Source organism: Halanaerobium saccharolyticum (assembly GCF_003259895.1).
In the GTDB taxonomy this organism is placed as follows: domain Bacteria; phylum Bacillota; class Halanaerobiia; order Halanaerobiales; family Halanaerobiaceae; genus Halanaerobium; species Halanaerobium saccharolyticum_A.
Window position 1 is genome coordinate 1 of the sequence record NZ_QLME01000025.1, and the last position, 49,787, is coordinate 49,787.

Here is a 49,787-nt window from a genome sequence, read left to right on the forward strand (position 1 = left end):
TTGTTTGTGGTAATTCAATTATATTACAGTTTGGGCCACTATGGGCATTTTTTTATTAAATTTTTAATTAGTTCAAGTTCATTATACAATTAAGCTTAAATATAAATCAAATAATTTTTCATTTCTTTCTGCAGCAAATTCTATCAGTTTAATTGATCAACTTTATATCGCAAAATTGCCTGATCAGTAAAAATTGTAATACCTCTCTTTTTTTCGAGGAAATGAGTATCAAGATGAGAGTTTTGATGATCAACCCTACCTTTTTTTCTAATTGATTTGCTGTAATACATTAAACTTTCCGAAAAAGTTGTTTTCCCCGCATCTACATGGGCTGCAACACCAATAACCTTATTAATCTTTCTCCCCCCTTAATAAAAATAAAAACTGACAGAATTAACTGCCAGTCTGCTTCCTGCTTATCTGTTATCTTCTAAACTTTAATTAAATCTTTTCCGCTGCTTCATATTCTTCCTCAAAGGTTTCAACTTCTACTGATTCCATTATCTGATCTTCCTGCGGCATATCTCTGGCTCCAGTTTCAACTTCAGCAATTTGATCAACAACATCCATACCTTCTATAACCTCACCAAACGCAGCGTATTTACCGTCCAGGTGTGGAGCATCCTGATGAACTATAAAAAACTGGGAGCCAGCAGAATCAGGATGAGAGCTTCTGGCCATTGAAATTATTCCTTTTTTGTGGCTTAAGTCATTATCAAAGCCATTCTCAGAAAACTCACCTTTGATTGAATAGCCAGGATCTCCCATACCAGTTCCATCAGGACACCCCCCCTGAATCATAAAGCCTTTAATTACTCGGTGGAACTTAAGACCATCATAATATCCAGCTTCTACTAACTCTATAAAATTTCTAACTGTATTGGGTGCTACTTCAAGATACATTTCTACCCTGATTTCTTCCCCACTTTCCATTGTTATAGTTACCTCTGGATTTTTTGCCATCTAAAACACCTCTTAATTTTTTTCTGTTTCAGTTACTCCTTCTATTATATATAAATTAAACTTAAAATTAAAGGTCTTATTTAAATAAAAAATATTAAAACTCACTATATAACTTCTCCATTAGAGATTCATCCTATTGATAATTATAGTCAAAAAATAAGTAGAAAGAAATTCCCACTGGAAATAATAAATCAAAATTTGGTATGCCTAAATTCATATTGAAAGCTCAACCATGATCTCAAAAATTTTATGTACAATTATAGTCTGCTATATTTCTAACTGAGATCATAGTTTTTATATAAAAGTTCATAAAAATTTCAAAATTGACAGGTGAAAGGAAAAGATTATATAATTAGTTCAAACAATCTGAATTTTCTAGCGAGAAGGGAGAAGAGATAATAATGAAAAAGACTTTATTAACTGGATTAACTTTAAGTATCATTTTCTTATTTATTTTGACAAGTTTTATAGGGGCCCAGGAATATGAAATTGGGATTTCACAGTTTGTCGAACATCCATCACTGGATTTAGCCAGAGAGGGATTTGTCGATCAGCTGGCTGAGGAAGGTTTTGTAGAAGGAGAAAATCTTCAAATCGATTTACAGAACGCTCAGGCAGATTTTTCAACTGCTCAGACTATTGCTCAGAGGTTCAACCAGAATAATCTGGATTTAGTACTTGCTATAGCCACCCCCTCTGCTCAGACTGCTGCAAATGTGATATCTGAAACCCCAGTCCTAATTACAGCTGTTACAGATCCTGTAGAGGCAGGTGTCGTTAATAGTATGGAAGCACCCGGTGGAAATGTAACTGGAACTACAGATATGAATCCGGTTGGCAAACAGCTGGAATTAATTAAAGAATTTTTACCGGAATTAAAAACCCTCGGAATCTTATATAATCCCGGAGAGGTTAATTCTGTTGTTCAAGTTGATTTAGCAAAAGAGAAAGCTGAAGAAATGGGAGTAGCTATCGAAGAAGGAACAGTTAGCAACAGTAGTGAAGTGAGCCTGGCAGTATCTTCTCTGGTTGGAAATGTTGATGCAATTTATGTTCCGACTGATAACATTATAGTTTCTGCAATGCCAACGGTGCTGCAGACAGCATATAATAATCAAATTCCAGTCTTTGCATCTGAAAATAATTCTGTTGAACAGGGTGCTATTGCAACTCTTGGAATAGACTATTATCAGCTGGGGAAACAGACAGGTTCTATGGCTGCCAGGATTTTAAATGGTGCTAAGCCAGCAGAAATGGCAGTTGAATCTTCTGAAGAATTAAAGCTCTATATTAATCAAAAATCCGCCTCAGAAATCGGCTTAGAAATTCCAGCAGACTTATTAGAAGCTGCAGATACTATTTTTCAAGAATAACTAAAGATTGCTTGACAAAAAAATTATAAAAAAAAGAAGCCAGGCTAAATAGCCTGGCTTTAATATTTAAAAAAATGGTGGTGGGAGACAGAATCGAACTGTCGACACGTGGATTTTCAATCCACTGCTCTACCGACTGAGCTATCCCACCCAATATGTAATTTGAAATAAAAATGGTTGCGGGGACCGGATTCGAACCGATGGCCTCCAGGTTATGAGCCTGACGAGCTACCAGACTGCTCTACCCCGCGCTATTAACTGGTGAGCCATGGAGGATTCGAACCTCCGACAACCTGATTAAAAGTCAGGTGCTCTGCCAACTGAGCTAATGGCCCATTTCTCTTGCGACGCTTTTTATAATATCAATAATAAATAGAGTTGTCAAGAAAAATTGCAAAAAAATATAAAATAAATTTTAAAAGCTTATGATTCAGAATACTTAAAAAAAGACAGACCATTTATCGCAGTCTGCCTTTAAAATCAAATTTTAATTTAAGGTAAGTAGTTTCTGGGATTAAGGGGCTCTTCATTCCTTAAAACTCCAAAATGTAAATGTGGACCAGTACTTAAACCAGTATTACCTGAAACAGCAACCTTTTGCCCTTTATTTACCATTGACCCTCTGGAAACTGTTACTCTGGAATTATGAGCATAAAGAGTTTCTACACCCCGTCCATGATCAATAATAACTGTATAACCAAAACCATTCATCCAGCCGCTATGTACTACCTGTCCCGAAGCTGCTGCTTTAACAGTAGTTCCGGAAGGAACTGCAATATCTAGACCGTTATGAAATAATCTTGTTTTTTTAACCGGATGAGTTCTCCAGCCAAAACTGGAACTTATTCTACCATTTACCGGCCAAATTAAAGAATTTCTAGTTAAAGAAAATGGTCCTCTTTCATAATTGGTAATAATTAGCTCATCACCGGCAAAAATTCTATCTCCATTGAGATTATTATTCCGGCGAATTGTATCTATATCAGTACCATACATTCTAGCAATGGTACTCAAAGCATCTCCCCGCTGAACCTGATGAACAATTTGGTCAGAAGAAGAATTATTTTTTTCTGCTTTAGCTTTTGTCCTACTATCATTACTTGCTTTTGATTCTTTAAAATCAACAATGGGCAGTACCAATTCCTGTCCTGCTTTAATAAAATCGGAATTAAGATTATTTGCATTCATAATCTCTTCCACAGGTAAATTTCTACGTGCCGCTATAGCTGATAAAGTGTCTCCCTGACGAACTTCATAATAAATTTTAGTTTTCTTAGCTGCAGTATTATCTTTTTTATCGTTTTCGTTCCTATTTTGAGATTCAACTGTTATTATCCTGTCTCTTGGAATTTTTAAGTCCTGACCAGGTTTAATCTTAACAGAACTCATATTATTAAATTCCATAATTTCTTGCACAGTCACATCTCTCGACCCAGCAATTCCTGACAGAGTATCTCCATTATCCACTACATAAAGCTCATAAGATACTTTCTCAGAAATCATTTTCTTCAACAATTCCAGGGTCCTACCTCCTACTATACCATCAATCCGGAGGTTATTACTTTTCTGAAAATCCTTTACTGCATCCTCAGTACTTTTTCCAAATATACCGTCAGTTGAAACATTGTAACCAAGAGTTTCTAAATATTTTTGAACTTCAATTACATCTCTGCCCCGATCACTTAATCTAACCTGAAAAGCAGAAACTGTGATAGTTATTGACAAAAGAAAAACTAATAAAATTATTAGCGTAGTTAAAAAGTAATTTTTTTCCATATCTCCCCTCCTTCCTACTTTGCTCTACTATATATAATTCGAGATAAAAGTTAAATTTCCTTTTTATATTTTCCTTTTTTGTTTAAATTTATAAAATTATTCTGTCTCAGGGCCTCATATATTATTATGGAAACTGAGTTAGAAAGATTTAAAGATCTTAAATTTTCCTTCATTGGAATCCTAATACATTTGTCTAAATTTGCCTCCAATAATTTTTCCGGCAAACCGGCAGTTTCTTTGCCAAATAAAAAATAATCATCTTTCTGATAATCAAATTCTGTATAAGATTTTGGTGCCTTGGTTGTTGCATAAAAAAAGCGTCCACCTTTATTTTCTTCAAAAAAATGATCTAAATTATCATAATAACTGATATCCATTTTATCCCAGTAATCAAGACCCGCTCTCTTTAAATATTTATCGGAAGTTGAAAAACCTAAAGGTCTTACTAAATGTAATTTTGAATCTGTTACTGCAGTTGTACGGGCAATATTTCCGGTATTTTGGGGGATTTCTGGTTCAACAAGTACAATATTCAATTTAATCACCTATTATTTAAATTTTATTTACTGACTTAATCTAATAAAGCATTAAGATAAAAAAATATAAAATTGATCAAATATTGATTTTCAAACCATCATAGGCAGTGCTGATATATTCAGGTAGATAATCATTTAATTTTTGATGATCTAAACGATGTGAAATATGAGTTAAATACCCATGTTTTAAGTCTAATTTATCAATTAACCCTACTGCCTGGTCAACGGACATATGGGTTGGATGTTCTTCGAATCGCAGAGCATCAACAGCTGCATATTCAATACCCTCCAGAAGTTTAAGAGATTTTTCTGGAATCTTACTGCAGTCTGTTAAATAGGCAAAATTATTAATCCGATAGGCTAAAATCTGATTATCACCATGATAAATTGGTACAGCCGTAATATTTAAATCTTTAAAAGTAAAGTTTTTTTCTACCTCTTTTAATATAACCTGGGGGATTCCTCCTCCTGGAGTTTCTTTTGAAAAAATATAAGGGAAGATCCTTTTGATATGCTTTAAAGTCTTACGATCAGCATAAACCGGCATTTCTTTACCCTGAAACCAGTTTAAAGCTCTGATATCATCAAAACCCATAATATGATCAGCATGAGCATGGGTCATTAAAACTGAATCAACATTTTTAATGTTATTATTAATTAATTCCAGTCTCATCTCAGGGGGGGTATCTATTAATAAATTATATTCTTTGCTTTTTACATGAATTGAAGTTCGCATTCTTTTGTTTTTTGGATTGTTAGACTGACAGACCTCACAATCACAGGCAATTACAGGCACCCCATGTGAAGTTCCTGTTCCTAAAAATGTTATCTGCAAAAAAACAACCCCTCTCATAAAAATTTTAACTTAAGAGAGGGGTATTTGTCAAACATTTAACTAATTTATTTGCTTCAACAAACCATTGTTTCTCAAAAATTCTGCCAGTTTTTTATAAATTAACACTGTTATTATTGAATTAATTACAGCTTTTGTTAAATTAAATGGTATAATTCCCGGCAGCATCATCTGTAAAACCTGTTCTCTAGGTATACCATAAAAAATTGGGTTTAAGACTAAGTTTGCTACAGCCATTACAACAGTCATCGCAATAGATCCAATTACCAGTCCTTTAATTGCACCAGCTCTATTATGATGCTGCTGATAAAAATAACCTGCAGTTCCTGCAAAAACACCTGTAGCCAGGAAGTGCATAAAAGCTCCAAAAGGTCCTCCTAAACCTGTAAATACTGCCATCAAAATTGACAAAATAAAGGTTGCCCCCAGTGCCGCAGCAGGTCCAAACATAAATGAAATAATTAAAATTGGAATATCACCTGGCTCATAAATTAAAAATGGTAAAAACATAGGAAAACGAACCAGCAGCATTAAAACTAAAGAAAAAGCTGATAAAACTGAAATAGTTGTAATTCTTTTAGTATCCATTCTTTGTCTCCTTTTTTTGTATTTATTATATTTTTAAGTAAAAAAATAGCCCTGTAAAAACAGGGCTAATTAATTATCTAATCTTCTTTATTCCGGACTATACCGTCGGTACTGGAATTGCACCAGTTCAGCTAAAGCTCGTGGACTATACCACCGGTTTGGAATTGCTCTAAAGCTCACCAGACCCTGAAGATAATATTTTTTTGTCAATATTATTATAAGCAATATTTAATCTAAAAGCAAGCTATAATACTAATTTAGTTTTTTAATTTCTACCCCAGGATAAAAATGTTTAATAATTTCTCTATAATCCCAGCCATCAGCTCCCATACCTGCTGAAGCAGATTGGTCAAGTCCAAGGTTATGTCCCCAGCCAGAACCATAAATATATATTTCTTTTAAATAACCATTCCTATCATAATGGCTGTCAAAGTAAAAACGGCTGCTTTTTAAACCACCCAGAACTCTTCTGATTTGAGAAACACTATAGTTTTTTTGCTCCTGATCACTATAAATAGTGAGTGAAGTAATAGTACCTCCCTGAGCTCGCTGATTAACCTCAATTTTACTTATCCGATTGAGTTCACTTCTATATTCAATTACTTCTGCTGGAACTCTTAACTGCCAGCGATAATTACTGCTGCCAAAATCCTTAGAATAAGACTCCGGAGAAGCAATAAGCCACTGCTGCAGCTCCACTGGAGTTAGAGGAAAATTATATTCATCATTTTTCATCTGATTAGCGCCTCGTAAATATGGCAGATCTGCAGACCAAATCTGGTCACTGCGTTCAGTAAAGCCCCCACTGTTGCTGCTAAATACTGCTTCAATAATTCTACCTTCAAAAACAGCACTTTCTCCCTGAGTAGACAACACAGCTTCGGTGGTGCGTGGATGTTCACTCTGAATTCCATTATAAGCTGCACAGTGAACAGTAGAACAAAGATCATATCCATCACTGCTGTGGCGGCCTAAATTACTTAAAGTATAGCTTCTGGCTGCAATAGCCTGTGCTTTTAAAGATTCCATCGGCCAGCTGGCATAAATTTCTGAGGGAACCACCGAAATTAAATAAGGAGTTAATTCTACCTGGTTAATCAAAGTAAAATCATCGCCCTCTCCTTTAATTATCATATTCCCCCTGTACTGCCTGTTACCACTACCCTGCCAGAAATATCCCTGACCATAATTAATATTATAAACATAAAAAGAAGAATTTTTCTGACTGCTGTAAATCTGATATTCCAAATCCGAATTACCAAGTCTTAGTTTTTCTGCTTCTGTACTTATAAATAAGGAACCGGACTCAACCTGAAGCAGATGATTTTCTTGAGCCTGACCTCTATAAATAATTTTGCCATCATAAACTACAGAAAACGGAGCTGAGTATTGAAACAGCAGATGCTCATTATTTTCCTGCAGTCCAATTCTCAGCATCTGTATTTTTTCCTGAGAACTCAGTTCTTCTACCTCATGCCAGGATGGCTCTAAGTCAAAGGGATTAATCTCTTCCGGTTCATCTTCCTCCTCCGGTTCCGGTCTTAATCTGGGATATTTATCCTGATAAAAATTTATCTTCTGATAGGCAAGGTCTCTAAACCAGCCGTAAGCAAGTGTCCGCTGCCAGTGATTATATGCTTTAATTTCTTCTCCTGACTTTTCGAGCATTTCAGCCATATCTTTAAACAAATAGCTCTGACTTCTATTGGCCTGATATGCTGCTTCGTAATTATTAAATGCCTGCTCAAAATCACCTCTTTTTTTATTTAATTCTGCGCTGAGCAGATATACTTCTGACTGATTCAGCTTCAAGTTAGTAATTTTCATTAAATATTCTTCAGCTTTTTCATAATTATTTAAATCCAAATTATTCTTTATTAAATAATAATACTTTTGGTAGAGAAAATTTTCACCATTATTCTCCTTATCAATTTTATTTTCTAAAATATAATTAGAGGCCAGATTATTATTTAATTCATAGAAATTCACAGCCAGATTTAAATAATCCTGATTGTTATTACTTAAAATAGCTGTCTGCAGCAAAATCTGATTTTCAGCTCTCAGCTCATTCTGTTCATTGTAAATTACTGCCAGATTTCTTCTGCTTTCCAGGTTAAAAGGAGAGAGCTCAATTATCTGCTGATAATAATTTTCTGCAGATTGATAATTACCATCGTAAAAAGATTCTTTTGCCAGTTTAAGTAATTCACTAATATTTCTATCTTTACTCTGCTGAGCCATTGTCACACCAGCAACCTCTTCCTGGTGATAATAATGATCAAATACAGGAATGAAAATCCCCAGTAAAAGAGCAGAGATAATAAATAACCTAAAAACTTTTTTCATTAAATACAACTCCTAGTTTAAAGAAGATCACTTGCAATCTCAGCCAGTTCGGATCTTTCTCCTTCTTTTAACATAATATGTCCACCAATTTTTTGGTCATGAAATTTGTGAGCCAGATAATTTAATCCATTTTTATGAAAGTTCAAATATGGATTATCAATCTGAAATGGATCACCAGTAAAAACCAATTTAGAACCTTCTCCAGCCCTGGTTACAATAGTTTTAACTTCATGTAATGATAAGTTTTGAGCCTCATCAATGATTATAAATTGGTCCGGTACTGATCTACCTCTAATATAGGTTAGCGGTTCAATCTGAATTAAATCTTTTTCCTGCAATTTTTGATAGGCATAACTTGCATCTTTATTTCGATGAACTATAAAGTCAAGATTATCAAAGATCGGCTGCATCCAGGGGCCCATCTTTTCTTCAACATCACCGGGTAAAAAGCCCATTTCCTTACCCATTGGCTGAATTGGTCTGGCTACTAATAGCTTCGAAAAAGCCTGCTCATCAACAACTTTTGCCAGTCCTGCTGCAATTGCAAGTAAAGTTTTTCCGGTACCTGCTTTTCCCGACATGGTAACCAATTTTATTTCATCATCCAGCAGCAGTTCTAAGGCCAGCTGTTGTTCCCGATTTCTGGCTCTGATTTTTGCCGGCTGACTTTTATTGTGTCGAAGAGTTACTAAATTCTCACCATCAAATCTGGCTAAAGCAGTATTTTTATTTCTATCATCTGCTGTTAATTGTACAAATTCATTTGGATATAAAGAATCATCAAGCTGATCAAGATCTGACGGTGAGAGTTTTTCTTCCTCAAAAAAATCATCAATAAGGGAAGCACTGCATTTTATCTTTTTAAAACCAGAATAAATTTCTTCTTCTTTTAAACGGCTTGAGTCGTGCTCTTCTGCCTGTAAATTATAAGCATCACAAATCAAGCGCAGATTAATATCATCCGAAATCATTACGACTTTTTTATCAGTATTTTCTTCCTGCAGATGAATAGCTGTAGAGATAATTCTATTATCCATTTTACTGGAACTTAAACCTTCTGGAAGTTCAAGACCACCGTTAATTACAATTTTAACTGTTCCACCCGAGTCTAATTCTACTCCATCATGTAGATTACCTTTGTTTCTCAGTTCTTCCAAAATTCTAGAACTTTCTCGGGCATTAAAACCTAAATCAGAACTTTTTGTTTTCAAGCTGTCAATTTCCTCCAAAACAGCAAGCGGAATAACAACATCATTATCCTCAAAACTATAAATAGCACGAGGGTCATTTAAAAGTACATTGGTATCTAAAACAAATATTTTTTTCATTTTGCTTCCTCCCTCAGATCTTATATTTTTTATTACTTAATTTTAAATTTTATCTCAATTCCTAAATTAATTGCAGCAGGTTAATCAATTATACTTACCACTTTTTTCTGTTATCATTATTATCTATTCATTATAATAGGAACATATCTCAGAAGCAAAACAATTTTCACAGTCCGGGTTCTGAGCTTTACAGAGTGCTCTTCCGTGGTCAATTAACCAGTGATGAAAGTCAATCCAGTGTTTTTTAGGAATCAAATCAGTTAACTCTTTTTCGGTCTGAGTAACATTTTTGCCGCTGGTTAATCCCAGACGTTTCGAAACCCGAAAAACATGGGTATCAACTGGAAAAGCAGCTTTAAAAAAAGCATTTGCGAGCACTACATTGGCTGTTTTTCTGCCAACACCACTCAGCTTTAAAAGTTCTTTTCTGGTCTCTGGCACTTTTCCCTCAAATTCATCAAGTAATAACTTACAGGTTTTTAAAATATATTTTGCTTTATTTCTAAAAAGTCCAATACTGTTTATTTTTTCTTCTAATTCCTTCTGACTAAGATTTAACATAGACTCTGGTGTATTATATTCTTCAAAAAGATTGCTGGTCACCTTATTAACCTGAACATCTGTAGTTTGAGCTGATAAAATTGTTGCAATTAAAAGTTCAAATGGTGTCCTGAAATTTAGAGCTGTCCCTGGTTCAGGATAATGTTTTGAAAATAATTCTAGCAATCTTTCTACCTTTTCTTCTTTATTTATTTTTTCAGCCAATTTACTACCTCCTAGATATCTTGTATCATATATACTATTTTACTTGATATTTCATTAAAAATAAAGTAAAATCAAGAAATATTACTGATTGTTCATATTATCTAGACATAAAACTTTAAAAATGTTAATATAAGTTTAAGTAAATTATATATGAGGTGTTAAAAATGAAATACAATTTTGGAATAGATATTGATGGAGTTTTGACAGATGAAGGTCCAGATCATAATAGTATCTGGCAGCAGAAAATGAATGAGTTTTTTGATCGAGAAATAACTTTAAAAGAATACACTTATGATCTTAGAAAAGCTTTTGCACTTAACGATCAGGAATTAAATGAATTTATTCAGGAAAAAATAGAGGAAATATACAGCAGTGTAAAAGCCATAGATAAAGCAAAAGAAATACTCAGTGAGCTATATGCGGAAGGGCACCGACTAATTTTAATTACAGCCAGAAGTACAGAACATCGAGATTTAACTGAAAAATGGTTAAAAGAAAATGAGATACCCTACCATGAACTGCACCATGAAGAAAAAAAGGCTCCTCTGGCTGTAGAAAAAAATATTTCACTGTTTATCGATGATAAAAAAGAAAACGCACTGGAAATTGCTGCTGAAAATATTCCAGTAATTTTAGTCAGTAAGTATCATAATTATGATTTTAAGGGCAATAATCAGATTACAAAGGTTAATAACTGGGATGAAATTAAAGAAAATATTGATCTATTCTTCTCTAAAAACACTCATACCAGTAAACTCTCTTAAAATTGAAGTGAAAGGTACTTCTTTATCAGGTATGGCTTTAAAACTGCTTAAAATTTCCAGCAGTCGCTGTGCCTGATAATAATTTTTATTTGTCTTATCAATCTGCTTTAAAAGCGGCTCAACATAATTTTTAAGCACTGACAGCTCATAGATTAAAGCTGAATTAAACATTACATCTGCATTTTCCTGATAGGGAAAGATATTTTTTTCTTCACCTTTCCGTACCCCTCTCCATAAATTCAAGGTTTTAGAGGCCGACAAACCTCGATACTGATTATCTCTTACAATCCTGCGAATTAAACGGGTATCAGTTGTGGGTATTCTATTATGGCAGTCAATATTAAGTTGAGTTAAAGCACTAATATAGATTTTAAATTTTAAGTCCTGTGGTATTACTTCAGTCATTTTATCATTTAAACCGTGAATTCCCTCAATTAAAATTGGCTGATCATCCTCCAGCTGTAGATATTTACCGCTTTTTTCTCTAACCCCTTCTTCAAAATTAAATCTGAGTAGTTCAACTTCCTCTCCCTGAATCAATTTTAAAAGATGTTCATTAAATAATTCTAAATTAATAGCTTTTATTGATTCAAAATCTGGTTCTCCATTTTTATCCAGAGGGGTATTGGCTCGATTGACAAAATAATTATCAACAGAAATTTGTACCGGCCGTAAACCGTTAATTTTTAATTGTGTTGATAATCGGTGAGTAAAGGTGGTTTTACCAGAAGATGTTGGGCCAGCAATCAAAATGATTTTATTCCTCGGCATCCCGCTTTTAATTCGATCGGCTATTTCTGCTATTTTTTTCTCATGTAAAGCTTCTGCTATTCTGATCAGTTCATTATACTTTTTATCCTGCACCACCTGATTTAATTCTACCACATTGCTTATCCCTAAAATTTTACCCAGCCTTTCATGCTCCAGAAAGATATTTGCCAGCTTTGGCTGTTCTATAAACTTTGGCACCTGTTTACTGCTAAAAAATTTGGGAAATAATAACACAAAGCCAGGAATCCTTAAATGTAGATCAAATTCTCTGAGATAAGATGTGGAAGGTACCATGTTATAATAAAAATAATCATAATACCCATCAAGTTCATAAAGAGTATAGAAATCATTATCCTGCTGTTTAATTAACTCTCTTCTAAAAGTGCAATTTTCGTTTTTAATTATTTCCAAAACTTCCGCTTTCTTTAGTTTATGCTTTTTTATCTTGTGATCAGCAGCAATTAGTTCCTGCATTCGTTCTTTTATTTTATTTAAATCAGTTTTACTCAAACTGGATTTATTTTCTAATTCACAATAAATACCGTTGCTAATAGAAATCTCAATTTTTAAAACGGATTCCGGAAAAAGCTCATAAACAGCTTTAGCCAGAACCAGATAAAGGCTGCGTCTATAAATTCTATTTCCCAGTTCTGAATTGATTTTGACTGTTTCAATTTCAGCATCTCTATCCAGCTGCTCATTTAAATCATAAACTTCATTGTCAATAATTACAGCCATTACATCCTTTTTATTTTTTATTTTACTGTTTTCAATTACTGCTTCAATACTACTTTTTTCAATTATTTTCAACTTCTCGCCATCTAAATTAATATTCATACTGCGCCTCCTTCTCCTCTAAAATCACTATCATTTTTTCTTTATATTCCCTATTATTCTCATTCTTAATTGCCTTTTTAACAATTTTTTCTGCTCTTTTATAATCAATTTCCAGCAGAGCTAAAACTGCATAATAACGAATTACCGGAGAATTATCATTCAAATTTTCTTTAACTAAATCAAAATATTTTTCTTCTCCTAAATTTGCTGCTGCAATTAAAGCATTTCTTAATAAAATTCTGCTGCCTCTCCACATGATTGCTGTTTCTTCCAGCTCTGAAGGTGGGTTTTTTCGGTCTAACTTCAAAAAATACTCCAGATCCCGGTTAAGAAAATGCAGCTTCTCAGCTGCTGTTTGTGAAATATTTTTATTATAGGGACATTTTTCCTGACAGGCATCACAACCCCAGATATGAGCACCAATTTTTTTCACTTCTTTTTGGTTTAATATTCCTTTTTTTTGTGTTAAATAAGAAATGCAGTCCTCTGCATCTAGTAAATATTCTGCTTTTAAAGCCTGCCCTTCACAATTTTTGATACAAATTTGACATTCACCACAGTCTATCTCAAGGGGAGGATCTGGTTCCATTTCTAAATCTGTAAATATTTCTCCAAGAAATAAAAATGAACCAAACTCAGGATTAATCAACATCGAGTTTTTTCCGATAAAACCAATACCGGCTTTTCGGGCCAGAGCTCTCTCTAAAAAAGGAGCAGTATCAACAAATATCTTATAATTAAAATTCTGGTCCAACTTCTGCTGCATCTCTGCAGCCAGTTTTTCCAGTTTATCCTGCAGATAATTGTGATAATCTTTAACAGTTACATAATTAGATAAAAATGGGCTGCCACCACCATTATTATAGCTTACAGCAGCTACTATGATTGACTTTAAATCTTTAAAGTGGAGAGCTGGTTTTGTCAGCTGATCCAGATTTTGATTGGTAAATGCTTGAGGCCAGTATTTGCTCCGGGCTCTTTTTTCTAGAATTTTACGCTCATTTTTAAGTTCACTGCCATTTGTAATACGACAGAGATCAATATTTAATTTAAATGCCGTTTTTTTAACTAATTCCTTAATCTGCATTGATTTTTAATTCCCTTTCTTTATTAAAAAGATAAAAACTATAGATAATACCTGCAGCTGCAGAAATTATCGACCAGAAAAAATACATTTTTTCTCCCCCATAAAGCTGATATATTTTACCACCAATTAAACTTCCGGAGATAGCACTGACTCCCATAAATACTCCTGCATAAATATTTTGACCGGTGGCTCTAAATTTTTCGCCACTAATTTGATCAACATAATCAACACCAACAGCAAAAAAGAGGCCAAAGGTTATGCTGTGCAGGAGCTGTGATAGGAGAATAATTGGATTATAAGGAAATAGGGAAAGCATTAACCAGCGTAAAATAAAGCCAAGACTAATAATTACGATAATTTGACTGAACTTATTATTTTTAATTATCTTATCCGAAAAAAAGAAGGCCAGAATCTCGCTGGCAGAAGAAACAGTTAGGGCAATCCCGACCAGAAATTCTCCTCCCCCCTGAGCAACTATATAAAGAGGGAAATAACTATAATTGGCATTCATAGATGTCTGCAGGATAAATACAAAAAACAAAAAATAAAGCAGACGCCTTTTCTTAAAAATTTTCTTAAAATCCCCGGGGTTTAATACCTCAATTTCTCTTTTGCTTTTTGGTAAAAATCTCAATAAAATTATTGATAGAATTAAAACAATCCCATAAACATAAAACAAATTTGCTGATGAAGTTGTCTCCAAAAAATAACCTAAAAAAGAAACTGAAGCCATATAACCTACTGATCCCCAGAGCCTAAATTTACCATAGTAATTAGAATTATCCCCCAGATAATCTAAAAGCAGACTATCTGACAGAGGGATAATCGGGTTCTGGAATAAGGTGTAAAAAAACATGAGCAGCATCAAGATTTTAAAAGAACTCGTTTGAGGAAATAGTACTACTGTAGTCAGAGTACCAATTAGAGTTATTAATAAAACCTTTTTGTTTTCGTGAAAATAATCAGTCAAAAATCCCCAGAAAGGCATTAATAATAAAGCAAAAATTCTTGGGATTGCATTAACCAGACCGATCTGAAAAGAATCAAGACCCGCATCCTGAAAATAAATATTAAAATACCCAAATGCTGCCATAGTAATGTAAAAAATGAAGTTATATAGCTTGAAAGCCAAAAAAATCAGTCCTCATTTAAAATTATCGATTCAACCATAAAATCTTTATTGAATATTTTATCTGAATAAGCAAGTAATTCTTCAAGTTTAATGTCTTCTATGATAGTTGCCAGCTCAAAAATATCAATACCCAGGCGACGATAATTGATAAATTCCGAAGCAAGATTATTAAAATTATTGAACAATCTAATAAAACTTCCCTGATATTTTCTTTTTATTCTCTGAAAATTTTCTTTAATTTCATCATGATCAATATCAACTAACTTTTCCTTAACCTTCTCCCGCATCTGATCTGGTTTATTACTTTCTCCATGTAAATGGACATAAGCATAATCTGGTTTTTTGTGATAGCTGCAGGAAAAACTATTATCAATAATACCCTGGTCATAAAGTTCATTGTAATTTTTGCTGCTGTTTCCAAACACAATATCCAAAAGTAAATTAACAATATATTCTTTTTTTATTATCTGAGCCGGTTCTTCACTTTGGACTGGATCTTTAAAAGCAATCTGGACCATCGGCCTGGAAATATTCATTTTTTCTTCTACAAGTTTTTTAGCAACATTTTCTGGCTCTTCTTCAATAATTCTGACCGGATTTTTAAAATGAGGAAAGTGTTTTTTAGCCTGATTTTCCCTGATTAAATTAATTATCCTCTGGGGATCCAGGTCACCAATTAAAATTAAATCCATATTTGATGGTAGATAAAAATTATAATAACAGATATATAAATCTTCAGGTGTGATTGACATCACACTTTCTTCTGTCCCGGCAATCTCATTTTTTACAGGGTGTTTTGAATATAGAGCTGAAAGAAGATTAAAATAGGATTTCCAGTAAGGATTATCCTGGTACATTTTTATCTCCTGAACAATAATCCCTTTTTCTTTTTTTACATTTTCATCACTGAAATAGGGGTCTTCAACAAACTCAATTAAATTGATCAAAGAATCTTCAAAATTACTGCTGCTGGAAAACAAATAATTAGTACTGTCAAAGTTAGTATAAGCATTTGCTGAAGCACCCAGATCAGCAAATTTATCAAAAATGCTCTCCTCTTTATCTTCAAAAAGCTGATGTTCTAAAAAATGGGCAATACCCAGAGGCATATTTCTCCGGCGCCCATTTTTGACATCAATAAAATCAATATCATTTGATCCAAAATCAACTGAAAGCATTGCATACTGTTTTACATAATCTTTTTTAGGAAATATATAAATATTTAAACCGTTATCTAATTTTGCTTTTACAAGTCTTTCATCCATATTTTTATTATATATACTTTCCAAATTAATCATTCCTCACTTTTTAGTAAATATATAGTGTCCATCTTTAATTTTTGAGCAACTGCTATAATATCATCTTCGCTAACCGCTTCGACACCGCCAATTGTTTTATTAATCGACTCTTCTTTATCATTAACCAGACTCAAAAGAAAATGAGCGGAGAGTGATTTATTGCTGTCCAAATCCTGTTTTAAATGATTAATAATACTTTTCTTAGACCGCAAAAACTCATCCTGACTGAACTCTCCGTCAGCAACTGCTTTTATTTCTTTTTCTACAACTTCAATCACTTTTTGATGATTTTCAGCATTAATCCCGCTGTTGATCAGTAATAAACCTTTGGTAGATTCAATAGAAGAACTAACATAATAAGCGAGACTTCTTTTTTCTCTAATTTCCTGAAATAATCTTGAATGAGTTGAGCCCCCAATCAGGCTGTTAAATACTAATAAAGAATAATAATCTGGATCTTTGCGGGTAATCCCACTTCTAAAACCAATAGACAGTCGCGCCTGATTAACTTTTAATTCCTGTTCATAATAATCAGGTTCTTTATCCTGATAGACAACTTCTGTATGGTCGTCATAAATATCAGCCCCAGAATCTAAATGAGTTTCCTCAAAAATATTTTCTACAAAAGAACTCTTGAAATTTCCAACCAAAAACAAAGATCTTTTTGCTTCTTTAATTATTTTTTGATAATGATCATAAAGCTCCTGATTACTTATTTCAGCCAGCGCAGAAACAGTTCCCAGCTTATATATTCCATATTTTTCGTTTTTACACATCCTGGCCAGACAGTTTTCAACTGCAAAACTATATTTATCATTGATCAAAGATAAAATATCCTGTTTCAAAATTTCTTTTTCCTGCTCAAAAAACTTTTGTTTAAACTTCCCTGATTCAGTTATGGGGTTAAAGATAATATCATTTAACAATTTAAAAGCATCAACAGTTAAATTACTTTTATGGGTTAAAAATTTTTCGTTTACCATTTCTAGAGAAAATCGCAGTATCTGATTTTCTCCTCTTTTTAAAATATTAGAACTCATATTTGAACCATATAAATTCTCCAGTTCTGTCTTTATTAATTGATTATCATTATAATTTTTTGAACCCCGCTCCAGTATTGAGGGAATCAGGGCATTCATGGCTGCCTCTTTTTCGTTCTTAAGAGGCAGCATGAAAAATACCTGGATTAGATTTGTCTTAAATTTATCTGTTGCCAGATGGTGCAAATTAAATCTATTTTGTTCAGTTTTAAATTCTAAATCATTCATAAATAATTACTCTCCTGTTCTGGATAATTGGTTTAAGATTTCTCCTAGTTCAGTTATTGTTTCACCATAGGCTGCAAAGTCTCCATCCTGCAGATTCTGCTGTGCCTGCTGATAAAGGTCATTCGCTTCACTGATAAGTTCTGCGCTGCTGGCAGGCATTAACTCAGTCTCACCTTCCTCAGGGGTCTGCTCTTCCTGTTGACTTTGATCCTCTTCAGCATCTAAATCAACATCATCTACATCTGCTCCAGTTTCTTCTAAATCTACACCTGTCTCTTCCTGGAGTTCTTCAACATCTTCTTCTGGTACAGCCAGTCCTTCACCTTCTTCGAACATTGCCCTTAAAGCTTCCTCTAAGTTTTCTCTCATAATAAGTTGATTTTTATAAGAAACAATTACTCTTCTTAATTCCGGAATTCCTCCATTTTCAGCCTGCAGGAATATTGGTTCAACATATAAGACACTGTTATTAACTGGAATAACAAGTAAATTACCTCTGATAACATCAGATCCCCGCTGACTCCAGAGTGAAAGTAATTGAGAAATCTCAGATTCCTGATCAATTCTGGATTCAATCTGACTGGGACCGTAAACAAGCTGATCTTTAGGGAATCTGTAGGCAAATAGTTCTCCATAATGTTCCCCATCATTTCGGGCTGCCATCCAGGCAATCATATTGTCTCTATTTGAAGGTGTAAAGGGGGTCATTAAAATAAATTCTGCTTCTTCTTCCCCCGGTAATTGATTCATAATATAATAGGGCTCGACATCAATTGTTGTACCCTGATAATTTTCCTGTGGAATAGCCCAGACATCTTCTCTGTTATAATAAACTACTGGATCTTCCATATGATAGTTTCTGTAAATTTGAGTCTGAATTTTAAATAGATCCTGGGGATAACGCAGATGCTGTCTGATAGAATCAGGCATCTGGTCTCCTGATTTAAACAAATCGTCAAAGATTTTGCTGTAAGTCATTGCAATTGGATCATCTTCATCTATAATATAGTAATCTAAAGTACCATTATAAGCATCTACAACTACCTTGATTGAATTTCTAATATAGTTTTGACTTTGATTAAAAGGTTGAGAATATGGATAAAGACCAGTTGTTGTATAAGCATCATAAATCCAGAATAATCTTCCTTCCGCATTTACAAGATAAGGATCATTATCATACTGTAAAAATGGTGCTGCTTTACGAACCCGCTGATGAATATTACGGTCATACATTATCTGACTCTGATTATTAATGTCATCTGAAAGCAAAATCTTCATTGTATTAAAACGAAGGCCGTAAATTGCTTTTCTAAAAATATTAGAAATTTCTACACCACCAGTACCATCATACTGAATGTAAACATTTTGGTCCCCACTTGGATAGTGAAATTCAGTTTCATTAGTATTTACAATAACATAGTTATCAGTTTTTTCTCCATAATAAATAGAAGGATTATCTATATTAATGTTTTGATTATTAACTTGAGGTGGGATATCCTGAACTAAAAACTCAGGCTGACCATTATCTCTAACTCTTCCGGCAGGACTCATGGTATATCCAAGTCCGTGAGTATATTTTAAGGTTCTGTTAACCCAGGTCTGCGCCTGTGTAGCCAGTGCATTCTGATCAAGTTCTCTGGCACCAAGCATTACCTGAGTATAATCATCACCAAGCTGATAACGATCTATATCTATATCTTGAAAAGTATAGTACTGTCTTAAAGCCTGCAGCTGATTATATGTTGTCTGTAAAGGTCTATAATCCCAGAGTCTGATATTATCGACTACAGTCTCATATTCCATCAGTTCATCATAACTTAATTCATCCTCTGCAAGCTCAAAATCCTGAGTCTGAACTTCATCCAGTCCATAAGCCTCAAGAGTCATCTGAATATTATTTTCAATATATTGTTCTTCTCTATCAATTTCATTGGGCTCAACACTGTACTGCTGAACAAAAGCTGGATAAACACCTGTGAAAATAATAGAAAGACCAATCCAGGCTCCAATCCCCCAGACAAGTGGCTTATAATTATTTTTAAATAAGCTGTAAAGTACTGCCAGAGCAACAAAAATAACTGTTACAAATAAAATCCTATAACCTAATAAATCAGCATTGACATTGGTATAACCGGCTCCAAAAACTACTCCTTCTGGTGAAAATAAAATGTTATACATCTGGAGTCTGTAATCCCAGGCTTTAAATAATAGAAAGACAAAAACCAGGATTGACATATGCTTTTTGGCTCTACTGCCTAATTTATCCGAGATTTCACTAAAGGAGTGGATACCAGTAAAGACTATATAAATTGCCCCAACTAAAATTAAAGAAATTACTACTAAAACCATTCCCATCTCTCTTAAAAATGTATAAAAAGGAAGGGAAAAAACATAAAATGATATATCATTATTAAATATTGGATCTGCAGAATTAAATTCAGTTTTATTTAAAAACTTCAATACAATTTTCCAGCTGTTACTGGAGATTGAAGAAAACAAAAAACCAAAAATCAAACTGGAAAATACATAAATTAAATTTAAACGTTTTTTATTCAGCCATTCAAATATTTGATTTCTTTCTTCACCAAATAAGTTTTCTACCCGATCATCACTTTTTATATTTATAAATTGTTTAATCGGTTTTTTAGTAAAATGTAAATTTAAATAAATTACAGCTGCAAAAATAGCTCCAATCAGTAATCGTAAAATAAAATTGGAAAGAAACATAATTGTAAAGGTTTTTTCAAAATTCAGCTCTTTAAACCAGAGCCAGTCAGTATAAATATTCGCCCCCGTAGAAATAAAAATAATTAGCAAAATAGCTGCTATTGCAAAAACGGAGAGAAAAAATTTAATTGTTTTACTCATAATTTTCTCCTTTCAAGTTCCTAAATTTAATAATTAAAATCTAAGCTAAATCTTTAGCAATTTTAAATGCTCTTTTTTCTGCCTCATAATAAATTTTCTCCTGATCGAGTGTTTTCAGCTCCTTATTTTCCATTAAAATTTCACCCGCCACTATAACCGTTTCCAGACTCCGACTGTCAGCAGCATAAAATAAATTAGATAAAATATTGTGGTGTGGATAATAAAAAGAATCATTTTTAATATCAATTAATTGAAGATCTGCCTGATAGCCTTCCTCAATTAAACCAAGTTTTTCAACTGCCAGGGCCCGGGCTCCGTTTACAGTTATAATTTCTAAAATCTTTTCAGTATCAACAGCAGTTGGATCCTCATATTTTATTTTCTGCAAATAAGAAGCCATTTTAGCTTCTTTAAGCATATCTAGAGAATTATTGCTGGAAACACCATCGGTCCCCAGACTAACATTAATTTCATTATTTAAATATTGGTTAATCGGTGCTATACCATTTGCAAGCTTGGCATTACTCATTGGATTATGAGCAACCTGAACTTTATTTTTTTTGAGAATTTCCAGATCACCCGGCTCTAAATGTACACAATGAGCAGCCAGTACATGATTATCAAAAAAATTGAAATCTGCTAAATACTTAACAGGCGAACTCTGATGAGCTGCCAGAGAATCTTTGACTTCTTTTTTACTTTCAGAAAGATGGATGTGAACAGGCAAATTATTTTTCAGGGCCAACTCCCTTATCTGCTCTAAATAGTCTCTGCCACAGGTATAAGGTGCATGTGGGGCCAGCATAGTAGTAATTCTGCCATCAGCTGTATCTCTGTAATCCAGAGCATACTTTAAAGCCTCATTCAGGCCTTGCTGGCCGTCGTTTGCCTCAATCAAGCCTTCTGCCAGTACCGCTCTGATTCCGCTTTTTTTAACTAATTTAGCAACTCTATCCATTGCAAAATACATATCAGAAAAAGTTGTAGTCCCTGTTTTAATCATTTCCACTACAGCAAGAGCTGTTCCCCAGTAAATATCTTCTGCACTCATTTTACCTTCAAAAGGCCAGATTTTATTCTGCAGCCACTTATCCAGGGGCATATCATCAGCATATCCCCGCATTAGTGTCATAGCAGCATGGGTATGAGTATTAACAAAACCAGGCAGCACTATTTTGCCGGCAGCATCCACCAAATAATCATATTCAGTATTCTGATCAAGTTGAGACATACTGTCAATTTCTTTGATAATCTGATCCTCTATTAAAATAAACTGCTCCTTTTTAACTTCCGAAAAAGGACTGTGAATTTCAGCAATATTTTTTATTAAAGTATTCAAAATTTACATCCTTTCCAAGAAAATTTACTGATTAAAATTGGATTAATAAAATCCCGAGTAAAATATATGATATAATTCCATAAATTAATTTTTCTCAAACTCATCTTTACTAATAATTTTTCCATCCTTGATTTCTTGATTTTTAATATTATATCTTTTATCAAATTCCAGATGCAGTTCAATTTTGTTATAACAATTATCACAGACAACCATTTTTTTGATTTCATAAGCAGCATCTCGGTTATCTTCATATACTTTTTGGATATCATAACTTTTTCTAAATAAAAGCTTCATCTGATTTCCACATTTATCATCTTCAATATAAATATCAATTAATTTAGACTGACTTCCCCCACTAAAAATCGATTTGATTTTATCAATAAATCCCATACTGAAACCTCCTTTTACTCTAAAGCACTCCGGTCAGGTAATCAAAGAGATATACCTACTGAAAATAGATATATCTCTAATTTTAATTATCTAGCTTTAAACTATTCTTCCTCTGCAGGAGCTTCAGCTCTGGCCCCCAGTTTATCATCCATCATAAATAAACTCTGGGTTGAATCTCCAACTAATCTTAATTTGTCAACAATTTCTCCAAAAGTATCTTCCTCTTCTACCTGTTCATCCACAAACCACTGAAGAAAAGAATGAGTTGCATAATCTTTTTCTTCTTCAGCCAGAGCAACTAAATCGTTGATCATAGCTGTAACTTTTTCTTCATGTTCCAGAGAATCCTCAAAAACTTCAAGGTTTGAGTTCCAATCACTTTTTGGTTTTTCTATTCCCTCCAGTACAACTCTACCCCCACGTTCATTAACAAAATCATAAATTTTACGAGCATGTGCCTGCTCTTCTTCAGCCTGAAGATCCATCCAGTGAGCAAAACCCGCTAGACTTTTATCTTCAAAGTAAGCTGCCATAGATTGATATAAATAGGCTGAATACAGTTCTGCATTGATTTGTTCGTTCAAAGCTTTTTCTACACTTTCTTTTAACATATTATTACCTCCATAGTTAAAATTAAAAAACTCTTCTTTATCTAATTAATTCAACAATAATTACTAATATCCTGCTTTTTTTATCCTAATAAAGTTATTATAAGTTATTAATTTTATTCAAATACTTATCCATTTCAAATTTTCTTTCCAGTCCCCTGGCATTCATATATCTTACCTTTCCGTAAATTTTCCTTTCCTGCCAGGCTCTATCATGTTTTGAAAAAACCCAGGCAACCCCGGCATAACTATTAGGATCCCTGCCATCAAGGGAATATTTATTATTTAATTTTAATGCCCACTGATAGGCTGTCTCTGGATCAGCTGTCCACTCCAAAATCTTTTTACCCCAGTACATCCGCATATAATTATGCATTTTACCTGTGATCAACATTTCTTTTTGGGCTGCATTCCAGTATTGATCATGAGTTTCCGCATTTTCTAACTCCTGATAATCATAAAGATATTCTCTTTCATCACTTTGGTGGTCCATTAAAGACTGATAGGCCCAGTCATATAAAACATCTTTTAAACTTCCATCATAATTTTGATTATAATAGATAAAATTAAAAGCAAGCTCTCGGCGAACAATAAGTTCTTCTAAAAAAGGTTCTGCCTCATACCCAGAATTTAGAGCTTCCAGAGCTACTTCCTGAGCAGAAATTTGACCAAAATGAAGATAGGGACTTAAGTCAGATTGATAGTTAAGATGGGGAATATTTCTTTTCTGATCATAGTCCTTAAGTTTATTTCTGACAAACTTTTCAAGTTTCTGTCTGGCCTGCTGATAACCACCAACAAAATAGTTAGCATAGTCAATTTTTTGTTTAAATTCAATCTTTTCTAAATACTGATCTAAATCATCAACAAAATTTAACTCTATAAATTCTAATTCAATTTTAGATTTATTTTGAAGTTTTTCCTGCTGATATTCTTTTAAATATTTATCTCGAATACTATTTATTTTTTTGCGGATAGTGTAAGCTGCATATTCCTCTTTTTCGCTTACTTCCTCAATCGGACAGACAAGATTGCTTTCCACCAGATAAAAAGGAGCACTTAGCCTCTCCGCAGCCTCGCTTTTCCACTGACGCAGATGTTTTAAGTATACCTTTTCACTGACAACAAGAGATGCCTTTTCAGTTATTTTTTCTAAATCCTCTAGATTTTGATAATCAACAATATAAAAATTATTCTCTGCAGCTTTTAAATCTTTTTTAATCTCTTTTAATCCCTGCAGCATAAACTTAAAATGACCATATTCAGCTTCTGGAAAATTTGAATTTAGTAAGAAAAAAATTAAAAGAGGCTGATTTAATTGATTTGCCTTTTCGACAGCATAACCCAGAGCCTGATTATATTCCAGACGTTGAGATGACTGCATCCAGTACGCTACAAATTCTTTTTTCTTTAATTCAGCCTCATTAATTTTTTCTATTCTATTTTTATTAACTAGCAAAGTTTTGTTCCTTCATCAAAATGAATATCCATTTGGGGATAAGGAATACCAATACCAGCTTCATCAAAAGCATCTTTAACATCTTCATGCATATCATAAAAGACAGTCCAGTAATCAGGGCCCTTAACCCAGACCTTACAGGCAATATTAATTGAACTGCCCGCATGTTCAGCAACTCTAATAATTGGTTCTGGATCATTTAAAATCAATTCATGTTTATCAGCTAAATCTTTTAACAAAGAAATTGCTTCATGAAAATCATCATCATAACCAATACCAAATGTCAAATCGACTCTTCTCTCATTCATAGCAGAAAAATTTGTAATACTATTGTTAGAAATATTACTGTTTGGAATCATAATTTTTTTATTATCAAAAGTTGTAATAATAGTATAAAGAATCTGTATTTCTTGTACTTTTCCTTTGTAGCCTGCAACTTCTATAGTATCTCCCGCAGTAAATGGTTTAAAGATAAGCAGTAAAACACCACCGGCAAAGTTAGATAAGCTCCCCTGGAGAGCAAAGCCTACAGCAAAAGAAGCTGCTCCTAATACTGCAACAAAAGAAGTAACCTGAATTCCTATTGTAGAAGCAATTGAAATAAATAATAAGATTAATAAAACTGCTCTGGTAATAGACATCAAAAAACTGGTTAATGTTCTCTCAAATTTACCCTGAATATTTTTTTCGAGTAAGTTAACAATTAATTTAACCACCCATAATCCAACAACTAATAGAACAATTGCCAGCAGAAACTTCATTCCATAATCCGCAACAATTGCCTGTAAACCAGATGTTATTTGATTCATTATTTTTCCTCCTTATTCCAATTTTTATTATTAAGTAAACTTTTCAAAATTTATGTAGCTTACTATATTAATTTCTAGTTAATTACTGACATTCCTGCAAATAATGAAAATTATTTGTCTGATAAATAATGGGATTAATAAAAAATTTCCTTATTCATAATTTAAGTAAAATCATAAATAAGGAAATTTTAAATGTAGATAAAAAGAAGAACCGGAAATTTCCGGTCCCTCAATAAGTAATTTTAAATCTTAAACATCAACAGTCTCTTTAAAAGACTTACCACTTCTAAATACAGGCACTTTACGTGCTGGAATTTGAATTTCTTCCCCAGTTTGAGGATTACGTCCTTTTCTGGCACTTCTATCTTTTACTTCAAAAGTACCAAAACCAATTAACTGTACATTATCACGATTATCTTCAGCTTTTTTAGCTTCAGACTTTAAGTGATTCATGATAGTATCAATTGTTTCGTTAATTACTTCCCCTGTATCTTTTTTAGTGATACCAGTTTTTTCTGCAACGGCATCAATAAGTTCATTCTTTGTCATGGAAATTCACCCCCTTTAAAAACTAAAACTTTTGCTGTCATTACTTATTATTCTCGTTATAACAGCGATTTCCTGCTTGATTAAAGAAAAAATTTATAAAATTTCTAGATATTCCATAAAGAATTATCTACAACTGATTCCATTTCGTGTTTTTTGCTTCTTAACATCAGCTCTTCTACAGCCTGATAGGGATCTTTGGCTTCAAATAAAACCTGATATACCTGCCGGGTAATCGGCATCTCCAGTTCTACTTCTTCTGAATTTAACCAGTTATAAATAGCACGGGCAGTTTTAACTCCTTCAACTACCTGATTAACCTCTTCTTTTGCTTCCATAAGAGTTTTACCTTTACCAATCTCAATCCCAAACCGACGGTTGCGGCTGTGCATACTGGTACAGGTAACAACCAGATCTCCCATACCCGCCAGACCAACCAGAGTTAAATCCTTAGCTCCATGATAATTTACAAATCGACTCATTTCATTTAGGCCCCTGGTAATTAAAGCAGCTCTTGTATTATCTCCAAAATTTAAACCATCACAGATACCGCTGGCTACAGCAATTACATTCTTTAAAGCCCCACCAAGTTCTACTCCTTTAACATCAGGATTGGTATAAACCCTGAAATAACTAGACATAAATAGATCCTGAATTTTTTCTGCTAACTTTTTATTTTGGGATGCAGAAACTATAGCTGTCGGCAGCTGCTCCATAACTTCTTCTGCATGGGTAGGTCCTGATAAAACAACTACATTCTTAAAACCAGCTTCTTTAATCATTTGAGAATTAGTTTTAAATGATTTTTCTTCAATCCCTTTGGCAGTAGAAACTATTAATGAATCTGAAGAAATTAAATTTTCTATTTGTTTTAAAACACTAGCCAGAGCCTGTGTAGGTACTGATATAACAAAAACATCAGAACCCTCCAGACCAGCTTCTAAATCACTAAAAGCAGTTAATTTATTATCTAATTTATGTTCAGGGAAATATTTATGATTCCGCTGCTGCTTATTAATTGAATCAACCACAGCCTTATCCCTGGCATATATCTTTACCTTTTCTCCATTTTCAGCAAGCAAATTAGCCAGTGCAGTTCCCCAGCTTCCGGCTCCAATTACTGTAATCTTTGAACTCATTACTTTTTACCACTCTTTCCTAATTTATCTGGATCCATTCTATTTTCTTCCCCTTTTAACAGCCGCTTAATATTTTCACGGTGAGTATACATTACAAAAAGGGATAATAAAACAGCAAAAATTACATGTTTGCTGTCAAAAGAACTGAAATACAGAGTTAAAGGAAGCGACATAGAGCCTATAATTGATCCCAGTGATACATATCTGGTCATAAAGACTAATAAAATCCAGATTATAGCATAAAATAAAAAGGCAAGTGGATACAATCTTAAAATAACACCAAAGGTTGTGGCAACTCCCTTCCCACCGGAAAAATCAAGAAAGACTGACCAGTCATGTCCGGCAATTGCAGCCACAGCTACAAATAAAATAGCAGTGGATAAACTGCTGCCTAATATCATCTGCCCAACTAATACACCTAAATAACCTTTTAAGATATCAAAAACTGCTACTAAAACACCGGCCTTTAGGCCCATAACCCTGGCTACATTGGTTGCTCCAATATTACCACTTCCATACTCTCTAACATCTTTTTTCATTACATATTTTGTCAACAAGAATCCAGATGGAATTGAACCAATTAAATAACTAAATAATATAGCAATAAATACCTGCATTATAACCTCCTATTTTCGTTGTTTTAATTTAAAATGCATTGGATTCCCTACATAACCAAAGGCTTCTCGAAGTACATTTTCTAAATATCTCTGATAAGCGAAATGCATTAAATTGGGATCATTAACAAAGAAAACAAATGTTGGAGGTTTAATCCCAACCTGACTGCCATAATATATTTTGAGCCTTTTACCTTTCCTGCTTGGCGGTTCACGCAGCTGAACTGCTTCGGAAATAACCTCATTTAAAATACCAGTTTTAATCCGGAGATTACTCTGGTCCACTACAAATTCCACCAGTGACAGTAGTTCTTCTATTCTCTCTCCTGTGATAGCAGAAATATATGTTACAGGAACATAATTTAAAAACTTGAGCTGATAATATACCTCATCAGTATATCTCTCCATTGTGTTTGTGTCTTTCTCCATCAAATCCCATTTATTAATTGCAATAACCATTGCTTTACCTTCATCATGAGCATAACCAGCGATTTTTTTATCCTGATCGGTTACACCTTCCTGAGCATCAATCATCATTAAAACAGCATCAGCTCTATCAACTGATCTTAAAGCTCTCAAGTTACTGTAATATTCCACATCTTCTTTTACCTTCGATTTTCTTCTTAAACCGGCGGTATCAATAAAATTGAATTGTATATCATTCCATTCTATCAAAGTATCAACCGCATCTCTAGTTGTACCGGGCATATCACTAACAATAACTCGTTCTTTGCCCACTAAATGATTAATTAAACTCGACTTACCAACATTAGGCTTACCAATTACTGCAATATTAATTTTATCCTCATCTGTATCTTCTGTTTCGCTTTCTGGTAACTTATCTATAACTTCATCCAGTAGTTCACCTGTGTTTTTACCATGTTCAGCGGAAATAAGCACAGGGTCACCAAAACCAAGTGAATAAAACTCCCACCCGATTTCTTCCTGATTAGAAAAATCTTCAACTTTATTAACAACTAAAATGACCTCTTTATTTGTTCTATATAGAAGCTGAGCAATATCTTCGTCAACTCCTGTCATTCCCGTTTGAGAATCAACAACAAACAAAATAATATCCGCTTCTTCCATAGCCAGTTCAGCCTGATATTTAATCTGATTTTTTATTTTATCATTATCATGGAGAACTATTCCACCGGTATCAATAACATTAAACTTTCTTCCAAGCCAGTCAGTTTCTCCATAAATTCTATCCCGGGTTACATTAGGTTCCCCCTCCACAATTGCTCTGCGGCCACCCACTAATCTATTAAAAAGAGTAGATTTGCCAACATTTGGTCTCCCTACAATTGCTACTGTAGATTTAGCCATTTTTAATCACCTCCATAAATTCTTTAATATTACTAACAAATTCTAAATTATATTCAGATAGTTCATCTAAAAAATCTTCTTTTTTAACTTCATCCAGAAATTTCATCTGATCATTTAAAACAATCTCCGGTATAAAAATTTTATGATATTTATTTTTATTCATCTTTTTAATCTCAGCCCTTAAATCTTGAGCAGTTAAAAGTCCAGTTACTGTAACACTTTCACCAAAAAACTCATTTTGAGCTACTTTAAAATCAAATTCAAGTTGATCAATATGTTTTAAGCTGTCCGAAAATTTTTTTAGCGCTTTTTCCCCTAAAACAGAAGTTATAACCGCAATTTTTTTCTGTTCTGTTAATGAATCAGGAAAATTAATTTCTTTTATTTCTTCATTCAACAAAGCTGTTAACCCAATCCCATTTTCCAACTGAGGAAAATCATTATAATTATTATAAACTGGCAGTTTAAACTCAGTATTTAAATAAAACTCATCAGCAGCATAAATAAAGTTTTCACTATACTTTTCCACGGCTTTCTGCTGCCAGTGTTTTATCTGTTCTAACGAATTATTCATTTCTTTTTTAGTTAAAGTTCTTAAATCGGCCAGACCATCTCTGTATCTGGTCAGCCCAACCGGAACAATACCAATCGATAATATCTGAGGATAGAAATCCAGAAGATCAGCTAAAGTTTTATCCAACTCTTCCCGATCATTATAACCGGGACAGAGAACAATCTGAGTATGAAACTGAATATTATTCTTCTGAAATAATTTAAGTAATCTATTTATTTCTCCCGCCCGGGGATTCTTCATCATTTCAACCCTTAATTCAGGATTGGTGGTGTGTACTGAAATATTAAGTGGACTCAAGTTTTTGTCAATTATTCTTTCAATTTCCCGCTGTTCTAAATTAGTCAGGGTAACAAAACTCCCCTGTAAAAAAGAAAATCTATAATCGTCATCCATCTGGTTTAAACTATTACGCATATTTTGAGGCTGTTGTTTTACAAAACAAAAAACACAGTTGTTTTTACACTGTTTTAAGCCATCAAATACAATTTCTCTAAACTCAATACCTAATTCTTCTCCAGGTCGGCGCTGTAATTTAATATTTTTTATTTGACCACTTTTAGTTTCAATTTTCAGCTCAATAACTGGCTCAGAAATTTGGTATAAATAATCTATATAATCATTTATTTTTTGACCATTAATAGTTATAATTTTATTTTCTTCCTTCAAACCTGCTTTATCAGCGGTAGAATTGGGGATAATATTTTTTATTTTAACCATAATTATTCTACCTCCTGTAAGCTTGATAATATCACATTTACTACAATTAGGCAATAATCTGCAGTAAGCATAAAAAAACCCGCCGCCCATAGAATTATGGACAGCGGGTGCTTTTTTAATTATTCACCCTGGTCAAAAATATCTCCAACAATTTCTCTAATAGTAGCTCCACCTGATGATGAACTATCATCACTTTTATTACTCCGTGATTTACTACTGCTGCTTGAACTTCGAGAACTGCTGCTGGATTCTTTTTTAGGCTCAGGCTTTTCTTCTAACTCTTTTAAGCTTAAACCTACTCTTTCCTGATCAGCATCAATATTAATAATTTTTGCTTCTCTTACATCACCAACACTAACTACTTCATCAGCAGTTTTAACATGACGGTGTGATAATTGAGAAATATGAATTAGGCCTTCAATACCCTTTTCAACTTCCATAAAGGCACCAAAATCAACAAGTTTGGTAATCTTACCTTCAACAACTTCTCCTTCATAATGCTTGTCAGCAAATTCTTCCCATGGATCAGGTAAAAGCTGCTTTAAGCCAAGAGAAATTCTTTCCTCTTCTTTGTTGACACCAAGGACCTTAACTTCAACTTTCTCACCTTCAGAAAGAACTTCAGATGGGCTTTCAATTCTTCCCCATGACATTTCTGAAATATGAAGCAACCCTTCTATTCCTCCAAGGTCAATAAAGGCACCAAAATCAACTAACTTTGTAACTGTACCTTCTACTGTCTGACCTTCTTCTAAAGCGGCTAAAGTTTCTTCTTTTTCAGCAGCTCTCTCTTTTTCAAGAACTTTTTTAGCAGAAAGAACAACATTATTGTTATCTCTTTCAACTTCGATGATCTTAAGGCGCATTTTTTCACCAACATAGTCGCTTAAGTCATCAACATAGCCTATCGCAACATGAGAAGCAGGGATAAATCCTCTGACTCCTACATCTACAACTAGACCACCTTTAACCTCTTTTGTAACTTCGGCTTCTATGATTTCATTGTTTTCATAAGCTTCTTCAATTTTTTCCCAGGCCTTCTCATAATCTGCCTGCTTTTTAGATAAAATCATATTACCTTCATCATCTTCTAAAGTTAAGATAACTACTTCAATTTCTTCGTCCATACTCACAATATCATTAGCATCTTCTACAGGACGGTGACTCAAATGGCGTAATGGAATAAATCCATCTGTTTTATAATTAACATCAACATAAACACCATTGTCATTAATTTCAACTACAGTACCAGTAACTTTCTGACCTTTGCTTAAATCAGCAATATCATTATCGCTATATTTAAATTCAGCCTCTTCTTCAGTTTCAGCATCTTCTTCTGCTACCTCTTCTTCAGCAGATTCTGCTGCTTCCTCACTGTTATCAGCTTCTTTTTCCTCTGTAGTTTCTTCAGTTTTTTCTGTTGTTTCCTCAGTCTCTTCTACTGTCTCTTCTACCTCTTCTAAAACCTGTTCTTCTTTCTCCTCTACGTTCTCAGTTGACTCAACATTTAGATCTTTGTTTTCTTCGTTCATTAACTGAATAACCTCCCTTATTAACCAGTCTGGAGTCGATGCTCCAGCTGTAATTCCAACTTTATTTTTTCCAGACAACCACTCTTTATTAATTTCAGCGGCTGTTTCTATATGATAAGTAGGGGTGTTTGTGGCTGCACAAATTTCTGCAAGCCTGGTTGTATTAGCACTATTATGACCCCCTATTACAAACATTATATCTACATCCTCAGCTAACTTTTTGGCTGAGGACTGACGTACATCTGTAGTATTACAAATAGTGTTAAAAACTTTTAGCTCTTTAACTTCTGTTATTACTAAATTAATAATATCCCGAAAAGACTCAGGAGATTTTGTTGTTTGAGCTACAAAACCAACTCTAGCTTTTAGCTCAATAGAATTTAAATCCTCTTTTCCTTTAATTATAATTGCCTTTTTATCACTTGCCCCATATATCCCCTGAACTTCTGGATGATCCTGGTCACCATAAATAAAGGTTTGATAACCCTCATCCACCAGTTTTTTGGCATATTTTTGAGCATTTTTCACATAGGGACAGGTAGCATCTATAATCTTTAGATTTTTCTCTCTTGCCTGTTTTATAATTTCTGGAGCAACTCCGTGTGAACGAATAATTACTATTCCAGAATCAATTTCGGCAAGTGAAGAGGCGACTTTTACATTTTTAGCTTCCAATTTCTTTACAACCTGTGGATTATGAATCAGCGGTCCCAGTGTATAAACATTCATATCTTCATTTTCACCGGCGGCTTCCAGAACCATATCAATAGCCCTTTCCACACCAAAACAAAATCCAGCCTCTTCTGCTGTAATAACCTCCAGAACCTTCACCTCCTTCCAGCACAACACGAACAAGTAACAATATACCCTAAAAATATACAGGGTACCTCTTAGACATTTTTCTCTATTAATCTCTAAAATCCTGCTTTAAATCCAAAAAAATTAAAAAAAGCTTAAAATAATTACTTTGTTGATAACTGTTATTATTTATTTATCAATTTCTTTTTGAATTCTACTTTTGATAAATTGCGCTGCTTTTTTTCTTTCATCTTTATTCAATCCTTTTTCAGAAAATTGATCCATAGTAAATTTTTGACCAATACTAATCGTAATTCTGCCATCTTTTTTTACATTTTTAATCCCCACCGGTAAAATCGGAGCTCCACTTTTTATAGCTAGCATAACTGATCCAGCTTTTGGATTCCCAAGTTTCCCTTCCTGATGTCTTGTTCCTTCGGGAAATAATCCCAGCACTTCCTGGTCCTTGAGTACCGAAAGAGCTTTTTTAACAGCTGTTATATCATTCTTGCTGCGATCAACCGGAAAAGCATCGGCTAAAAAAAGCACAAAACGAATAATGGGGTTTTCAAAAAGTTCTTTTTTTGCCATAAATCTTATTGGTCTTGAAAAAATTGCTGCCAGCAGTGGTGGGTCAAAAGCACTAATGTGATTCGACATCACAATAACTGGACCCTGTTCAGGTAAGTTTTCTTTTCCATTAATCTTTATTCTGAAAAATATTTTAAAAATAGCTAAAAGAAATAACCTAATACATTGATAAATTAAATTTTTCACCGAGAGTCACCTTCAATAATTGTTATCATTTTATCAAGAACCTGATCTATAGATAAATCAGTAGTATCAATTATAACAGCATCCTCTGCTTTTTTTAATGGAGAATGTTTTCGCTCACTGTCTAATTTATCCCGTCGGGCAATACTGTTTTTAATCTTTTCAAAATCTGCTTCTTTATCTTTTGCCTTAATTTCTTGATAGCGTCGTTTTGCTCTTTCAGCTAGAGAAGCAGTCAAAAAGAATTTGTGTTCAGCCTCAGGTAAAACTACTGTGGTAATATCTCTACCATCCATTACCACCATATTGCTTTGAGCCAGCTGCTGTTGCTTTTCTACTAAAACTTCTCTCACTCCCTTTATCGAAGCTACTTCAGAAACATGGTTATTAACCTCAGCTGTTCTAATATCCCCAGTCACATTTTTCCCATTCAGAAATATTTCTCCGTTTTCATCAAAAGTGATATCAATACTTTTTGCCAGCTCCACTAATTTATTTTTTTGATTAAAATCAATATTATTTTTTATAGCAGCCAGAGTTACAGCCCGATACATTGCACCAGTATCAAGGTGAAGATAATTTAATCTTTTGGCCAATAATTTTGCAATAGTACTTTTGCCTGCACCACTCGGGCCATCAATAGCTATTACATTTTTCATTTATTTCACATCACCTTTTAAATTTCTATTTATTCGACTAAATCAGGCCTTAGTTTCTTGGCATTTCTTAAATATTGATGTTTTACCTGACTTTTATCTCTTTTTCCATCTACATGTATTAATAATCTTATCATTTTTTGACTACTCATTTCAACCTTCATTTCCTGCATACATAAAATTGGAGTTAAATTATAGCCGATTTCTCTTAATGCCTTACCAGGATAAACTTTAGTTAAGTCATCAGTTGTTGTAGTAATTATACTGATTAAATCCTCTTTTTGTAAATCATTTTCCTGCATCAGGTTCTGCATTATTTCTTTTGTAGCCTCTAAAATATCTTTTTCAGTGTTAGCTTTAGCACTGATAGCTCCTCTTATTGCATACATTCTATATCCTCCAATTAACTAATCAAGTTTATTCAATTTATCTAAAGCAACTTTTGCTGCTTCCTGTTCAGCTTCTTTTTTACTTGATCCCTGACCGGAACCAAGACTATCTTCGTTTAATTTTACAGCAACTATAAAAGTCTTATTATGATCTGGACCTTCTTCATCAACTACTTCGTATTCAGGTCGTACATTACCATTTTCCTGAATTACTTCCTGCAGTATAGTCTTATAGTCCTGAATATGATTACCCTCTGCCACATTTATAATATCAACTTTAAGTAGTTCCAGTATAAAATCTGCTGCTGCTGTAAAACCCTGATCAAGATATAAAGCACCAAAAATTGCTTCCATTGTATCTGCTAAAATAGAATCTCTTTCTCTACCACCTGTCATTTCTTCACCCTTACCTAAGAAAAGAAACTGCCCCAGCTCTATTCTTTTGGCAACATCCGCTAAAATTGGAGCGCTTACAATAACTGCTCTCATCTTTGCCAGTTCTCCCTCTGGTAAATTAGAAAATTTATTAAAAATATAGGTGCTCACAGAAAGACTCAATACAGAATCCCCCAGAAACTCTAAACGTTCATTATCTTTCAAATTAAGACGCCTGTTCTCATTGGGATATGACTTATGAGTTAAAGCTCTCTGAATTAAATTTTTATCATTAAAATCTAAAGCCAGGCTTTCTTCAAACTCTTCTATTTTTCCTTTGTTAAACAACTGTCTCATTTATATATCACCATCCATTAAAATAAATAAAAGGGATGAAAACTCCACAGAGGGAGCTTCATCCTTAATCATTGCTTAAAGAATATCTTCTAAATAACTTACAGCATCCTCAACTGTGCGAATGTTTTCTGCATCTTCATCAGGGATTTCTACATCAAATTCTTCTTCAAATGCCATAACCAATTCTACAACATCTAAAGAATCTGCTCCAAGATCTTCTATAAATGAAGAGTCTTCAGTAACTTCATCTCTGTCAACTGCTAATTCTTCTGCTACAATATCAATTACTCTTTCTAAGATATTATCCACTCCATTCACCTCCTTTCACTAAAATCTCTTTTATAAACGCAAGGATATTTTAGCACTTGTACATCGAGCACGTCGCGCTGAGTCTTCATTTTATAACACATAGTTGACTCAGCCCATCGCACCATAAACTTCCTCTTTTATACCTACATGGCTGTTCTAAGCTCCCATGCCGCCATCAATTTTTATTACTTCACCATTTATATAATTTGCATTATCTGAAGCCAAAAAAGCTGCTAAATCAGCTACTTCTTCTGCTTTACCAAAACGCGCTAAGGGAACCTGATTAATAACTCCCTCTTTTATGTTTTCACTTAATTCATCAGTCATCTCAGTATCTATAAATCCAGGAGCTATAGCATTTGAGCAGACACCTTTAGAGGCCAGCTCTTTAGCCATGGTCTTGGTAAAACCAACTATTCCAGCTTTTGCAGCTGAATAATTAGCCTGTCCTGCATTTCCGTTAATACCAACTACAGAAGAAAGATTAATTAATTTTCCATTTTCAGCTTTAAGTAAATATCTAACTGCATTCTTAGTGCAGTTAAATACACCTTTTAAATTAATATCCAATACCTGATCCCAGTCTTCTTCTTTCATTCTTAAAAGAAGTTTGTCTCTGGTAATACCTGCATTATTAATTAAAACATTTAAACCATCCATTTTGCTATAAGCAGTTTTAACTAATTCAGCTGCCTCATCAAAATCACTTACATCAGCCTGCACCACATGTGCTGTACCACCTGCTGCTTCAATTTCCTTTTTTACTTCTTCTGCTCTTGTTTGGGAATGGGCATAATTTAAAGTAACTTCAGCTCCTAAATGAGCCATTTTTTTAGCAATTTCTGCTCCAATACCTCGGGAACTTCCTGTAATTAAAACTTTTTTATCTTTAAGGTTTATCAAATTTGACACCTCTTTTGTCAGCATTATAATTATTAAAAAATATTAAAATTTTTAAAAAGTATATATTATTCCAGTAAATCACAGCTGTTTTTAATTGTATTTTCAGCTTCAAGAACAATTTCATCTATAATCTCTTTTACATTTTTAATTTCAGAGATCATGCCGGAAATTTGACCGGCCATTACACTACCTTCCTGAATATCACCGTCAATTACAGCATCTCTTAATCTGCCTGAGCCTACTTCTTCAATTTTTTCAGGAGATGCACCTTCTTTTTCCAGTCTTTCTATCTCTTTTGTTAGTTTATTTTTTAGATTTCTAACTGGATGACCCGTACTGCGGCCTGTTACTACTGCATCTCGATCACGGGCTCCTATTATAGCTTTTTTAAAAGCATCTGAAGCTGTACATTCTTCCGAACAGACAAATCTAGTTCCAATCTGTGCTCCTTTTGCTCCCAGAGCTAAAACTGCAGCTAAACCTCTACCATCTGCGACACCACCAGCAGCAATAACAGGAATATCTACTGCATCTGCAACCTGGGGTACCAGGGCCATGGTAGCCAGTTCACCAATATGTCCTCCAGCTTCTGTTCCTTCAACAATTACTGCATCTACATCCAGTCTTTCCATTCTCCTTGCTAACGCTACAGAAGGAATAACTGGAATCACTTTTGAACCTACTTCCTGAAACCTCTTTACATGTTTACCAGGATTTCCGGCTCCAGTTGTTATTACAGGTACCTTTTTTTCTATTGCAAGTTCTATTATATCATCTGCAAAGGGAGAAAGTAACATTATGTTTAAACCAAATGGTTTATCTGTTAACTCTCTAACTTTTTCAATTTCTTTTTCAATTACATCTGCCGGAGCATTTCCTGCTCCAATAATACCCAGGCCACCCGCACTGGAAACTGCTGCAGCTAATTCCCCGGTTGCAACCCAGGCCATTCCCCCCTGAATAATTGGCTTTTCGATCTCTAATAAATCACAAAGCTCTGTTTTCAATGCCATTTATTCCAACTCCTCATTCTTTTCTAACTCAGTTTTAATTAGTGATACTATATCTTCTTGAACAGTATTTTTAGCAGCTTTAACTGCATTATAAATAGCAGTTCCATCTGAACTGCCGTGGCTGATAATTACAACACCGTTAACTCCCAGTAGTGGAGCTCCACCATACTGTCTGTAATCAATTTTATTTAATACTTTTTTTAAATATGGCTTTAAAAGTAGGGCAGCAATTTTTGATCTTAAATTAGTTTGAAAACTTTCTTTGATTAAATCAAGAAAAAAGGAGGCTGCTCCTTCAGTTGTTTTTAAAACAACATTACCAACAAAACCATCAGTTACAACCACATCAACTTCTTTACTAAAAATATCTCTTCCTTCAACATTACCGATAAAATTCTTTATACTCTGATCATTATTTAAAAGCTCATAAGTTTCTTTAGTTAAATTATTACCTTTTCTTTTTTCTTCACCAATATTTAAAAGTGCAACTCTGGGATTTTTTATCTTCATTACATTTTCTGCATAAAGCTGTCCCATTAAAGCAAACTGCTGTAAATTTTCGGGACTGCAGTCAGTATTGGCCCCATTATCTAAAACTAAAGTGCTCCCATTAACAGCGGGAAATTGAATTGCAATTGGTGGTCTGGAAACACCCTTGATTCTACCAACCCGCAATAATCCAGCTGCCATAACTGAACCTGTATTGCCTGGAGAAATGAAAGCATCAATTTTTGACTCTTTTAATAAAGCTGCTCCAACATTTACTGTAGCATTTTTCTTTTTCCGCAGAGCTTTAATTGGTGATTCATCCATTGTAATAATTTGATCTGCTTTTTCAATTTTAAGCCTTTTCGAATCAAAGTCAGTTTTTGCTAACTCTTTGCTTATAATATCATATTCACCAATCAGGGTCAATTCTATTTCTGCTTCCTCTTTTAAAGCTTTTAAAGCACCCGCAATTAATTCTGCAGGCTCCTTTTCTCCACTCATAACATCAACAGCTATCCTGTACAATATTGCCGCCTCCCGGGTTTAAAAAAAGAAAATTTATATCTGTATCATTTGCAAAACATTATATCTCAACCGTCAGTCAATTGCAAGTTTAGGCCAAGAAAAAAACAGAGAATCTCTAAAGTAGAGATCTCTGTTTATCCTAAATAATTTAATTTCCACTCACCTTTTTGCCATCATAATGTCCACATTCAGGACAAACATGATGAGGTAAAATCTTTTCATGGCAGTTTGAACATTCAGCAAGGTTTGGAGCACTCAATTTTTTATGAGTACGTCTTTTACGCTTGCGTGTTTTAGAAGTCCGTTTCTTTGGTACAGCCATTCTATACACCTCCTTTAATTATTCATTATCATCATTATAAAAGTCTTTAAGCTTTGCAAGCCGTGGATCTAACGCCTCTACCTCACAATCACATTCACCCTCATTTAAATCCTGACCGCATTCAGGGCAAATCCCTTTACAATCATCAGAACAGAGAGGTTTCATCGGTAGAGATAGAATGATATTATCCACAATAATCTCGTCTAAATATAGTTCTTCCTCATCTTCCATTTCACTTTTTAAAACATCTTCGGAAATATCTAATTCAACTGGAGAACTATATTTTTGCAAACAACGGCTGCATCTTAAAATTAAATTAGCTTTGAGTTTTCCCTCTACTACAAATGAATCACTAGTATTAAAAATTTCTAACTCAAGCTTAATTGGATCTTTAATTTCTATTTCACGATTAGCAAATTCCAAATCATGAAATTCAAGCTCCAGCGAAACCTGTTTTCTACTTCCAATTTCTTTTAAATTACTGAGGTTTATAAACAATTTATTTGATCACCCCTGTTAATAACCACATTTTATTATATAAAAAGCAGCTTTAACTGTCAAGAAGAATTTTTTCTACTTAACCAAATCCATTGTATCTCTGGCAATAACTAATTCCTCATTTGTAGGAATTATCATTGCTTTGACCTTAGAATCAGCTGTAGAAATAAAGACTTCTTTTCCGCGACAGTCGTTAGCTTCATGATCTACCTTTACACCCAAATATTCAAGTCCTTCTAAGACTCCTGCCCGGGTTTTTATAGAATTTTCACCAATACCAGCAGTAAAGACAATTGCGTCAACTCCACCCATTGCAGCTGTGTAAGCACCAATGTATTTTTTAACTCTATAATTGAAAAGTTCCAGTGCAATTTCTGCCTGGTGATTTCCTTCAACAGCTGCATCTTCAACATCACGCGAATCACTGCTGACACCGGAAACACCTAACAGACCACTTTCTTTATTTAAGATATTATCCATCTCAGAAGCAGAAATATCTTCTTTATCCATAATAAATGGAATTATCGCAGGATCTATATCCCCACAGCGAGTTCCCATTACCAGACCTTCTAAAGGAGTCAATCCCATGCTGGTATCAACTGATTTACCATTTTTAACTGCTGCTACACTGGCCCCATTACCTAAATGACAGGTGATTATTTTAAGATCAGATAAATCTTTTTCCATCATCTGAGCTGCTTTTTTTGCCACATAACCATGAGAGGTACCGTGGAAACCATATCTTCTAACTCCATACTTTTTATAATACTCATATGGCAGAGCATAAATATAAGCTTTCTCAGGCATACTCTGATGGAAAGCAGTATCAAACACTCCAACCTGCGGTTTGTCAGGCATTAATTCTTTACAAACTTTAATCCCCATAATGTTAGGCGGATTGTGTAAAGGAGCTAAATCAGCAACTTCTTCCAGCTTTTTAATAGCTTTCTCATCAATAATTGTGGATTCTGCAAAAGTTTCACCACCATGAACAATTCTGTGGCCTATAGCTTCTACCTCATCCATATCTTTCAGAACTCCGTGATCTTCTGATAATAATGTTTCTAATAATAACTCAATTCCCACCTTGTGAGTAGGGATATCTTTTTCAATCACAATCTCTTCTCCACTACCATTTTCATATTCTAAAAAAGAATCTTCAATTCCAATTCTCTGAATTAAACCTTTAGCCAGTACACTTTCTGTTTCCATGTTAAACAACTGATACTTTAGAGAAGAACTTCCACTATTGATAACAAGTATTTTCATTTTTTTCCTCCTAGAAATTTTATTTATTTTGAGCCTGTACTGCTGTGATTGCTGTTAGATTAACAACATCCTCGACTGAACAACCACGAGATAAATCATTAATCGGTGCTGCCAGCCCCTGTAAAATAGGACCAACCGCATCTGCACCCGCAAGTCTCTGTACAAGCTTATAACCAATATTACCTGACTGTAAATCAGGAAAAACTAAAACATTTGCCCGACCAGCTATTTCACTGGCTGGTGCCTTTCTCTGTCCCACACTTTTGACTAAAGCCGCATCTGCCTGCATTTCTCCATCAATTTTTAAATGAGGCGCATTCTGATGAGCAATTTTAACTGCTTCCTGTACATTATCTACATTCTCATGCCGGGCACTGCCCATTGTAGAAAAGGAAAGCATGGCAACTTTTGGATCAAAATCCAATAATCTGTGAGCTGTATCGGCAGTAGTAATTGCAATTTCTGCCAGCTGTTCTGAATTAGGTGCCGGGTTTACAGCGCAATCAGAAAAGACCATTACCCCTTCTTCACCAAAAGATTTATCTTTCAAAACCATAATAATTGCACTGGAAACTGTAGAGATACCTTCTGCAGTCTTTACAATTTGAAAAGCAGGTCTCAAAACATTCCCCGTTGCATTAGCTGCTCCAGCAACCATACCATCTGCTTTATTGGTATAAATCATCATTGTTCCGAAATAAAGTGGATCTTTAACTGCTTTTTCAGCTTCTTCTTTGCTGATACCTTTATGCTTTCTTAGTTCATAAAATTCTTCTCTGAATTCTGCTATGTACTCAGAATTTTCAGGGTCAATAATTTCAACACCATCCAGATCGACTCCATACTCATTTGCAGAGTTTTCAATAGACTTTATACTACCCAGAATTACAATTTCAGCAATTTTTTCAGCTTCAATTTCTGCCGCTGCTTTTACTATTCTCTCATCATCACCTTCGGCAAAAACAATTTTCTTTAAATCAGAAGCTGCTCTTTCTTTAAAATTTTTCAGTACATCCATCTTATAAATATCCTCCCCCGTGGTTTTAAAAATATGTAAGTTGTTCTTTTTATAATTTTTTGCTATTATATATATAATACTGTATTAAAGTATTAAATCCTTTTTTATTGAAAGAAGTTCGAAAAGTAAAACATTTAGCTTAAAATACTAATTAATTAAATAAATTTAACTTTTGAGGTGTTCATATGAGTGTAACTGCTTTAATTGTAGAATATAATCCGTTTCATAATGGTCACCAGTATCACTTAAATCAAAGTAAAAAAATAACTAAAAATGATGATCTAATCGTAATTATGAGCGGTAATTATACTCAGCGTGGAGAAGCTGCTCTTTTAGATAAATGGGCCAGAACAGAACAGGCTTTAAGCTGTGGTGCAGATCTGGTACTTGAGTTGCCTTTAACTTACAATATCCGCAGTGCAGAGTATTTTGCCTATTATTCTGTTTTAAGTTTAGCAAAAAGTAATCTAGTAGACTCCATTGTTTTTGGTAGTGAGGCAGGCGACATTAAAATTCTTGCAGCTGTTGCTGAAGCTTTAGTCAGAGAAAGTTCGAATTTTAAAAAAGAACTACAGAAGCACTTAACTAAGGGAGTTGATTTTCCAACTGCCCGACGCAGAGCACTAATTGCTGACTATCAAAGCAATTCCGAACTGAGAAAATATAATAAAAACAGAATCGAAGAGATAATAAAAGCACCAAATAATATTTTAGGTATCGAATATTTAAAAGCCCTTTCTAGATTAAATTCCAAGATAAAAGCCCATACCATAAAAAGGGTAGGCACAGATTATCACAGTCAGAAAGTTAATAAAAATTATGCCAGTGCCTCTCTAATTAGAAATCTAATCAACACCAAACCTCAGACTGAAGCTCTGACTGCTGCCCGTAAATTAATGCCTGCTGATTCCTGGAAAATCTTAAAAAGAGAAATAGAAAAAGGTAGATTTGTAAAAAAAGATTGCAAAACAAAAATTTTAAGTAAAACAGTTGATCAATTAAGACGTTCCAGAGCCCAGGACCTCAAAAAGTTTAAAGGGATAAAAAATGGTCTGGAAAATCGTATTATTGAAAAAGCAGCTGCTTCATTTAAAGCTGATTCATTTTTAAACTCTCTTAAATCTAAAAATTTAACTGAAAGCAGAATCAAAAGAAAAATACTACAAATATATTTTGGGCTTGATGCTGAAAAAATTAATATAGCAGAAAACAATGCTCCTCATTATTTGAGAGTTCTAGGACTAAAAAAAGGCAAAGAAAATCTACTTTCCCTTTTGCAGCAAAAGTCTGAAGTGGAAATTATTATTAATCCAGCTGCAAAAATAAACGAGTTAAATTTAAACTCTAAAGATCCACTTATTCTTTCTCTTAGTTATGATTTACTGGCTTCAAACCTTTATGCTCTACTATATCAAAATTCAAACCACAGTCAAGCCCGAAGAGATTTCTATCAAAAATTTATTAAAGTCTAAAACAAAAGTCAAGTATTTTATGATTGAAGCCCATTTTCTAGATGTTCTATGATATCATTAATTGTCTCAGCTCTTAAAAGTTCTAAATCACCGGCAAACTGAGAGGCTGTCTCATAATTTTCTGCCGGAACAATAAATAAATCAACACCAGCTTCTTTTGCTGCCATTATCTTATATTTTACCCCATCTATTCTGCCAATTTCTCCATCAAGACTAATTGTCCCGGTTCCAGCTATTCTTTGACCACCGGTTATATCTTCGGGAATTAATTGATTATAAATTTCCATACTGAAAACACTGCCGGCAGATGGACCAATAATATTATTAGTATCAAAATTAACTTCTCCTGGAATATTATAATCCAGACCTCTGGAACGGATCAAAACTCCAATAGATGGATTACCCTCATTGCCTTCAAGCTCCAGTGTTTCTAAATCAAAAGCAAGCTCTTTCTCATCTCTAATCACTGTTATTTCTACTACATCACCAATTTCTCTATTTTTTATAATATTAACAGCATCTGCAGCCATTTCAACTTCTTTACCATCAACAGCTGTAATTAAATCGTCCTGCTGCAAGTTATTATACGCACTTCCCTCTTCCATGACCTCTACAACTTCTGCTCCTTCTCCGGAAACTTCTACCTCATATCCAGCCTGTCTAAAAGCAACAGCCTGTGCCTGCAGCTTGCTCTCCTCCATCAATTCAGCCATTAATTCTATATATTCATTCATCTCCATATTTTCCGGTAATTGTTCGGAAATCGCAGTTAACTCTCTGTCTTCAGGTGCAAAAAAAGAAATATAAAAATAATCCCAGGCCACAGCTCTCCTACTGCTAACTGCGGTCAACAAAAATTCTCCCTGGTTTTCATATCCATTTTCTACCTCAATCATCGGTGATAATTCTGCTGCAATTCCAGGAGCCATAACCTGATACGGAACAGGCAGAAAGTGACTTATTACAAATAAAACAAAAATTATTCCAATCAAACGAGAATATAATTTCTTAAATCTCTTATTTATCATATTTATCTTCCTTTAATAATTTTTAAGAAAATTTATTAGCTCTTATTTTAAAAATAAGCGATATTTTCCCAACTTTAGCTCAAAAAAAGTCAACATACCTATTATATATTATAATCCCCACTTAATGCAAAAAAAATTAAAGATTTCTTGACATAAATTTCAGCCTGGGTTATAATCTATATGAAATTGAATATTGAGAAATGGTTAGCTTTTGTTAATCATTATAAATACCTCATCTTCTGGATGAGGTAGAGGAGCAGAAAAAATCAGTAATTTTAGAATTGGTTAGAGCCCAGACTTAAAACTAAAATGAAAGGTTTTTCTGCCGAAGTGGTCTTTTAAGGGTTCAAAAATTCCGCTGGGGCTGTATATAAAATATACAGTACTGTCATAGTAATTATAATTTTTACTATGTTGTGCTATCTCATATAAAAGGATGAGGCGATTTTGCTATTTACCCGGCATATCGCCGGGTATTTTTTATGCCTTAAATATTAAAATTTTATTTTAAAAACAAAACTAGGAGGCTTTATTATGGAAAGTTATGGTATCATTTCTCTGCTGCCACCACTGCTTGCAATTATTTTAGCCTGGTGGAGTAAACAAGTTGTACTATCATTATTTTTGGGAGTTTTTGCAGGAGCATTAATTACAAATTCCTATAATCCACTTTTTGCCTTTATGCAGACACTGGATAATTATATTTTAGCATCTCTAGCTGATTCCTGGAATGCGGGAATAATTTTATTTTTACTGGCTATGGGTGGAATGATTGGAATAATCAACAAATCAGGTGGTATTATTGCTATTGGCGAATATGTTGCAAAAAAAGCAAATTCTGTTATCAAAACACAATTTGCTGCCTGGGTAATGGGAGTGCTGATCTTTTTTGACGATTATGCCAATACTTTGATTGTTGGTAATACAATGCGCCCGATCACTGATAAAATGAAAATTTCAAGAGAAAAACTGGCTTTTATTGTGGATTTAACCGCAGCTGCAGTTTCGAGTATTGTTCCCATCTCAACCTGGATTGCTTTTGAAGTTGGAGTTATTAGAGATGGATTTGATTCTTTAGGTTTAGAAATGAGCGCTTATGGTACTTTTGTCCAGACTATACCTTATCGTTTTTACAGTATATTTGCTCTTGCTTTTGCTTTAATCATTATTTTCACTGCCAGAGACTTTGGTCCGATGTTGAAAGCAGAAAAAAGAGCCCGCACAACTGGAGAAACTTTAAGACCCGGATCTACTCCCATGGTTTCTCAGGAGATGGAAGAAATTGAACAGCCCGAGGGAAAAAGCTTTACTTTTGCAAATTCATTTTTGCCGATCATTGGGGTGATAATGGTAACCTTAATTGGTCTCTGGTATAACGGAGGAGGCCTGGAAGCAGGTACTTCTATTAGAGATGCTTTTGGTAATGCAGATGCCAGTATTGTTCTGCTCTGGGCAGCTATTACAGGGAGTTTTATTGCTGGAATTCTGGCTCTTGCTAAAGGAATTCTAAATGTCAGTGAAACAGTTGACGGCTGGATTGATGGTGCCAAATCAATGTTTATTGCCTGTGTAATACTTGTTTTGGCCTGGTCTATTGGAAGTATAACCGATGATTTAGGTACTGCAAATTACTTAGTATCTATTCTGGAAGGTAATATTATTCCAGAAATCGTTCCTGTAATGATTTTTGTTGGCTCTGTTTTTATTGCTTTCACTATCGGAAGTTCCTGGGGAACTGTTTCAATCGTGATGCCGCTTGCAATTCCACTTGCTAATTCAATTGGGATTCCTATGCTGCCAACAATTGCAGCTGTTTTGACAGCAAGTGTAATGGGAGACCACTGTTCACCAATTTCGGATACAACAATTATGTCTTCTACCGCTTCTGCAGTAGATCATATGGACCATGTTAATACTCAGATGCCATATGCTTTAACTGTCGGCCTGGTGGCAGCCCTATTTGGCTTTTTACCAGCAGGATTTGGTTTCTCAGCAATTTATCTTTTACCACTGGGAGTAATTGTTCTTTATGCAATTGTTCAGATCTTTGGTAAAAAAGTAGAAGATGTAATTTAAATTATCCACTTAAAATATCAAAAAGACCATTCCTGTTTAAATAGGAGTGGTCTTTTTTTGTTTAAATGTTTATTTTTTTACATAAATTTTTTCTATCTCAGCTTCCGACATTGGAGGATTAAAATAATATCCCTGAATAAGATCATTTTCAAGCTGATTGAGCTTTTCCAATTCAATTTCTTTTTCTACACCTTCGGCAATTGTTTTTAAATTTAGGAGATGAGCAATATTAATTATTGATTCAACAATGTTCTTTCCATCATCACTTAAAGTCATATTTCTGATAAATGATATATCGATTTTAAGATAATCAATGGGAAACTTCTGCAAATAGCTGAAGGAAGAATAACCTGTACCAAAGTCATCAATAGAAATTGCAAAACCTTTTGCTTTCATATCATTCATAATCTTTAAACTATAATTAACATCATCCATAGCACTTGATTCAGTTATTTCAAATTTAATTAAGGAATTATTAATTCCGCTTTCTGCAATAATCTGATAAATATTTTGCAGATGACTGCTATCTTCAAGCTGTCTGGCCGATAAATTAATTGAAACTGGAACTACTTCATAACCGTTATTTAACCACTGTTTTATACAATTAACTACTTTTCGAATAACAAGTAATCCAACTTTTTTTATCAGCTGAGAATTTTCTAAGATTGGAATAAATTCTGCAGGAGAAATTATACCTTTTTCAGGGTCCTGCCATCTAATCAAAGCTTCCATTCCATAAAGGCTCTTATCTTTTCCCCTGTAATATGGTTGATAATAGATTATAAATTCATCATTTTTTATTGCCTGATCAAGTTTTGCTTCCATCTTAGTAAACTCTTTTATTTTCTGGTTCATTTCCTGATCAAAAAAAGCATAATCATTTTTTTTAATATTAATTAAAGCAATTTCGGCATTTGACAATAGATTTTGAGAACTTATACAGTCATCAGGATAAACCGAAATACCAATTCTGGCATTAAGCATAAATGGTTCATAATTATAATCAATCGGATCAGAAAAAACACTTAATAAATTTTCAGCTATTTTGTAAATCTCATTTGCTAGATCAATTTTGTCCACTATTATAGCAAAATTATCTCCCCCAAGATATGATAAAAAATTATTTTGATCAAGCCGGACACAGTTTTGACTGGCAGCAGCTTTTTTATTTATTAAATTAGCTACCAGATTAATTAATGTATTATTACTCTCTGAATCAGTATAAATATCATTTAAATATTTAATTCGATTAATATTAATCACTAAAACAGCTATTTTCCTTTCTACATTAACCTCAATTAGATTATCGATTTTATTTCTAATAGATTTACGATTGGGTAATCCAAATAAAACATCATAGTTTGAGATATATTCAATTTTGCGTCTTAATTTTTCATTTTGAGTTATGTCTCTTCCGACAGAGATATAATTTATTATTTTGTGATTATGATCTTTTATCGGAGTTATAGTCTGTTCTGAATAAAAATAGTCCCCGTTTTTCTTCTTATTAATGATTACATCATTAAAAACCTCACCCGACTTAATTGTTTGCCAGAGATCTTTATAAAACTTAATATTATGTTTATCAGATTTAAATAAAGATGGATCTTTTCCAATTACCTCATCTTTTTTATAGCCGGTTATTTCCTGAACTGTTGTGTTTGCATACTCTATAACACCTTCCTGATCAGTGATCACAATCCAGTTATCAGTTTCATTGATAGCTTTTACAAGTTTAATCATTTCCAGTTCTCGTTCTAAATCATTATTTAGATTTTCAGCTATAGAAATAACCTCTTCAATACTTCCATCTTCTTCAATAACTGCATTATTCCAGCTGCAGCTAATTATAGAACCATCATTTTTTAAAGATCTGCTCATAAAATCATGGGGAAGTTTGTCCAACTCGCTATTTTTCCATTTACGCCAGACATCTCTATCCTCTTTGGCAATAATGGTAGAAATAAAATCTTTGTTTTTAATTTCTTCTTTATCCCAACCAAAAAGTTCTTCGGCGGCCAGATTTAAATCTATTATATCTCCTTCTCTATTCCAGGAGATAAAAGCCAGGGGAGAATTTTGATAAATTGAATCAAGTCTTTTTTGCGTATATTTTAATTTTTGCAGAATAAATTCTTCATTTTTCTTATCTGACATCTAACTTCCCCCTCATTTCCAGTGTTTTTTCATTTTTCTACTTAATAATTGAAAATCTTCTTCTTCCGGCCACAACTCCTGATTATTATTTTCCCTCATTGCCGAAAGCAGATTAGAAAAAAACTGCTGGTCAGTAAAATATCGGGCAAAATCTTTTCTAACTTGAGCTCGGGCTGTATTACCATCATAGGGGCAGGAACTTTTATTGATTATAATTTCTCTTTTTTCTATTTCCTCAATAATTACATTCTCTCTTAAATAAATCAAAGGTCTAATAATATCTACTCTACTTTCACTTAAATATCTCTTAGGCTGCAGAGCCTTTAACTGACCTGAATAAAAAATGCTCATCAAAAAAGTTTCCACCGCATCATCTAAATGATGACCAAAAGCCAATTTGTTAAAATGATTTTTTTTAAGATAATTTATAATAGCTCCTTTTCTGAAATGGGCACATTTTGAACATGGATTTTTTGTTTCAGCTTCAGTTATATATTCAGCAATTCTAGTTTTTATAATTTTTAAATCAATGTTTAAATCCTGACAAAAGTTTTCAATTTTGTTAGCAGTTGAAGCTTCAAATCCTGGATCAACATGTACTGCTTGAAGCTTAAAGTCTTTCTTAAAATGTTCTGCAAATATTTTTAAAATCATTAATAAAAAGGTACTATCTTTACCACCGGAAAGTCCTACTGCTACTCGGTCCCCCTCATTAATTAAATTAAACTCTGCAACTGCTTTTACAACTTTTGCTGTAATAGAACTATCAAAAGATAAATCCATAATTACTCCTTAATATTTATTATAGTTTTCTAATATCTTTTCCAAAAGGCATTAATGATAAATAAGCAAGTTTTAGACTCTGTTTGGCAAAAGGAATACCAATAATGGTAATCCCAAAAATCAAGGCAGAAATCAGATTAATTACAGCAAGTTCCCAGCCGAAGACAATGATCCAGATGATATTTGCAATTAAACCAATTGACGAATTATTTTTTTCTACTATTTCTTTACCAAATGGTGCAATCTGCATTTTAGCCATTTTAAAACACTGTTTACCTATTGGAATACCAATGATAGTAATTGACCATAAAATCCCGGCAATCCACCAACCAATTGCTTCAATTAAGCCACCAAAAATAAACCAGATAATATTTCCTAATAATGTCATAAAACCCCTCCTCTTTGGCTATCACTTTTTTTGATTAAAATATAATTGCTAAAATCATAGTTAAAGCAGTAGCATAATTTATTATTACAAAATTTTTAACTGATAGAACAAAAGTATCCTTTTTACTCTGGTGTTCTTCAAATTGTCTAATGTTTTTTTGAACCATAAAAATACTTACTAATGATAGCAGAGAAATATAAGGCAATATCTTAAATATAACTGAAATTATGATACTTAAATATGATAAATAATAAAGATATCTAAATAGTTTAAGGCTGCTGTCGCGTGAAATATAAATAGGAAGTGTATAACGCTTATTTTCTAAATCATCTTTAATGTCACAGATATTATTTGCCAGCATAATATTGGCGATTCCAAAAATCAGCGGCAGAGAAAAAATGAATATTTTAATAATTTCTAGAGATTCTAATTCAATAATTAATAAACCAGATTCTAAAATCAAATTAATTAAATTTAAATTATGTCACTAGCATTGCATAAAAATATTTAAGAAAAGTCAAGTTCTATTTTCAGCGAAAATACTTGCTTAAAATAGAAAAACTCCTTATAATTGGGATT

General features: G+C 33.6%; 46 protein-coding genes, 3 tRNA genes, 1 pseudogene and 2 riboswitches. Of the genes and pseudogenes, 4 read left to right on the plus strand and 46 right to left on the minus strand.

Features of this window, described 5'->3' with window-relative positions:
* Positions 1-164: 164 nt before the first annotated feature.
* Together C7958_RS12780 and C7958_RS12785 are read right to left on the minus strand one after the other, a co-directional pair.
* Positions 165-356: pseudogene (locus C7958_RS12780) on the minus strand (GTP-binding protein); the annotation flags it as partial.
* Between the two features lie 85 nt (positions 357-441).
* The gene (locus C7958_RS12785; protein ID WP_111573072.1) at positions 442-963 is read right to left on the minus strand and encodes a peptidylprolyl isomerase; all 522 of its coding nucleotides are present in this window, start codon (positions 961-963) and stop codon (positions 442-444) included.
* Between the two features lie 401 nt (positions 964-1,364).
* Between C7958_RS12785 and C7958_RS12790 the strand changes: the two genes are divergently transcribed.
* A complete protein-coding gene (locus tag C7958_RS12790) occupies positions 1,365-2,336 on the plus strand; it encodes an ABC transporter substrate-binding protein (protein ID WP_111573073.1) in 972 nt (323 codons plus the stop codon).
* 75 nt (positions 2,337-2,411) lie between these two features.
* On the opposite strand, the gene C7958_RS12795 is transcribed toward C7958_RS12790, so the two are convergent.
* The 10 genes from C7958_RS12795 to nth all read right to left on the minus strand — a co-directional run bounded on the left by C7958_RS12795 (position 2,412) and on the right by nth (position 10,528).
* A tRNA-Phe gene (locus tag C7958_RS12795) sits at positions 2,412-2,487 on the minus strand.
* A 23-nt stretch (positions 2,488-2,510) separates the two neighbouring features.
* A tRNA-Met gene (locus tag C7958_RS12800) sits at positions 2,511-2,587 on the minus strand.
* 8 nt (positions 2,588-2,595) lie between these two features.
* Positions 2,596-2,671, minus strand: a tRNA-Lys gene (locus C7958_RS12805).
* 157 nt (positions 2,672-2,828) lie between these two features.
* Complete coding sequence (locus tag C7958_RS12810) at positions 2,829-4,112, minus strand: LysM peptidoglycan-binding domain-containing protein (protein WP_111573074.1); 1,284 nt, start codon at positions 4,110-4,112, stop codon at positions 2,829-2,831.
* 50 nt (positions 4,113-4,162) lie between these two features.
* A complete protein-coding gene (gene trmL / locus C7958_RS12815) occupies positions 4,163-4,648 on the minus strand; it encodes a tRNA (uridine(34)/cytosine(34)/5-carboxymethylaminomethyluridine(34)-2'-O)-methyltransferase TrmL (protein ID WP_181453827.1) in 486 nt (161 codons plus the stop codon).
* A 76-nt stretch (positions 4,649-4,724) separates the two neighbouring features.
* Positions 4,725-5,483: an MBL fold metallo-hydrolase gene (locus C7958_RS12820; protein ID WP_111573075.1), complete on the minus strand. Its 759-nt coding sequence runs from the start codon at positions 5,481-5,483 to the stop codon at positions 4,725-4,727.
* Between the two features lie 60 nt (positions 5,484-5,543).
* Complete coding sequence (locus C7958_RS12825; RefSeq protein WP_111573076.1) at positions 5,544-6,089, minus strand: ECF transporter S component; 546 nt, start codon at positions 6,087-6,089, stop codon at positions 5,544-5,546.
* A 76-nt stretch (positions 6,090-6,165) separates the two neighbouring features.
* A riboswitch (FMN riboswitch) is annotated at positions 6,166-6,287 on the minus strand.
* A gap of 54 nt (positions 6,288-6,341) precedes the next feature.
* The gene (locus C7958_RS12830) at positions 6,342-8,435 is read right to left on the minus strand and encodes a SpoIID/LytB domain-containing protein (RefSeq protein ID WP_111573077.1); all 2,094 of its coding nucleotides are present in this window, start codon (positions 8,433-8,435) and stop codon (positions 6,342-6,344) included.
* A 17-nt stretch (positions 8,436-8,452) separates the two neighbouring features.
* Complete coding sequence (locus tag C7958_RS12835; RefSeq protein WP_111573078.1) at positions 8,453-9,763, minus strand: PhoH family protein; 1,311 nt, start codon at positions 9,761-9,763, stop codon at positions 8,453-8,455.
* A 123-nt stretch (positions 9,764-9,886) separates the two neighbouring features.
* Positions 9,887-10,528 carry an endonuclease III gene (gene nth / locus C7958_RS12840; protein WP_111573079.1) on the minus strand — a complete coding sequence of 214 codons (642 nt, stop codon included), beginning with the start codon at positions 10,526-10,528 and terminating at the stop codon, positions 9,887-9,889.
* A gap of 164 nt (positions 10,529-10,692) precedes the next feature.
* Here nth and C7958_RS12845 point away from each other — a divergent pair, with 164 nt between their 5' ends.
* Complete coding sequence (locus C7958_RS12845) at positions 10,693-11,292, plus strand: 5' nucleotidase, NT5C type (RefSeq protein ID WP_111573080.1); 600 nt, start codon at positions 10,693-10,695, stop codon at positions 11,290-11,292.
* Here C7958_RS12845 and C7958_RS12850 read toward each other — a convergent pair.
* The 29 genes from C7958_RS12850 to pta all read right to left on the minus strand — a co-directional run bounded on the left by C7958_RS12850 (position 11,251) and on the right by pta (position 41,304).
* Positions 11,251-12,900: a nucleoside kinase gene (locus C7958_RS12850; protein ID WP_111573081.1), complete on the minus strand. Its 1,650-nt coding sequence runs from the start codon at positions 12,898-12,900 to the stop codon at positions 11,251-11,253. The genes C7958_RS12845 and C7958_RS12850 overlap by 42 nt on opposite strands.
* Positions 12,890-13,987 carry a tRNA epoxyqueuosine(34) reductase QueG gene (queG, locus tag C7958_RS12855; protein ID WP_111573082.1) on the minus strand — a complete coding sequence of 366 codons (1,098 nt, stop codon included), beginning with the start codon at positions 13,985-13,987 and terminating at the stop codon, positions 12,890-12,892. Before queG ends, C7958_RS12850 begins: the two co-directional genes overlap by 11 nt.
* Positions 13,977-15,119: an MFS transporter gene (locus C7958_RS12860; protein WP_111573083.1), complete on the minus strand. Its 1,143-nt coding sequence runs from the start codon at positions 15,117-15,119 to the stop codon at positions 13,977-13,979. The genes queG and C7958_RS12860 overlap by 11 nt, the downstream gene beginning before the upstream one ends.
* Before the next feature lie 5 nt (positions 15,120-15,124).
* Positions 15,125-16,408 (minus strand): EF-P 5-aminopentanol modification-associated protein YfmH, encoded by a 1,284-nt coding sequence (gene yfmH, locus C7958_RS12865; RefSeq protein WP_111573084.1) that lies wholly within the window; start codon positions 16,406-16,408, stop codon positions 15,125-15,127.
* Positions 16,409-16,413: 5 nt separating this feature from the next.
* Positions 16,414-17,685 (minus strand): EF-P 5-aminopentanol modification-associated protein YfmF, encoded by a 1,272-nt coding sequence (gene yfmF, locus C7958_RS12870; RefSeq protein WP_111573085.1) that lies wholly within the window; start codon positions 17,683-17,685, stop codon positions 16,414-16,416.
* A 6-nt stretch (positions 17,686-17,691) separates the two neighbouring features.
* The gene (locus tag C7958_RS12875; protein ID WP_111573086.1) at positions 17,692-20,553 is read right to left on the minus strand and encodes a UPF0182 family membrane protein; all 2,862 of its coding nucleotides are present in this window, start codon (positions 20,551-20,553) and stop codon (positions 17,692-17,694) included.
* Positions 20,554-20,593: 40 nt separating this feature from the next.
* The gene (locus C7958_RS12880) at positions 20,594-21,892 is read right to left on the minus strand and encodes an amidohydrolase (protein WP_111573087.1); all 1,299 of its coding nucleotides are present in this window, start codon (positions 21,890-21,892) and stop codon (positions 20,594-20,596) included.
* An 84-nt stretch (positions 21,893-21,976) separates the two neighbouring features.
* A complete protein-coding gene (locus C7958_RS12885) occupies positions 21,977-22,282 on the minus strand; it encodes a hypothetical protein (RefSeq protein WP_111573088.1) in 306 nt (101 codons plus the stop codon).
* A 101-nt stretch (positions 22,283-22,383) separates the two neighbouring features.
* Positions 22,384-22,893: a ferritin gene (locus C7958_RS12890; RefSeq protein WP_111573089.1), complete on the minus strand. Its 510-nt coding sequence runs from the start codon at positions 22,891-22,893 to the stop codon at positions 22,384-22,386.
* A 97-nt stretch (positions 22,894-22,990) separates the two neighbouring features.
* Positions 22,991-24,349 carry a deoxyribodipyrimidine photo-lyase gene (locus tag C7958_RS12895; protein ID WP_111573090.1) on the minus strand — a complete coding sequence of 453 codons (1,359 nt, stop codon included), beginning with the start codon at positions 24,347-24,349 and terminating at the stop codon, positions 22,991-22,993.
* A complete protein-coding gene (locus C7958_RS12900; RefSeq protein WP_111573091.1) occupies positions 24,343-25,158 on the minus strand; it encodes a mechanosensitive ion channel family protein in 816 nt (271 codons plus the stop codon). Before C7958_RS12900 ends, C7958_RS12895 begins: the two co-directional genes overlap by 7 nt.
* A gap of 249 nt (positions 25,159-25,407) precedes the next feature.
* Positions 25,408-25,707: an HU family DNA-binding protein gene (locus C7958_RS12905; protein ID WP_111573092.1), complete on the minus strand. Its 300-nt coding sequence runs from the start codon at positions 25,705-25,707 to the stop codon at positions 25,408-25,410.
* A gap of 104 nt (positions 25,708-25,811) precedes the next feature.
* Complete coding sequence (locus C7958_RS12910) at positions 25,812-26,843, minus strand: NAD(P)H-dependent glycerol-3-phosphate dehydrogenase (RefSeq protein ID WP_111573093.1); 1,032 nt, start codon at positions 26,841-26,843, stop codon at positions 25,812-25,814.
* The gene (gene plsY, locus C7958_RS12915; protein ID WP_111573094.1) at positions 26,843-27,460 is read right to left on the minus strand and encodes a glycerol-3-phosphate 1-O-acyltransferase PlsY; all 618 of its coding nucleotides are present in this window, start codon (positions 27,458-27,460) and stop codon (positions 26,843-26,845) included. Before plsY ends, C7958_RS12910 begins: the two co-directional genes overlap by 1 nt.
* Before the next feature lie 9 nt (positions 27,461-27,469).
* Positions 27,470-28,786 carry a ribosome biogenesis GTPase Der gene (der, locus tag C7958_RS12920; protein ID WP_111573095.1) on the minus strand — a complete coding sequence of 439 codons (1,317 nt, stop codon included), beginning with the start codon at positions 28,784-28,786 and terminating at the stop codon, positions 27,470-27,472.
* Positions 28,779-30,077, minus strand: coding sequence for a DUF512 domain-containing protein (locus C7958_RS12925; RefSeq protein ID WP_111573096.1), 1,299 nt, complete (start codon positions 30,075-30,077; stop codon positions 28,779-28,781). Before C7958_RS12925 ends, der begins: the two co-directional genes overlap by 8 nt.
* Before the next feature lie 119 nt (positions 30,078-30,196).
* A complete protein-coding gene (locus tag C7958_RS12930; protein WP_111573097.1) occupies positions 30,197-32,440 on the minus strand; it encodes a bifunctional 4-hydroxy-3-methylbut-2-enyl diphosphate reductase/30S ribosomal protein S1 in 2,244 nt (747 codons plus the stop codon).
* Positions 32,441-32,596: 156 nt separating this feature from the next.
* Positions 32,597-33,184, minus strand: coding sequence for a lysophospholipid acyltransferase family protein (locus C7958_RS12935; RefSeq protein ID WP_111573098.1), 588 nt, complete (start codon positions 33,182-33,184; stop codon positions 32,597-32,599).
* Complete coding sequence (gene cmk / locus C7958_RS12940; protein ID WP_111573099.1) at positions 33,181-33,840, minus strand: (d)CMP kinase; 660 nt, start codon at positions 33,838-33,840, stop codon at positions 33,181-33,183. The genes C7958_RS12935 and cmk overlap by 4 nt, the downstream gene beginning before the upstream one ends.
* A gap of 29 nt (positions 33,841-33,869) precedes the next feature.
* Entirely contained in the window at positions 33,870-34,226 is a 357-nt protein-coding gene (aroH, locus tag C7958_RS12945) for a chorismate mutase (RefSeq protein WP_111573100.1), read from the minus strand.
* Positions 34,227-34,244: 18 nt separating this feature from the next.
* Positions 34,245-34,958: a ribonuclease III gene (gene rnc / locus C7958_RS12950; RefSeq protein ID WP_111573101.1), complete on the minus strand. Its 714-nt coding sequence runs from the start codon at positions 34,956-34,958 to the stop codon at positions 34,245-34,247.
* A 75-nt stretch (positions 34,959-35,033) separates the two neighbouring features.
* Positions 35,034-35,267, minus strand: a complete 234-nt coding sequence (locus C7958_RS12955) for an acyl carrier protein (RefSeq protein ID WP_111573102.1) — start codon at positions 35,265-35,267, stop codon at positions 35,034-35,036.
* A 156-nt stretch (positions 35,268-35,423) separates the two neighbouring features.
* The gene (gene fabG / locus C7958_RS12960) at positions 35,424-36,170 is read right to left on the minus strand and encodes a 3-oxoacyl-[acyl-carrier-protein] reductase (RefSeq protein WP_111573103.1); all 747 of its coding nucleotides are present in this window, start codon (positions 36,168-36,170) and stop codon (positions 35,424-35,426) included.
* Between the two features lie 65 nt (positions 36,171-36,235).
* A complete protein-coding gene (gene fabK / locus C7958_RS12965) occupies positions 36,236-37,183 on the minus strand; it encodes an enoyl-[acyl-carrier-protein] reductase FabK (RefSeq protein WP_111573104.1) in 948 nt (315 codons plus the stop codon).
* Positions 37,184-38,197, minus strand: a complete 1,014-nt coding sequence (gene plsX / locus C7958_RS12970) for a phosphate acyltransferase PlsX (RefSeq protein WP_111573105.1) — start codon at positions 38,195-38,197, stop codon at positions 37,184-37,186.
* A gap of 148 nt (positions 38,198-38,345) precedes the next feature.
* Positions 38,346-38,519: a 50S ribosomal protein L32 gene (rpmF, locus tag C7958_RS12975; RefSeq protein WP_111573106.1), complete on the minus strand. Its 174-nt coding sequence runs from the start codon at positions 38,517-38,519 to the stop codon at positions 38,346-38,348.
* Positions 38,520-38,537: 18 nt separating this feature from the next.
* The gene (locus C7958_RS12980; protein ID WP_111573107.1) at positions 38,538-39,017 is read right to left on the minus strand and encodes a YceD family protein; all 480 of its coding nucleotides are present in this window, start codon (positions 39,015-39,017) and stop codon (positions 38,538-38,540) included.
* Between the two features lie 75 nt (positions 39,018-39,092).
* The gene (locus C7958_RS12985) at positions 39,093-40,286 is read right to left on the minus strand and encodes an acetate/propionate family kinase (protein WP_111573108.1); all 1,194 of its coding nucleotides are present in this window, start codon (positions 40,284-40,286) and stop codon (positions 39,093-39,095) included.
* Positions 40,287-40,305: 19 nt separating this feature from the next.
* Positions 40,306-41,304 carry a phosphate acetyltransferase gene (gene pta, locus C7958_RS12990; RefSeq protein ID WP_111573109.1) on the minus strand — a complete coding sequence of 333 codons (999 nt, stop codon included), beginning with the start codon at positions 41,302-41,304 and terminating at the stop codon, positions 40,306-40,308.
* 185 nt (positions 41,305-41,489) lie between these two features.
* Between pta and C7958_RS12995 the strand changes: the two genes are divergently transcribed.
* Complete coding sequence (locus tag C7958_RS12995) at positions 41,490-42,776, plus strand: tRNA(Met) cytidine acetate ligase (RefSeq protein ID WP_111573110.1); 1,287 nt, start codon at positions 41,490-41,492, stop codon at positions 42,774-42,776.
* Between the two features lie 17 nt (positions 42,777-42,793).
* On the opposite strand, the gene C7958_RS13000 is transcribed toward C7958_RS12995, so the two are convergent.
* The gene (locus C7958_RS13000; RefSeq protein ID WP_111573111.1) at positions 42,794-43,804 is read right to left on the minus strand and encodes a YlbL family protein; all 1,011 of its coding nucleotides are present in this window, start codon (positions 43,802-43,804) and stop codon (positions 42,794-42,796) included.
* Between the two features lie 241 nt (positions 43,805-44,045).
* Positions 44,046-44,234, plus strand: a riboswitch (Lysine riboswitch).
* Between the two features lie 104 nt (positions 44,235-44,338).
* Here C7958_RS13000 and C7958_RS13005 point away from each other — a divergent pair.
* Positions 44,339-45,880, plus strand: a complete 1,542-nt coding sequence (locus C7958_RS13005) for a Na+/H+ antiporter NhaC family protein (RefSeq protein ID WP_111573112.1) — start codon at positions 44,339-44,341, stop codon at positions 45,878-45,880.
* 69 nt (positions 45,881-45,949) lie between these two features.
* On the opposite strand, the gene C7958_RS13010 is transcribed toward C7958_RS13005, so the two are convergent.
* The 4 genes from C7958_RS13010 to C7958_RS13025 are packed head-to-tail and all read right to left on the minus strand — an operon-like array spanning position 45,950 to position 49,671.
* Entirely contained in the window at positions 45,950-48,037 is a 2,088-nt protein-coding gene (locus C7958_RS13010; RefSeq protein WP_111573113.1) for a bifunctional diguanylate cyclase/phosphodiesterase, read from the minus strand.
* Positions 48,038-48,049: 12 nt separating this feature from the next.
* Positions 48,050-48,820: a tRNA 2-thiocytidine biosynthesis TtcA family protein gene (locus C7958_RS13015; RefSeq protein ID WP_111573114.1), complete on the minus strand. Its 771-nt coding sequence runs from the start codon at positions 48,818-48,820 to the stop codon at positions 48,050-48,052.
* Between the two features lie 19 nt (positions 48,821-48,839).
* Positions 48,840-49,208: a YccF domain-containing protein gene (locus tag C7958_RS13020; protein WP_111573115.1), complete on the minus strand. Its 369-nt coding sequence runs from the start codon at positions 49,206-49,208 to the stop codon at positions 48,840-48,842.
* 34 nt (positions 49,209-49,242) lie between these two features.
* On the minus strand, positions 49,243-49,671 hold the full coding sequence (locus C7958_RS13025) for a UbiA family prenyltransferase (RefSeq protein ID WP_181453828.1): 429 nt from the start codon (positions 49,669-49,671) through the stop codon (positions 49,243-49,245).
* Positions 49,672-49,787: the final 116 nt, after the last annotated feature.

Excerpts from the sequence above, each read along its gene's own strand:
- C7958_RS13000 (WP_111573111.1), bottom strand. The coding sequence starts at position 43,804 with ATGATAAATAAGAGATTTAAGAAATTATATTCTCGTTTGATTGGAATA.
- C7958_RS12890 (WP_111573089.1), bottom strand. The coding sequence starts at position 22,893 with ATGTTAAAAGAAAGTGTAGAAAAAGCTTTGAACGAACAAATCAATGCA.
- C7958_RS12825 (WP_111573076.1), bottom strand. The coding sequence starts at position 6,089 with ATGGATACTAAAAGAATTACAACTATTTCAGTTTTATCAGCTTTTTCT.
- C7958_RS12850 (WP_111573081.1), bottom strand. The coding sequence starts at position 12,900 with ATGAATATTAATTTAGATGGCGAGAAGTTGAAAATAATTGAAAAAAGT.
- fabK (WP_111573104.1), bottom strand. The coding sequence starts at position 37,183 with ATGGCATTGAAAACAGAGCTTTGTGATTTATTAGAGATCGAAAAGCCA.
- C7958_RS12830 (WP_111573077.1), bottom strand. The coding sequence starts at position 8,435 with ATGAAAAAAGTTTTTAGGTTATTTATTATCTCTGCTCTTTTACTGGGG.
- C7958_RS12900 (WP_111573091.1), bottom strand. The coding sequence starts at position 25,158 with ATGAATCAAATAACATCTGGTTTACAGGCAATTGTTGCGGATTATGGA.
- C7958_RS13015 (WP_111573114.1), bottom strand. The coding sequence starts at position 48,820 with ATGGATTTATCTTTTGATAGTTCTATTACAGCAAAAGTTGTAAAAGCA.
- C7958_RS12905 (WP_111573092.1), bottom strand. The coding sequence starts at position 25,707 with ATGACAAAGAATGAACTTATTGATGCCGTTGCAGAAAAAACTGGTATC.
- plsY (WP_111573094.1), bottom strand. The coding sequence starts at position 27,460 with ATGCAGGTATTTATTGCTATATTATTTAGTTATTTAATTGGTTCAATT.
- C7958_RS13010 (WP_111573113.1), bottom strand. The coding sequence starts at position 48,037 with ATGTCAGATAAGAAAAATGAAGAATTTATTCTGCAAAAATTAAAATAT.
- rnc (WP_111573101.1), bottom strand. The coding sequence starts at position 34,958 with ATGAGACAGTTGTTTAACAAAGGAAAAATAGAAGAGTTTGAAGAAAGC.
- C7958_RS12885 (WP_111573088.1), bottom strand. The coding sequence starts at position 22,282 with ATGGGATTTATTGATAAAATCAAATCGATTTTTAGTGGGGGAAGTCAG.
- C7958_RS12925 (WP_111573096.1), bottom strand. The coding sequence starts at position 30,077 with ATGGTTAAAATAAAAAATATTATCCCCAATTCTACCGCTGATAAAGCA.
- C7958_RS12845 (WP_111573080.1), top strand. The coding sequence starts at position 10,693 with ATGAAATACAATTTTGGAATAGATATTGATGGAGTTTTGACAGATGAA.
- C7958_RS12875 (WP_111573086.1), bottom strand. The coding sequence starts at position 20,553 with ATGAGTAAAACAATTAAATTTTTTCTCTCCGTTTTTGCAATAGCAGCT.
- C7958_RS12810 (WP_111573074.1), bottom strand. The coding sequence starts at position 4,112 with ATGGAAAAAAATTACTTTTTAACTACGCTAATAATTTTATTAGTTTTT.
- rpmF (WP_111573106.1), bottom strand. The coding sequence starts at position 38,519 with ATGGCTGTACCAAAGAAACGGACTTCTAAAACACGCAAGCGTAAAAGA.
- C7958_RS12910 (WP_111573093.1), bottom strand. The coding sequence starts at position 26,843 with ATGAGTTCAAAGATTACAGTAATTGGAGCCGGAAGCTGGGGAACTGCA.
- C7958_RS12995 (WP_111573110.1), top strand. The coding sequence starts at position 41,490 with ATGAGTGTAACTGCTTTAATTGTAGAATATAATCCGTTTCATAATGGT.
- pta (WP_111573109.1), bottom strand. The coding sequence starts at position 41,304 with ATGGATGTACTGAAAAATTTTAAAGAAAGAGCAGCTTCTGATTTAAAG.
- C7958_RS12790 (WP_111573073.1), top strand. The coding sequence starts at position 1,365 with ATGAAAAAGACTTTATTAACTGGATTAACTTTAAGTATCATTTTCTTA.
- der (WP_111573095.1), bottom strand. The coding sequence starts at position 28,786 with ATGGCTAAATCTACAGTAGCAATTGTAGGGAGACCAAATGTTGGCAAA.
- C7958_RS12985 (WP_111573108.1), bottom strand. The coding sequence starts at position 40,286 with ATGAAAATACTTGTTATCAATAGTGGAAGTTCTTCTCTAAAGTATCAG.
- cmk (WP_111573099.1), bottom strand. The coding sequence starts at position 33,840 with ATGAAAAATGTAATAGCTATTGATGGCCCGAGTGGTGCAGGCAAAAGT.
- C7958_RS12785 (WP_111573072.1), bottom strand. The coding sequence starts at position 963 with ATGGCAAAAAATCCAGAGGTAACTATAACAATGGAAAGTGGGGAAGAA.
- queG (WP_111573082.1), bottom strand. The coding sequence starts at position 13,987 with ATGCAGATTAAGGAATTAGTTAAAAAAACGGCATTTAAATTAAATATT.
- C7958_RS12835 (WP_111573078.1), bottom strand. The coding sequence starts at position 9,763 with ATGAAAAAAATATTTGTTTTAGATACCAATGTACTTTTAAATGACCCT.
- C7958_RS13020 (WP_111573115.1), bottom strand. The coding sequence starts at position 49,208 with ATGACATTATTAGGAAATATTATCTGGTTTATTTTTGGTGGCTTAATT.
- aroH (WP_111573100.1), bottom strand. The coding sequence starts at position 34,226 with ATGTATGCAATAAGAGGAGCTATCAGTGCTAAAGCTAACACTGAAAAA.
- C7958_RS13005 (WP_111573112.1), top strand. The coding sequence starts at position 44,339 with ATGGAAAGTTATGGTATCATTTCTCTGCTGCCACCACTGCTTGCAATT.
- yfmF (WP_111573085.1), bottom strand. The coding sequence starts at position 17,685 with ATGAATGATTTAGAATTTAAAACTGAACAAAATAGATTTAATTTGCAC.